This window comes from uncultured Neglectibacter sp., from assembly GCA_937958185.1.
In the GTDB taxonomy this organism is placed as follows: Bacteria; Bacillota; Clostridia; order Oscillospirales; family Acutalibacteraceae; genus Acutalibacter.
This window is the reverse complement of sequence record CALFFN010000004.1, coordinates 1-57,671: the sequence shown is the minus strand read 5'-3', so window position 1 is coordinate 57,671 and position 57,671 is coordinate 1. Positions and strand designations below refer to the sequence as shown.

Sequence of the window (57,671 nt, the reverse complement as noted above, 5' to 3'; positions counted from 1 at the left end):
CCACCAGCGGAAAAGGGATCGTAAAAGAAGAGGGAAAACGCTTTTTTGAATTTTTTTGAAAAATTTTCCGCCCCAAAAAGTATTTTTCAAAGGAAAAACGTATATATCAGCGAAACAGAGGAAATTGGCGGCTTTTCGGCGCTGCGTTTCCCCACAGGCAGGAGGCGGGCTTCATGACCATTCGAGAAATGACACAGCAGCGGGAGCGGGAGACCCTTGCGCCCTATGCCGCTTTTTCCGACGCCACCAGGGGCAGGGCGCGCCCGGAAGCGGAGTGCGAAATGCGCACGCCCTACCAGCGGGACCGGGACAGGATCATTCACTGCAAGTCCTTCCGCCGCTTAAAGCATAAGACCCAGGTATTTTTAGCCCCCGAGGGCGACCATTACCGCACCCGCCTGACCCATACGCTGGAGGTTTCCCAAATCGCCCGCACCATTGCCAGAGCCTTACAGCTCAACGAGGATCTGACGGAAGCGGCTGCTTTGGCCCATGACCTGGGGCACACTCCCTTCGGCCACGCCGGGGAGAGGGCGCTGAATGTTCTGATGGACGGCGGGTTCCGGCACTACGAGCAGAGCGTCCGGGTGGTGGACAGGCTGGAAAAGGACGGCAGAGGGCTGAACCTGACCTATGAGGTGCGCAACGGAATTTTGTGCCATACCGTGGGCACGGAAGCGGATACCGCCGAAGGGAAGATCATTCGCTGGGCGGATAAGATCGCCTACATAAACCACGATATCGACGACGCGATCCGGGCTGGAGTGATGCGGGAGGAGGATATCCCCCGGCGGATCACCCGGGTGCTGGGGAACTCCAAGACCCAGCGGATCACCGCCTTGATCAAGTCTGTGGTGGAAAACAGCGCGGAAGGGAAAATCGACATGGACGAGGAGACCTTTCAGGCTTACGATGAGCTGAGCGCCTTCATGTTTGAAGCGGTCTATCTGAATGAATACGCCAAGAAAGAGGAAAGAAAGGTCCCGCATATCATGGAGAGCCTGTTCACCCATTTCCAGAACCCGGATTTCCTGCCGGATTATATGAAGGAGATCGCCGAAAAAGAGGGAAAAGAGGTCGCCGCCTGCGATTATGTGGCAGGCATGACCGACCATTATGCCGTGGCGTGCTATGAGGAGCTGTTTATTCCCAAGGCCTGGAACATCAGGAGCTAGTGGTTAGCTGGTGGAGTGCGGACATAGCACAAATAAGCGATTTAAGTCTCGTGCCCCGCAGGAACGGCAGTCCCGCTTTGAAATTCTCAGGCTGCCTGCCCTTTATGGGGGCAGGCGGGGGACGAAGTCCCCCGCCGAAAAAGAAAAAATCGCACACGGCAGCACGATCGAAAAGGGATAACCCGAATGTGCGAAAGCGGCGGTCAGGGAAAACAGTTCCGCTAAAAACGCTGGATCATCATTTGCAGCCCTGATCCCAGTATCCAGAATCTAAAAAAGGAGGAAATCCAATGCCCTTTCCCGACAGCTTTCTCAAAGAGCTGGACGCTCGCAGCCCCATTGCCGACATTGCTTCCTCCTATGTGGATTTGAAGCGGCGGGGGAAAAACCTTCTGGGGCTGTGTCCCTTTCACAATGAAAAGACCCCTTCTTTCAATATTTACCCGGAAAGCAATTCCTTTTACTGCTTTGGGTGCAATAAGGGCGGCGGGGTGTTCCAGTTCGTCATGGGCGTGGAGAACCTTGCGTTCCCCGACGCGGTGCGGTGGCTTGCCCAGCGGGCTGGCATGACCGTCCCGGAGGACGGGGTGGACGACAGCATGTCGAGGCTCCGCACCAGGATTTTGGAGATCAATCGGGAAGCAGGCAGGTTTTTCTATAAAGTCCTTTCCACCCCGGAGGGAAAGCCCGGTCTGGACTATATGAAGCGGCGGGGTCTGGACGCCCAGACCATCAAGCGGTTCGGCTTGGGCTATGCGCCGGACAGCGGCTTCGCGCTGGTGAACCATCTCCGCTCCAAAGGCTACACCCAGGAGGAAATGCAGGCGGCGGACGTTGCCCGAATGTCCAAGCGCGGCAATCCGTACGACCGCTACCGCAGCCGGGTCATGTTCCCGATTTTTGACCTGCGCGGCAACGTGGTGGCGTTCGGCGGGCGGATCCTCACGGACGAAAAGCCCAAATACATAAATACCGGGGACACCCTGGTGTACCATAAAAGCAGCGGGCTGTTCGCCATGAACCTTGCCAAGGATTCCGGCGCCCGGCAGCTGATTTTAGCGGAGGGCTACATGGACGTGATCGCCCTGCACCGGGCGGGCTTCACCAACGCCATCGCTTCCCTGGGCACGTCCCTCACCGAGGAGCAGGCGCGCATCATGCGGCGCTATGCCGACGAGGTAGTCATCTGCTATGATTCCGATGAAGCAGGGCAGCGTGCCACCCAGCGCGCGATCCCCATTTTGAAAAACACCGGGCTGCTGGTGAAGGTCGTCACCGTGCCGGGCAATAAGGACCCGGACGAGTTCATGCGCTCCTATGGCAAGGACGGTCCCCTGCGCTTCAAGCAGCTGCTGGAAGCCGGAGGAAACGACACCGAGTACCGCCTGGGGAAGATCCGCAGCAAATATGACCTTGCCACCGAAGACGGGAAGACCCGTTACCTGCGGGACGCTTCCGAAAACGTCCTGGCAAAGCTGGACAAAATGGAACGGGATATTTACGCCGGGAAGCTTTCGCAGGAGACCGACGTCAAAAAAGAAAATATTCTGGACACCGCGAACCGGCTGGCGGCGCAGGAAAGCAGAAAGAAGAAACGGGAGCTTATCAAGTCTCAAACACAGATTTCAGGTCTGCAGTCGGTATTGAACCGGGAGAAAGCGGAAAATTTGAAAGCGGCGCAGGCGGAGGAAAATATCATCGCTTTCCTCTTTCGCCACCAGGAGCGGGCGAAAGAGGTGCAAGCCCTGATCCCGCCGGAAAAATTCGTCACGGACTGGAATCGCAGAGTATACCAAATTTTGTTGGGGAAAGCTAGATACGGCGATGTTTCCCTCACGGATTTTATGGAGGAACTGACTTCCGACGAGATTTCCGAATTGACCCGCATTATGACGGAACACAGCGGCGCGCCGCCCACCTGGACGGACGTACAGGAATATGCCAGGATTTTGTTGCAGGAACGGGGCTTTTCAGACCCCAAAAACATTCAGAACGCCTCCAGCGAGGAGCTGCAGGAATATATAGCACGGCTCAGACAGGGAAAGACAGCAAAGCCGGAGGAGGAGTAACCTTCCCCCGCTGGCGAAAAAGAAAGGAATGGGACATATGAGCGCACAACCTGACAAAAGAACAGTGATGAAGGACCTGCTGGAAATGGGGAAGAGCAAGGGACAGCTCAGCACCAAGGAAATTCTGGACGCTCTGGGCGAGCTGGAGTTTGACCCCGAGCATATTGAGAAATTTTACGATTCCCTGGAGTCCGAGGGCGTGGAGATCGTCGAGGACGATTTCGACGACATTCAGATCGACGAAGCCGAGCTTGCCAAAGAGGTGGAAAGCACCGACAGCTCCGACCCAAGCATGGGCATGGACGGCGTATCCATCGGCGACCCGGTCAAGGTCTACCTGAAGGAGATCGGCAGGGTGCCCCTGCTCACCCCGGAGGAGGAGGTAGAGCTGGCGGTGCGCATATCTGACGGCGACGAAGCCGCCAAAAAGCGCCTTTCCGAAGCGAACCTCCGTCTGGTGGTCAGCATTGCCAAGCGGTATCTGGGCAGGGGAATGCAGTTCCTCGACCTGATCCAGGAGGGCAATCTGGGTCTCATCAAAGCTGTGGAAAAGTTTGACTACACCAAGGGCTTCAAATTCTCCACCTATGCCACATGGTGGATCAGACAGGCGATCACCCGCGCCATTGCCGACCAGGCGAGAACGATCCGCATTCCCGTCCACATGGTGGAAACCATCAATAAGGTGAAAAAGGTATCCAGCCAGCTGCTCCACGCCAACGGCAGGGAGCCCAGCGCCGAGGAAATTGCCGACGAGCTGGACATGCCCGTGGACAAGGTGCGGGAGATCATGCGGGTGGCGCAGGAGCCGGTTTCCCTGGAAACCCCCATTGGCGAGGAAGAGGACAGCCATCTGGGGGACTTCATTCCCGACGACGACGCTCCCGCCCCGGTGGACGCCGCCTCCCACACGCTCTTGAAGGAGACCCTGAACAGTGTGCTGGATTCCCTGACCCCCCGGGAAGAAAAGGTGCTCCGCCTTCGGTTCGGTCTGGAGGACGGGCGTTCCCGGACGCTGGAAGAGGTGGGGAAGGAATTCAATGTCACCCGGGAGCGTATCCGGCAGATCGAAGCCAAGGCGCTCCGGAAGCTGCGCCACCCCAGCCGCAGCAAGCGGCTCAAGGATTTTTTGGATTAGGAGGGCTGCGGCATGGGCTTTGTAGTTCCTGTTCCGATCATTAGAAGAAATTATATTATCAGGCGGCTGAAAAAGTGCGGCGCGGTTTCAGAGCAAACTGCAAAAACGCTGGAGGCTGCCGGGGTGTTCAACCCCCGGGCGTTCCCGAGGGTGAACGATGTGCTGGTCAGACAGGGCATTCTGGCAAAAACAGCAGACGGAAGATATTATCTGTTGAAATAAGCAGCAAAATAAGATTGCAGGCTTTTTGGATTTCCCCACCACCAGAACCCCCTTTATACCTCCCCTGAAAGGGGAGGTATAAGAGTGAGTGCAAATGGAGTAAAAATATGGTAATGACTTTGGAAGCGGACTACGCCGTGAGGATCGTAGAATATCTGACGGAGCACCCGGAACGCTGCGATGCAAAAACCATTGCGGAGCAGGTCGATGTTCCCCTGCGGTTCTGCCTGAAGATCCTGCGGGACCTGGTCAGCCAGGGCATGGTGTGTTCCTTTAAGGGTGTCAAGGGCGGTTATATGCTGGCAAAGCCGCCGGCGGAGATCACCCTGCGGGAAGTAGTGGAATCCGTAGAGGGTCCGTATATGCTCTGCCGCTGTGAGAAAGAGGAATACAGCTGCGGCAGGGCAGGGTGCAAGCTGCACGGTATTTACAAGGAGATTTCCGAAAAGGTGCGGGAGGAATTGGATTCCTACAATTTTGAAATGATCTGCCGGGAGGTAGAATGAAAATGGGGACTTACACAGTTCTTGTGCTGCTTTTCGGCGGAGGGCTGCTGCCCGGGGCATGGATCGCGCTGACCCTCTGCCTGCTGATTGGGGCGGGGGCGCAGTATGCCGCGCTGAAGCACGGCAAGCGGCTGGTGCGGTGGCTGTTCCCGGCACTGCTGGTCCTCTTGTGGCTCGTGCTGGAGCTTGCAGCGTCGCACACAGTGAACTACGCGCAGCTTGTCAGCCTGATAATTCTGGCGCCCACGCTGTTTTGCCTATTGGGCGCTGTGCTGGGAACAGCCCTGTTTTATCTGGGACAGGCGGTACGGCGCAGGAGCAGCCCCTGAAAATTTGGAAGGGAATACGGAAAAATGAGGAAACAAAAAGAGACGGTCTTTCGACCGTCTCTTTTTTCGCAAAAATAGAAAAAGAACCCCGGAAAGGGGGTTGACAAAAGGAAAATTCTGTTATACAATAATATACTGCACCATAATGGGCAGAAGTATCCTTATTACCTTTGTCAGTATAGCACAGGTTAGACAAAGAATCAACCCCGGATTTATGGAAAAATGATTTTTTTGTCGAAAATTTTTACTTCCCTGTAAAATACGGCAAGGGCTTTTACCCGTTATGTCGAACGAATGTGAAAAACCAAATAACTGTATGAAAAGATTGGAGTGGCTGTGCCAATGGTGAATGTAAAACCGGTAAAATTAGGCAAGAATACTCGCATGAGCTTTTCCAAAATCGAGGAAGTTCTGAAAATGCCCAATCTGATCGAGGTCCAGAAGGACTCCTATCAGTGGTTCCTGAACGAAGGTCTGAAAGAGGTTTTCGAGGACGTTTCCGGCATTACGGATTTCAACAATAACCTTGTTCTCGATTTTGTGGATTACAAGCTGGACGACAAGCCTAATTACAGTGTATCGGAATGCAAGGAACGTGATGCAACCTACGCCGCCGCTCTCCGGGTGACTGCGCGCCTGCTCAATAAGGAAACGGGAGAGATCAAGGAGTCCGAGGTCTACATGGGCGATTTCCCCCTGATGACCCAGAGCGGCACCTTCGTCATCAACGGCGCGGAGCGCGTTATTGTCTCCCAGCTGGTGCGTTCTCCCGGCGTATACTATAAGATGGATTACGACCGTTCCGGCAAGGAACTGTTCTCCTCCACCATTATCCCCAACCGCGGCGCATGGCTGGAATATGAGAACGACGTCAACGATGTGTTCTACGTCCGGATCGACAAGAACAGGAAAATGCCCGTTACCGTGTTCCTGCGCTGCCTTGGTCTGGGTACGGACCAGCAGCTGCTGGATTTCTTCGGCGACGACGACAGAATGCGGGCTACCATCGAAAAGGATACCTGTAAAACCACGGAGGAAGCGCTGTTTGAGATTTACCGCAAGCTGCGCCCCAGCGAGCCTCCCACCATTGAAAGCGCCCAGGCGCACATCAACGGTCTGTTCTTTGACGCCCGCCGGTACGATCTTTCCCGGGTGGGTCGCTACAAATATAATAAGAAGCTGAACCTGGAGGGTCGTCTTGTGGGACAGACCCTGTCCCAGCCTGTGGTCAGCCCCGCCACCGGCGAGGTGCTGGCGGAAGCCGGGACCACTGTGAACCGTGAGCTTGCCCGCCAGATGGACGACGCCGGCGTCATGGTCGCTGTGGTGACCGTAGGCGACAAGGAGGTCAAGATCATTTCCAACGGCATGGTGGATATTTCCAAATATGTGGATTTCGACGCCAAAGCCGAATGCGAGATAAACGAGCGCGTGTGCTTTCAGGTCCTGCAGGAGATTCTGGAATCCTCCGGGAACGATGAAGCCGCGTTGAAAGCCGCGTTGAAAGCCCGCCGGAAGGACCTGATCCCCAACCATATCACAGTGGACGACATTTTTGCTTCCGTCAACTATATGAACTGCCTGGCGGTGGGGCTGGGCGTTACCGACGATATCGACCATCTGGGCAACCGCCGTATCCGTTCCGTCGGCGAGCTGCTGCAGAACCAGTTCCGTATCGGCTTCTCCCGTCTGGAGAGGGTGATCCGGGAGCGCATGACTTTGCAGGCGCAGGATCAGGAGCAGCTGACCCCCCATTCGCTCATCAATATCCGTCCCGTTGTGGCGGCGATCAAGGAATTTTTCGGTTCCTCCCCGTTATCCCAGTTCATGGATCAGACAAACCCTCTGGCAGAGCTGACCCACAAGCGCCGTCTGTCGGCATTGGGTCCCGGCGGTCTGTCCCGCGACAGGGCAAGCTTTGAGGTCCGTGACGTACATTATACCCACTATGGGCGCATGTGCCCTGTGGAAACCCCCGAAGGACCCAACATCGGTCTGATCTCCTATCTGGCGACCTTTGCCCGTATCAACGAATACGGCTTTATCGAAGCGCCCTTCCGCAAGGTGAATAAGAAGACCGGCGTGGTCACCGATGAAGTGACCTATATGACTGCCGACATGGAAGATGATTTCATCGTGGCGCAGGCCAACGAACCCCTGGACGAAAAGGGACGTTTTGCCCGCCCCAAGGTGGTCGGTCGTTACCGTGACGAATTTGTGGAGGTGGAAGCCTCCCGCGCGGATTACATGGATATCACCCCCCGCATGGTGGTCTCCGTCGCCACCGCCATGATCCCCTTCCTGGAGCATGACGATACCAACCGCGCCCTGATGGGCTCCAACCAGCAGAGACAGGCAGTGCCGCTGCTGAAGACCGAAAGCCCCATCATCGGCACCGGCATGGAATATAAGGCCGGCGTGGATTCCGGCGTGTGCGTGCTGGCAAAGCGCGGCGGCGTGGTCAAATCCGTCAGCGCCGATCTGGTGCGGGTTACCGCCGACAACGGCGACATTGACGATTACGAGATCATCAAGTTCATGCGCTCCAACCAGAGCACCTGTATCAATCAGGTGCCCGTGGTCTCCATCGGCGACCGCGTGGAGGAGGGGGACGTCATCGCCGACGGTCCCGGCATCAAGAACGGTGAGATCGCTTTGGGGCGCAACGCCCTGATCGGCTTTATGACCTGGGAAGGCTATAACTATGAGGACGCCGTGCTGCTCAATGAAAAAATGGTGCGGGACGATGTGTACACCTCCATTCATATTGAAGAGTACGAAATGGAAGCCCGGGACACCAAGCTGGGTCCCGAGGAGATCACCCGCGATATCCCCAATGTCAACGACGACCTGCTGAAGGACCTGGACGACCGGGGCATTATCCGTGTAGGCGCCGACGTCCGTGCCGGCGACATCTTGGTGGGCAAGGTCACCCCCAAGGGCGAGACCGAGCTGACCGCGGAAGAGCGGCTGCTCCGCGCCATTTTCGGTGAAAAGGCAAGAGAGGTGAGGGATACCTCCCTCCGGGTGCCCCACGGCGAATACGGCGTAGTGGTAGATGTGGACGTGTTCACCCGGGAAAACAGCCATGACGAGCTGTCCCCCGGCGTCAATAAAGTGGTGCGCTGCTACATCGCCCAGAAGAGAAAGATCTCCGTGGGCGACAAGATGGCAGGCCGTCACGGCAACAAGGGCGTTGTGTGCCGCATTATGCCGGAGGAGGAAATGCCCTTCCTGCCCGACGGCACCCCGCTGGATATCGTGCTGAACCCCCTGGGCGTGCCTTCCCGTATGAACATTGGTCAGGTGCTGGAGGTCCATCTGGGCATGGCTGCCAAGGCTCTCGGCTGGAAGATCATGACCCCCGTTTTTGACGGCGCCCAGGAATCCGATATCCGGGAATGCCTGAAAATGGTGGACATGAGCGAGGACGGCAAGTTCTGGCTCCGTGACGGCAGGACCGGCGAGTACTTTGACAATCCCATCACCGTGGGCTACATGTACTATTTGAAGCTCCACCATCTGGTAGACGATAAAATTCATGCCCGCAGCACGGGTCCCTACTCCCTGGTCACCCAGCAGCCTTTGGGCGGCAAGGCGCAGTTCGGCGGACAGCGCTTCGGCGAAATGGAAGTGTGGGCGCTGGAAGCATACGGCGCCGCCTACACCCTGCAGGAGATACTCACCGTCAAGTCCGACGATGTCGTGGGTCGTGTCAAGACCTACGAAGCCATCGTCAAGGGGCAGAACATTCCCACCCCCGGTATCCCGGAATCCTTCAAGGTGCTCATCAAGGAGCTGCAGTCCCTGGGTCTGGACGTCAATGTGCTGGATCAGAACGGCGATGTGGTCGATCTGCGGCAGAACTTCGACGATGACGATGATATGGGCTTCAACCGCAGCAGCGCCATGTTCGACGAAGAAAACGTGGCGGACGATCTGGACGGCTATTCCGTGGAGGACGCCGACGATCTGCTGATGGACGGCGTCCTGTCGGACGAGGACGAAGACGACTTTGACGATGATGAGGACGACGAGGACGATTTCATCATGGACGACGAAGACGACTTGGAATAATAGGAGGAGATATCAGTTATGGAATTTAACACCTTTGAATCGATCAAAATTGGTCTTGCTTCTCCTGAACAGATCCGGGAATGGTCCTACGGCGAGGTAAAAAAGCCGGAAACCATCAATTACCGCACCCTGAAGCCCGAGCGAGACGGCTTGTTCTGCGAGCGCATTTTTGGACCTACCAAGGACTGGGAGTGCCATTGCGGAAAATACAAGCGTATCCGCTTTAAGGGCAAGATCTGCGACCGCTGCGGCGTGGAGGTCACCCGCGCCAAGGTCAGACGCGAGCGTATGGGGCATATTGAGCTGGCAGCGCCAGTCTCCCATATCTGGTACTTTAAGGGTATCCCTTCCCGCATGGGCCTGATCCTTGACCTGTCTCCCCGTATTCTGGAAAAGGTGCTGTATTTTGCCCTCTATATCGTCACCGACCCCGGCGACGTGCGGGAGCTTTCCAAAATGCAGACCCTGACCGAGAAGGAATACCGGGACCTGAAAGAAAAATATGAAGACGATTTCCAGGCGGAGATGGGCGCGGAAGCCATTCAGAAGCTCTTAAAGGAGATCGACGTGGACAAGGTTTCCCAGGAATTGAAGGAGGAGCTGGAAACTGCCGCAGGGCAGAAGCGCGTCCGCATTTTGAAGCGCCTGGAAGTAGTGGAAGCCTTCCGCATATCCGGCAACCGCCCGGAGTGGATGATCCTGGACGCTGTTCCCGTCATTCCCCCGGATATCCGCCCCATGGTGCAGCTGGACGGCGGGCGCTTTGCCACCAGCGACCTGAACGACCTGTACCGCCGCGTCATCAACCGCAATAACCGCCTGAAGCGTTTGCTGGAGCTGGGCGCGCCGGATATCATTGTGAGAAACGAAAAGCGTATGCTGCAGGAGGCTGTGGACGCCCTGATCGACAACGGCCGCCGGGGCAGACCTGTGACAGGTCCCAACAACCGCCCGCTGAAATCCTTGTCCGACATGCTCAAGGGCAAGCAGGGGCGTTTCCGGCAGAACCTGCTGGGCAAGCGCGTGGACTATTCCGGCCGTTCCGTTATCGTGGTCGGTCCCGAGCTGAAAATGTACCAGTGCGGTCTGCCCAAGGAGATGGCGCTGGAGCTGTTCAAGCCCTTTGTGATGAAGCGCCTGGTGGAGACCGGCGCTGTTGGCAATATCAAGGCGGCGAGAAAGTCCGTCGAGCGTGTCAGACCCGAGGTCTGGGACGCTCTGGAAGTGGTCATCAAGGATCACCCCGTCCTGTTGAACCGCGCGCCTACCCTGCACCGTCTGGGTATCCAGGCATTTGAGCCTGTGCTGGTAGAGGGTCGCGCCATGAAGCTCCACCCGCTGGTGTGTACCGCTTATAACGCCGACTTTGACGGCGACCAGATGGCGGTCCATGTACCGCTGTCCGCGGAAGCGCAGGCGGAAGCCCGTTTCCTGATGCTGGCGGCAAACAACCTGCTGAAGCCCTCCGATGGCAAGCCCGTCACCGTGCCCACCCAGGATATGGTGCTCGGTTCTTACTACCTGACCCTGGAAAAGGACGGCGAACTGGGCGAGGGCAAGGTCTTCCGCAATATGGAAGAAGCCCTCATGGCTTACGACGCCAAATGTATCAGCCTGCAGGCAAAGATCAAGGTCCGCCGCACGGTGGAATTTCAGGGCAAGCCTTTGACCGGGATCATCGACACCACCATGGGTCGCCTGATCTTTAACCGCCCCATTCCCCAGGACCTGAACTATGTGGACCGTTCCACTCCCGAAGGCGCTCTGCAGCTGGAAGTAAACTTCCTGGTGGGCAAGAAGCAGCTGGGGCAGATCATTGAACGCTGCATCAAGTTCCACGGCACCGAGGAGACCGCCGAGGTGCTGGACGCCATCAAGGCGCAGGGTTATAAATATTCTACCATCAGCGGTATTACCGTGGCAGTGGCGGACGCCACCACGCCCCCGGAAAAGGCGGACTTTATCAAGGCTGCCGAAGCGGAGATCGACGAGATCACCGAAGAATACAATCAGGGTCTGCTGGCAGAGTCCGAGCGTTACAACGCCGTTCTGCGCACCTGGGAAAAGTGCACGGACGATGTTACCGCCGCCCTGCAGAAAGGTCTGGACCGTTATAACCCCATTTACATGATGGCGGATTCCGGCGCCCGAGGCAGCATGAGCCAGATCCGCCAGCTTGCCGGTATGCGCGGTCTGATCGCCAACACCTCCGGCAAAACCATCGAAATCCCCATTCGAGCCAACTACCGTGAGGGCTTGAACATTCTGGAATACTTCATTTCCTCCCGCGGCGCGCGCAAGGGCTTGACCGACACCGCTCTGCGTACCGCCGACTCCGGCTATCTGACCCGCCGCCTGGTGGACGTTTCCCAGGAGGTCATTATCCGGGAAGAGGACTGCGGCACCACCGAGGGTCTGGAGATCTTCGATATCACCGCAGGTCCCGAGTCCATCGAGCCTTTGAGCGAGCGTCTGGTAGGCAGATATCTGGTGGAGGATTTCTGCGATGAAAACGGCAATGTGCTGGTGTCCAAGGACAAGATGATGAACGATGACGACGCTTCCCTGATCGTGGGTCGCGGCGTGGAGCGGATCAAGATCCGCTCCGTGCTGAACTGCCGCGCCAAAAACGGCGTGTGCAAGAAGTGCTACGGCGCTTCCCTGGCAAACGGCAAGCCTGTCCAGGTGGGCGAAGCGGTGGGCATTATCGCGGCGCAGTCCATCGGCGAACCCGGTACTCAGCTGACCATGCGTACCTTCCATACCGGCGGCGTTGCCAGCGCGGAGGATATCACACAGGGTCTGCCCCGTATCGACGAGCTGTTTGAGGGTCGCCGTCCCAAGCACGTGGCGATCATCAATGAGATCGACGGCAAGGTGACCTTTGAGGAGATCAAGAAGAACCGCCATGTGGTGGTGACAAATGATGAAACCGGGGATTCCCGCTCTTATCTGATCCCCTTCGGTTCCCGTGTCACCGTCAAGGAAGGCGAATATATCAAGCGTGGCGCCCGCCTGACCGAGGGCTCCGTCAATCCCCATGACGTGCTGGCGATCAGCGGCACCGAAGAAGTGCAGAACTACCTGATCCAGGAAGTACAGCGCGTGTACCGTATGCAGGGCGTGGATATCAACGACAAGCATATCGAGATCATCGTCCGCCAGATGCTCCGCAAGGTGCGCGTGGACGATCCGGGCGACACCGACCTGCTGGTCAGCTCTCTCTCCGATAAGAACGAGGTGCTGAACGCCAACGAGGAGATCCGCCGCCGCATCGCGGCAGGGGAGACCGATTTGAAGGAAGCTACCTATACCCCCATTTTGCTGGGTATCACCAAGGCTTCTCTGGCGACCGACTCCTTCCTGTCCGCCGCTTCCTTCCAGGAAACCACCCGCGTGCTGACCGACGCCGCCATCAAGGGCAAGGTAGACACGCTGCTGGGTCTGAAGGAAAACGTCATTCTGGGCAAGCTTGTTCCCGCCGGCACCGGCATGAAGTGCTACAGCGAGGTGGAGATCGAGCCGGAGTACCGTCCTGAAGCGCAGGAGGAGGGAGAATATCCCGTCTCCGAGGACAGCTATGATTTTACCGAAGAAAGCGATCCCCAGCCTGAAATGGACTTCTAAGCCCTCCTTTTCAGAATAAAAACGGCACGCTTTCGGAAAAACGGCGGAGAATGCCGGATTTTCCTGAAAAAACGCTTGACAACAGAACCGTCTCAGTGGTATACTCTTAAACTGAGCGGCTCTGGGTAAATCCTGCTTTTTTGGCGGGATCACTCGCAAAGAAAAGCCGCACTCCGGGGAACCGGGGTGCGTTTTTCCGTTACCGCCCGTATATTATGGTGGGAAGACAGACAAGCTAGTTTTTGTGTGTCTGAACATACAAAAACCGCAGGTCCCTGCGGAATACTTGAGGAAGGAGGAACACTATGCCTACTTTTAACCAGCTCATTCGCAGCGGTCGCTCCGTTGCAGAGAAGAAGAGCAAGGCGCCTGCACTGCTGAAAGGTTGGAACTCCAAGAAGCGTACCGCTATCGATCAGGATTCTCCCCAGAAGCGCGGCGTGTGCACCACGGTCGGCACCAAGACCCCGAAGAAGCCCAACTCCGCTCTGCGTAAGTTTGCCAGAGTCCGGCTTTCCAACGGGATCGAGGTCAACGCCTATATCCCCGGTGTCAGCCACAACCTGCAGGAGCACAGCGTGGTGATGATCCGCGGCGGTCGTGTCCGTGACCTGCCCGGTGTGCGTTACCACATCATTCGCGGCACTCTGGACGCCCAGGGCGTTGCCAAGAGAATGCAGGCCCGCTCCAAGTACGGCGCGAAGCGTCCCAAGGCCGGCGCTAAGAGCTAAGCTTCCCAAAGAAGCAAATCTGTTTGGAAAGAGTTTTATGACTGCCCGGTTTCCCGGGAAAGGCATTTTATCGTATAGATTCCCATGGGGTCGCGATATTTGCCGATTGGTCAAAGCGAAAGCAGGGAGGCTGCTTTTGAAAAAGCGGTTTCGGCTTTCGAGTACCGATGATATCATTTTATGAAGGAGGGAAGATTATGCCAAGAAGAGGCAATGTGGCAAAGCGCGACGTTTTGCCCGATCCCATGTACAATTCCAAGCTCGTCACCCGTCTGGTGAACAATGTCATGCTGGACGGCAAAAAGGGCGTGGCGCAGAAGATCGTGTACGGCGCTTTCAGCATCGTGCAGGAGAAGACAGGGAAAGAACCCCTGGAGGTCTTCGAGCAGGCAATGGAAAATGTCATGCCCAGCCTGGAGTGTAAGTCCCGCCGTGTGGGCGGTTCTACCTACCAGGTGCCTATGGAGGTCCGTCCTGAGCGCCGCCAGACCCTGGGTCTGCGCTGGATGACTCAGTACGCGCGGCAGCGTTCCGAGCGCACCATGCAGGAACGTCTCGCCGGGGAGATCCTCGACGCGATGAACGGCGCAGGCGGCGCCGCGAAGAAGCGGGAAGACACACACAAGATGGCAGAGGCAAACCGTGCCTTCGCCCATTACAGATGGTAATTTTTGAGCAGCACAAGCATCTATTGTGTGTGCCGAAAGGAGGATAATCGCCATTATGGCAAGAGAAGTAGCACTGGAGCAAACCAGAAATATCGGCATCATGGCTCACATTGACGCCGGTAAGACTACGACCACCGAACGGATCCTGTTCTATACAGGCGTCAACTATAAGATCGGTGAAACTCACGACGGCTCTGCCACCATGGACTGGATGGCGCAGGAGCAGGAGCGTGGTATCACCATCACTTCTGCCGCGACCACCTGTTTCTGGCCTGACCATCAGGGTCGCCGGACAAGGATCAACATCATCGACACTCCCGGCCACGTGGACTTCACTGTGGAGGTGCAGCGCTCCCTGCGCGTTCTGGACGGTTCCGTAACCGTTTTCTGCGCGAAAGGCGGCGTTGAGCCCCAGTCTGAAACCGTGTGGCGCCAGGCGGACGAGTACAAGGTGCCCCGCATGGCGTACGTCAACAAGATGGACATTATGGGCGCGGACTTCTACCGTGTGGTGCAGATGATGAAGGACCGTCTGAAGTGCAACGCAGTCCCCATTCAGCTGCCCATCGGCGCCGAGGATACCTTCAAGGGCATCATCGACCTGGTGGAAATGAAGGCATATGTCTATTACGACGACCTGGGCAAGGATATCCGCTGTGAGGATATCCCCGCCGATATGCTGGAGAAGGCTCAGCAGTACCATGCCGAGATGATCGAGCATGTGGCGGAGCTGGACGATGATCTGATGGAGAAATACCTCGACGGTCAGGAGCTGACCATTGAGGAGATCAAGAACTGTATCCGCAAGTCCACCATCGCCAACCACATGGTGCCCGTGACCTGCGGTACTTCCTACAAGAACAAGGGTGTCCAGAAGCTTCTGGACGCTATCGTGGACTATATGCCCTCCCCTGTGGACGTTCCTCCCATCAAGGGCGTGAACCCCGACACCGAGGAAGAGGTCGTCCGCCATTCTTCCGATGAGGAGCCCTTTGCAGCGCTGGCATTTAAGATCGCCACCGACCCCTTTGTGGGCAAGCTGTGCTTCTTCCGTGTGTATTCCGGCTCTATCGCCGCCGGTTCTTCCGTGTACAACTCTGTGAAGGACAACAACGAGCGCATGGGCCGTATCGTGCAGATGCACGCCAACGATCGGAAGGATATCGACCATGTGTACGCCGGCGACATCGCCGCTGCCGTTGGTCTGAAGAATACCACCACCGGCGATACCCTGTGCGATGAAAAGCACCCGGTCATTCTGGAATCCATGGAATTCCCCGATCCTGTGATCCGCGTGGCAATCGAGCCCAAGACGAAGGCTGGTCAGGAGAAAATGGGCATCGCCCTTTCCAAGCTGGCTGAGGAAGACCCCACCTTTAAGGCATATACCGATGAGGAAACGGGTCAGACCATCATCGCCGGTATGGGCGAGCTCCATCTGGAGATCATTGTGGACCGTCTGCTCCGTGAATTCAAGGTGGAGGCAAATGTCGGCAAGCCCCAGGTCGCCTATAAGGAAACCATTCGCGGCAACGCCGATGTGGACACCAAGTATGCCCGTCAGTCCGGCGGTAAAGGTCAGTACGGTCACGTCAAGATCCGCATTGAGCCCAATCCCGGCAAGGGCTATGAATTTGTCAACGCCGTTGTGGGCGGCTCTATTCCCAAGGAATATATCCCCGCTGTCGATCAGGGCATTCAGGGCGCTATGCTCTCCGGTGTTCTGGCTGGCTACAACGTTGTGGACGTCAAGGTCACGCTGTATGACGGCTCTTATCATGAAGTTGACTCCTCTGAAATGGCGTTTAAGATCGCCGGCTCCATGGCATTCAAGGAAGCCATGCGTAAGGCGGACCCCGTTTTGATGGAGCCCATCATGAAGGTCACGGTCATCACTCCCGAGGAGTACATGGGCGACGTTATCGGCGACCTGAACTCCCGCCGCGGCATGATCCTTGGCATGGACGCCATTCCCGGCGCCCAGCAGGTCAATTCCGAAGTGCCCCTGTCCGACATGTTCGGTTATGCTACCGATATGCGCAGCAAGACCCAGGGCAGAGGACAGTACACTATGGAGCCTGCCCATTATGCTGAGGTTCCCAAGAACATTTCGGAGAAAATTATCTCCGAGCGCGGCAAAAAGTCCGAATAACCTGTAAATATGTCTTGATTTTTCCATATTTTGTTGGTAAAATGAAGCATAAGCAAGATCGGACAGATTATTTTCCGCTGGACGCTTTCAAAAAACTGATCTGAAGGCGTCTGAAAAACAAAAGGAGGAAATTTCCAATGGCAAAGGAAAAATTTGAAAGAACAAAACCGCACGTAAACATTGGTACCATCGGTCACGTTGACCACGGCAAGACCACCCTGACCGCGGCTATCACCAAGGTTCTGGCTATGAAGGGCGACGCTGATTTCATGGACTATGCCAACATCGACAAGGCTCCTGAGGAGCGCGAGCGCGGCATTACCATCAACACCGCTCACGTGGAGTATCAGACCGACGCCCGTCACTATGCCCATGTTGACTGCCCCGGTCACGCTGACTATGTGAAGAACATGATCACCGGCGCTGCTCAGATGGACGGCGGCATTTTGGTCGTGTCCGCTGCTGACGGTCCCATGCCCCAGACCCGTGAGCACATTCTGCTGGCCCGTCAGGTTGGCGTGCCCGCCATCGTTGTGTTCATGAACAAGGTCGATCAGGTTGACGACCCCGAACTGCTGGAGCTGGTCGAGATGGAAATTCGCGACCTGCTGAACGAGTACGAGTTCCCGGGCGACGACACCCCCATCATCAAGGGTTCCGCTCTGCAGGCTCTGGAGTCCTCTTCCACCGACCCCAACGACCCCGTTTATGCTCCCATTATCGAGCTGATGAACGCTGTTGACGAGTATATCCCCACTCCCGAGCGCAAGGCTGACCAGCCCTTCCTGATGCCCGTGGAAGACGTGTTCACCATCACCGGCCGCGGCACTGTTGCTACCGGTCGTGTGGAGCGTGGTATGCTGAAGATGTCCGAGGAAGTTGAGATCGTCGGTCTGGCTGACGAGACCACCAAGTCCGTTGTTACCGGCATCGAAATGTTCCGCAAGCTGCTGGATTACGCTGAGGCTGGCGACAACATCGGCGTTCTGCTGCGCGGCATTCAGAGAACCGATATCGAGCGTGGTCAGGTGCTGTGCAAGCCCGGCAGCATTCATCCCCACACCAAGTTCAAGGGTCAGGTCTATGTTCTGACCAAGGACGAAGGCGGACGTCATACTCCCTTCTTCAACAACTACCGTCCTCAGTTCTACTTCCGTACCACCGACGTTACCGGCGTTATCACTCTGCCCGAGGGCACTGAGATGTGTATGCCCGGCGATAACGTGGTGATGGACGTTGAGCTGATTACCCCCATCGCTATTGAGGAAGGTCTGCGCTTCGCTATCCGTGAAGGCGGACGTACCGTTGGTTCCGGCGTTGTTACCGCGATCAATGCCTAATTTTGATCTTGCTCGCAAAGCTCTCAGTGAAAGCTGAGAGCTTTGCTTTTTCTTTCCCCAAAATGCCAGAGAGAAAATTCAGGAGGGAGCAGCAGATGGCGCTTGAAATTTTGGAAGTCAGGCAGGAAAATTTCCGGGCGCTGCTGTAACAGGCGGAAACACTCAAAAGGAGGTCATTGTATGGATTTTGAACGGTTGGAAGCCCTGGCGCAAAAGTATATGGGACGCAGGAAATCCCATATCGAGCGGGAGATCGGTCATGCTTATTTCCACGGAAAACGCGCGGCAAACGGCGTGCTGGAGCTGCGGCGGAAAATTTTCCCGGAGGACGCTTCCCACGACGATATTTTGCGCTGCGCGGGGCTGTTCCACGATATCGGCAAGGGGATCGAGCCCCATGGGCGCACCGGGGCGGCGCTTGCCCGGGAGCTTCTCCGGGAAGAAATGACCGCCGATGAATGTAACGCTGTCTGCGAGCTGATCGCTGTCCACAACGACCGCCAGCCCCAAAGCGATATCCATTCTCCCTGGGCGAAGCTGCTGCAGGACGCCGACCTTTTGGACCATTTCGGCATTCAGGGAATCTGGCTGAGCTTCACCTATTATGCCTATATGGGGCAAAAAGGCATGGAGGAGCTTCCTGAATTTTACAAAACAGAGTGGGAAAATGCCGTTTCCCGGAATCGGGCGGCGCTGAATTTCGATTTTTCCAAAAAGATTTTTGAGGAGAAAATCGACTACGAGCGTTCTGTAATAGAGCGTTTGCGGCACGAGGGGGAGGGCTGGTATGTATAACACTCCGCCCCTGGAAACAGAGCGCCTGTTCCTGCGGCGTTTTACGGAAGCGGACGCTGCGCCGATGCTCCCGCTTTTGAGCGACCCGGAAGTCAATACCTTCCTGCCCTGGTTCCCTTTGGAAACTGTGGAGCAGGTCAGGAAATTTCTGGAAGAACGGTATTTCAGCCTGTATCGGCAGCCTGCGGGCTGTGGATATGCCATTTGCCGGAAAAGCGATGACCTTCCCATTGGGTATATGGGAATCTCGCCGGAATATCCCTACGATTTCGGGTATGGTCTGAACCGGGAATTCTGGGGAAAGGGCTTTGCCACGGAAGCGGGCAGGGCAGTGCTGGCGCAGGCAGAAGCAGCCGGGCTTCCTTTTCTGACAGCCACCCACGATGTCAAGAATCCCCGCAGCGGGGCGGTCATGCGCCGGCTGGGCTTGACGTACCGCTATTCTTATGTGGAGCAGTGGCAGCCGAAAAACGTCACCGTCACATTCCATATGTACCAGAAGAATTTCACAAAGCCTGCCGATTGGGTCTGCCGGGAGTATTGGGACAGGTATGAGCATTTTACAGAGCAGGGGCTGTAGGCTGGCTCTTGTACAAAAAGCCCGGAGCGGCAGCAGCCGTTCCGGGCTTCCTTGTCTATGGAAAGCCTGTTTATTCGGTTTTTCCGTCCGTCGCTTTTTTCAGATGTTCGTCCTCCACCGCCTGCTTTTTGTACTCATCAAAATAGCTGTTCCACGCCTCTTGATATTCCTCCCCGCCGGGGGTCAGCTCGCAGACCGCCCGAAAATCCTCCTTCAGCTTCTTCACGAATAGGGTAGAGTAGTATTCCTTTCGGAAGCTCTCGCTGGTGCCTGCCCAGTCCCAGTATTCCTCCTCGGTCATGCCCGCGCCTTGGGTAAACGCTTCAAAATCGCTGTAATTGACGGCGTTTTCAATGCCCTTGCGGTACTCCGCCAGCCACTGGGCAAACTGGTCGTCATCGTCCGGAATGCCCGCTTCCTCCGCCCGGTAGCAGAAAATTTCCCGCACCGCCAGATTATGCAGCGCCTGTTCGGAAACGTCCTCGCTGCCCGTTATAAGCTGCGCCCGCTTCGTGTACCGCTCCAAATCATCGGCGAGGATCGTGATGTGGTCGCCGGTGTAAACGGCACTGTTGTTTTGGCTTTGCTCCGTTTCGATTTTTCCCAGCTGGGCGAAAGCCCCGCTTTCCGTTTCCGGCGCTGCCAAACGGATCACAAACCCTGCGGCAATGAGGGTTGCCAGCAGTATTCCGCAAACGATCCAGCTAGCGCGCTTCTTTGCAGCCATGAAAACAGCCCCTTACTTAAAAATGATAAAAAGCTGTAAATAATGTATCAAATATTCAGCTTTTTGTCAAGAACCCGGCAAAGCGTGACAGGATTTTCAGAAAATCATTGACAGCGCGTCCGCTTTGTGATAGCATATCGACTAGACAACCGAATATCTCCTTATCAAGAGTGGCGGAGGGACAGGCCCGTTGAAGCCCGGCAACCTGCATAGCAAGGTGCTAATTCCTGCGGAAATCCCATTGGGATAGCTCCGAAAGATGAGGCAAACAGCGAGCCCTCGTTTTTCGAGAGGCTCGTTTTTTCTTGGAAAAAAGGGGATGCGGTATCCAATTTTCACACAGAAAGGAAGCTGCACAATGAAACTGTTTACTTCAGAATCCGTGACCGAGGGTCACCCCGACAAGCTCTGCGACCAGATTTCCGACGCCGTTCTCGACGCCATTCTGGAGCAGGACGAAAACGCCCATGTTGCCTGTGAGACCACCGCCACCACCGGGGTGATCCATGTGATGGGGGAGATCACCACCAACTGCTATGTGGATATTCCCACCATCGTCCGGGAGGTGGTAAAGGAGATCGGCTACGATGACCCAAAGTACGGCTTTGACGGCAACACCTGCGGCGTGCTGACCTCCATCGACAGCCAGTCCCCCGATATCGCGCTGGGGGTCAACGAGTCCCTGGAAGCGAAGAATGGGGAAAAGGACGAAAACAGCCGGATCGGCGCGGGGGACCAGGGCATGATGTTCGGCTATGCCTGCAATGAGACCGAGGAATATATGCCCCTTGCCATTTCCCTGTCCCATAAGCTGGCAAAGCAGCTGGCTGCCGTACGGAAGGACGGCACCCTGAATTATCTCCGTCCCGACGGCAAGACCCAGGTTACCGTGGAATACGACGGCAGCGAGATCAGGCGGGTGGATACCATCGTCATCTCCACCCAGCACGATGAGGACGTAAAGCTGGACAAGCTGAAAAAGGATTTGGTCAAGCACGTGATAAAGCCTGTCGTTCCTGCCGGGCTGGTGGATAAGGAGACGAAAATCTATATCAATCCCACCGGGCGTTTCGTGATAGGCGGTCCTGTGGGGGACAGCGGGCTCACCGGGCGGAAGATCATCGTGGACACCTACGGCGGCTTTGGCAGGCACGGCGGCGGCGCTTTCTCCGGGAAGGACCCCACCAAGGTGGACCGTTCCGCAGCCTATGCCGCCCGCTGGGTGGCAAAAAACATTGTGGCGGCAGGCTTAGCCGACCGCTGCGAGGTGGAGCTTGCCTATGCCATCGGCGTGGCGCGCCCCGTGTCCATTATGGTGGATTCCTTTGGCACCGGCAAGGTCAGCGATGAAAAGCTGGCGGAAGCGGTGCGGCAGGTCTTTGACCTGCGCCCCATGGCGATCATTAAAGAGTTAAATCTGCGCCATACAAAGTACCGCCCACTGGCAGCATACGGCCATATGGGCAGGGAAGACCTGAATGTGGCATGGGAAAAGCTTGACAAAGTACAATCACTTCTGGAAGCGGTAAAATAACAAAACGCAAAAGGGCAGCCGGGGAAAATCTCCGGCTGTTTTTTCCGCGAAATCCGAACCGGGACGAGGGTCGCCGCATAGCCTGAAAAGAGAGGTGAAGCAGAATGAACATAGTCTTATGCGTCCTGTGTGCGGTGCTGATGATCTTAGGCGTGACAGAGCTTGTACGGCTCCTGACGTTCTGGTGGAGCAAGCCCCTGACGGACACCCGGCTGTCCGTGGTGGTAGTTCCCGAAAGCCCGGAGGACTGCGAATACACCGTACGCATGGCGGCGGAGCGCCTGCGCTGGCTGGACGTGAAGGGCGGGCGGCTGATCTGCGTCAATCACAGCGGGGACCCGGAGATCGACCGTATCTGCCGGTACTTATTGCTGCAATATCCGTATTTAAGGCTTTCCAAACCGGAAGATTTGGTGTATCATTGTATGGAAGGAAATGTGACGGAGATCGTGGAAAGGACAGAATGACTTGGCGGAAAACAAGCTGCTGGAAATGACCGGCACTGTGGAACACGTGGTATACCACAACGATAAAAACCAATATACCGTGCTGGAAATGGCAGCCGGGGAAGAGCTTGTCACAGTGGTAGGCGCTTTTCCCTTTGTCAGCGAGGGGGAGGAGCTCCATGTGTACGGCACATGGAGCAGCCACCCCTCTTTCGGCGACCAGTTCAAGGCGGAGACCTTCGAGCGCGCCCGCCCTGCCACCACTGCCGCCATGCTGAAATACCTTTCCTCCGGCACGGTGAAGGGCGTGGGCGCCGCCACCGCCAGGAGGATCATCGAAACCTTCGGCGTGCAGGCGCTGAACGTCATTGAAAATGAGCCGGAGCGCCTTGCCCAGATCAAGGGCATCACCAGGGAAAAGGCGCAGGCGATCAGCAGCGAGCTGAAGCGGGTCTACGGCATTCGGGAGCTCATGGCGTTCCTGGGGTCTTTCGGCGTCCGCCCGGAGGAGACCGTGCTTGTCTGGAAGGAATACGGCGAGGGCGCGGTCAGCTGCATTCAGGAGGACCCCTACTGCCTTTGCGGCGAGGGACTGGATATCAGCTTCGATATCGCGGACACTATTGCGGAATCCATGGAAATGCCCCGGGACGATTCCGGGCGGGTGCAGGCGGGCGTTTTGTACGTCCTGCGGCACAATCTGGATAACGGGCACACCTGCCTGCCGGTGGAAAAGGTCTGTCAGGCGGCGGCCCAGCTGCTGGGGGTGGAGCTGGAAGCGGTACAGGACGCTGTCTATACCCTGTGTCAGGGCTTCCAGCTTGTCTGCGAAGAATTTCAGGGACGGGAGTTCCTCTTTTTGCAGAAACAGCACCAGTCCGAGCAATATATTGCCGCCAGAATGAAATCCATGCTGCAAGCGCCGCCGGACCCCGTAAAGGGGGCGGAGCTGCAGCTGCGGCTGATCGAGGAGACCAGGGGCATCCACTATGCGGACAAGCAGAAAGAAGCCATTCGCGCCGCTCTGGAGCAGGGCGTCCTGATCCTCACCGGCGGACCCGGCACAGGCAAGACCACCACCCTGAACGCCATCATCTATCTGCTGAAATGCGCCGGGGAACGGGTGTACCTTGCCGCCCCCACGGGCAGAGCCGCAAAGCGCATGAGCGAGCTGACCGGGGAGGAAGCGAAAACCATTCACCGTATGCTCCAGGTGGATTGGGACGAGCACGACAATCCCGTTTTCACCCGGAACGAGCGGAACCCGCTGGAATGCGACTGCCTTGTGATCGACGAGCTTTCCATGGTGGATTCCTATGTGTTTGAAAGCGTCCTGCGGGCGCTGCCCCTGTCCTGCCGCCTGATTTTGGTAGGGGACAGCGACCAGCTCCCCTCGGTGGGCGCGGGCAATGTGCTGGGAGATCTGATTGCCTCCGGGCTGTTCCCCACGGTGCAGCTCAAGGATATTTTCCGCCAGTCCATGGAAAGCCTCATCGTCTTGAACGCCCACCGCATCGTGGACGGCAAGCTGCCGGAGCTGCGCCGCCGAGACGGGGATTTCTTCTTCCTCCCGCAGCAGGAGCCGGCGGAAGCGGCAAAGCTCATCGTGTCCCTCTGCGCCGGGCGGCTGCCCAAAAGCTATGGCTATTCCCCGGTGACGGATATTCAGGTGCTGTGCCCCGGCAGAAAGGGGGAACTTGGCACGGTGGAGCTGAATAAGCAGCTTCGGGAAGCCATCAATCCCCCGGCAAAGGGCAAGCCGGAGGTGAAAATAAGCGGCGCCCTGTTCCGCCTGGGGGACAAGGTCATGCAGATACGAAACGATTACGACCTGCCCTGGACAAGAGACGACGGCACCTCCGGGGAAGGCGTTTTCAACGGCGACATGGGAGTCATCACCGAGATCGACAAGCCTGGCGGCGTGATGCACGTCCGCATTGACGACAAAGACGTACTGTACGATTTCGAACGGGCTGGAAACGAGCTGGAGCCCGCCTATGCCGTCACGGTACATAAGAGCCAGGGCAACGAGTTCACCGCCGTGGTGATCCCCGTCCTGCGCCCGCCCATGCAGCTCTGCTACCGCAATCTGCTGTATACCGGCGTGACCCGCGCCAAGCAGCTTTTGATTTTGGTGGGGCAGCAGGGCGTGGTGGAAGCCATGATAGAGAACGACAGGAAAACAAGAAGGTATACCGGCTTGGCACGCTTTTTGGAGAAGGGACCCGCGCTCTAACAACTAAAAACTAGTGACTAATAGCTAAAGCAAAACAGGCGGCGGCAAAATGCCGACCGCCTGTTTTGGGAGAGATCGAGATATTTTCCGCAGCCCCTGTGCAGGAAGCGAGAGGTATTGTCAGCGGGGCTTTTTCTCATTTTCCCGGAAAAAGTCCTCGTTGTCCGCGGTGTGCTTTCGGCGGACCGTAAAATAGCGGTTGATGCCAAAGATCACGGCGGCTGCCACAAGCAAGATGATAAGGAACGGTATCATAGCGTCCCCTCCTTTCCTGACTATCAGTATAAGCCGGAAAACAGGGAAAGTCTTTCAAAATTTTTCAATAATCTATAGCGATATTTCAGATTTCCGTTCTTTGCTTCGATATTCCGTGGGGCTGTGCCCAAAGGCTTTTCGGAAGCTCTCGCTGAAATAGCTCGCCCCGGAAAATCCCACCTCGTAGCAAATTTCCGTCACGGTCATGTCGGTGCCCCGCAGCAGCTCCAACCCCTTTCTCAGACGAAATTCGATGAGGTAGGCGACGGGGCTCAGGTTGCAGTAAGTCTCGAAAATATGGCAGCAGGTAGTCTTGCTGACGTTTCCGGCAGCGGCAATATCAGAAAGCGTCACCTTTTCGCGATAGTGCTTTTGCAGATAGGTGACCATGTCCTTCAGGGCGGTCAGGTGCTGGCTGCTCCTGTGCGGCATTTCGTCGGGCAAAGGAGCATTCTCGTACAGCTCTTTCCAAAGTGCGAAAAAGGCGCTTTGTGCCGTCAGCGCCGCCGTCTTTTCCTGCCGGTGCCCATAGATTTCCTGAAGCTGCCGGAGCACCCGTGCCGCCCAGGGGATTTCTTCGCGGAGCAGATAATAGGGAAAGCCCGGGTTTGACAAAATCGGCGCCACAAAGGTGCGCTCGATATAGGGCGAGCTGCAAAGCAGGGTGGGGTGGAGCAGCACGCAGAGATATTCGCAGTCCTCTTCGGGAGGGGAGAAATGACTGTGCAGCTGCCGGCTGTTAATGAAGATACCTTCCCCCGGTTTCAGGGAAAAGGTCTGTCCGTTTACGCTGTAGCGCATGCCGCCTGACAGGATCAGGGAAAACTCCACATCGTCATGCCAGTGGCTCAGCGCGGTGTGGTTCGGATACTGGGGCATTTTCCCGGTTTCCACCAGCATGGGGAAATCAGCGGTTTGATAGAAAAATATTTCCGAAAGATCATTTCTGCGATAAATTTCCACAGCGCTTCTTCCTTTCAAAATATTGTTATAGAATTTTGCTATATTGTTATAGAACGCTGCTGGTTCCCGGAAATATAATTATACTCGGGTTTTTCTCCCGGTCAAGAGCGGAAAAAATCTGCACAGGGAAGCTCGCAGAGAAAAGAAAGGGGTCATAAAAGTGAAATTTGGGTATCAACTGTCCAGCCTCGCGCCATATCTTCAAACGGAGAAGGAGCTTCGGGAAACACTTCAAAGGGTAGCTTCCATCGGTTACGAAATTGTCCAGCTTCAGGGGGCGTCCTACGAAATCCCCGATCCCGTCATAGCTGCGGCACTGCGGGATAACGGTCTGGAATGCGTGGCGCTCCAGGAGGATTTCCCGGTGGGGTTCCGGCGGGAGCCGGAGCGGGCGATTGAAAGGGCGGCAGCTTGCGGCTGCCGTTACCTCAGCTTTGCCAAATGGCCGGGATTTTTAACTTCCATAGAAGAGATCGAGAAGTATGCCGAAAGTCTTCTGACCGTGCAAAAGCAGGCGCGGGAGGCGGGGCTGACCGTCAGCTTTCACCCGATCGGACCGGACTTTCAGGCTTTGGAGGGCGTTCCGGTTTATGAGCGCCTTTTGAGCAGCCTGCCGCCGGAAACGCAGCTGACCTTTTGTGTGAGCAGCTCCTTTGGCAGCGGAGTAACTCCCTATCAGGTGCTGGAAAAGTTTTCCGGCAGGGTGGACCTGGTGCATTTTAAGGAGCGTGTTTTGCTGCCTGACGGACGGGCTCAGCTCAAGCCCCTGGGCGAGGGGGAAACAGATTGGGAATCTCTTGCGGCCGCCTGCAAAAAAGCGGGGACAGCCTATATTTTTGCCGAGCAGGAGCAGTGGGACAGGGACGCTTTCGATTGCGCCGCTGCCAGCTGCCGCTATCTTTCCGCCTTGGAATTGTAACGGTTTTCCCCGGAAATCTTCCACAGCTTTTGTTCTTACGATCTTTCAAGAAGGACGTGTTTTGCAATGGTTTCTTTGCTGTTAGCCATCATATATCTTGCCTTTATCAGCCTGGGGCTGCCGGATTCCCTGCTGGGCTCGGCGTGGCCTGCCATGCGGCTGGAGCTGGGCGCGCCCCTCTCCTACGCGGGGATCGTCTCCATGATCATCGCCGGCGGCACCATTGTTTCCAGCCTGCTTTCCGAAAAGGTTATTCGGAAGCTGGGCACAGGGCTTGTCACCGCCGTCAGCGTGGGCATGACGGCAGCGGCGCTCTTTGGCTTTTCCATTTCCAGTAAATTTTACCAGCTCTGCCTGTGGGCTGTCCCTTATGGGCTGGGCGCGGGGGCGGTGGACGCCGCGCTGAATAATTTTGTGGCGCTTCACTATTCCTCCCGGCACATGAGCTGGCTCCACGCCTTCTGGGGCGTGGGGGTGACGATCAGCCCGTATATCATGAGCGCCAGCCTGTCCCACCAGTTGGGCTGGCAGACAGGCTACCGCACGGTCTCCATTTTGCAGGCGGCGCTTACCGCCGTGCTGTTCCTTTCTCTCCCGCTCTGGAAGAAAAAATCCAGCCCTGCCGGGGAAGCGGAAGTCTTTTCGGAAGTCCCCCTGACCCGGGCGGTAAAAATTCCCGGCGTGCCCTTTGTGCTGCTGGCGTTTTTTGGGTTCTGTGCCCTGGAAAGCACCGCCGGGCTGTGGGCGAGCAGCTATCTGGTGGGCGCGCGGGGGATAGACCCCACGGTCGCCGCCCGGTTTACGGCGCTGTTCTACCTGGGGGAAACTGCCGGACGGTTCTTAAACGGCTTTATTGCAGACCGCTTCGGCGACAGGGCAATGATCCGGGCAGGCATTTTTGTCATGCTTGCCGGTGTGGTCCTGGTGGCGCTGCCGATAAATGCCCTTTCTCTTGCCGGGCTGCTGGTGATCGGGCTTGGCGCCGCCCCGGTGTATCCCTGCATTATCCATGCCACACCCACCAGCTTCGGCAGGGAAAATTCTCAGGCGCTGGTGGGCATTCAGATGGCAAGCGCTTATTGCGGCAGCACCCTGATGCCCCCTCTGTTCGGGCTTTTGGCGCAGCATATCAGCGTGGGGCTGTATCCATATTACCTGTTGCTGTTTGCCGTGCTGATGCTCTGTATGACAGAGCTGCTCAACCGCACTCTGGCTGCCGGAAGAAATCCAATATCTAACAGGGAATAGAAATCCACCGCCCCTTGCATTTACCGCGGAATTATGCTATACTATTCACATTATAGAATGGGCAGGTATAGCATCATGATTGGAAATGATCTCGCCATTGATCTTGGAACCTCAAAATTCAAGGTCTACCTGGACGGCAAGGGAATCGTTTTGAGCGAGCCCTCCATTATTGCCGTAGATAATTATACAGATGAAGTGATCGCCATTGGCTCAGAAGCCTACGATATGCTGGGGCGCACATCGGACAGGATCACCGTTGCCCGCCCGCTGAGCAACGGCGTGATCTCCGATTTGTCCATGGCGGAGCACCTCATCAGCTATTATTTGAAAAAAATCAGCAGCAGCAGGGTGTTCATGCCCCGGGTGGTGGTCAGCGTCCCCTGCGGGCTGACGGAGGTGGAAAAGCGCGCCGTTGTGGACGCCATCGGCGCGGCAGGGGTGCGCAAGGTATGCCTGATCGAAGAGCCTGTGGCTGCCGCCATTGGCGCTGGCGTGGACATTGCCGTGCCCCACGGCACCATGATCGTGGATATCGGGCAGGGCACCACCGACATGGCGGTCATTTCCTTAAACGGTATCGCTATTGCCAACTCCATTCATACCGCCGGCGATGATTTTAACGACGCCATCATCAAATACGTCCGCCGGAAGTTCAATCTGGTCATCGGCGACCGCATGGCGGAGGAAGCGAAAATTGCCATCGGCTGCGCCTATCCCCGGAAAAAGCTGCTCACCTTTACCTTGAAGGGCAGGAACGCCATGAACGGCTTGCCGGAATCCACAGTGATGAATTCCGATGAAATGATTGAGGCGCTCATCGAGCCGTCCATCGCCATTATCAAGACCGTTCAGGCAACGCTGGAGGAAACTCCCCCGGAGCTGCTGGCGGATATCTTTACCGACGGCATTTATCTCACCGGCGGTTCCGCCAATCTTTACGGCTTCTCCACGCTGCTTTCCAAGAAAACGAAAATTCCTGTAGTCACCTTTGAAAATCCCGAGGACTGCGTGGTGCTGGGCGCCGGAAAAGCCATCAAGTATATCGACAAGATAGACGGGCACACCCACGGCAAGATGAACCCGCTGGTGTCATATGGATAAATGGATAAAAAGGAATGTTCGACAAATCTAACCAAGGGGGAAAGCTGATGGAAGAACGCAGCGCAACAAACGGTCAACCGTTAGATCTGCAACGGCGGCTCGTCGCATACAAGACCTATGCTGCGTGGCAGGAAATTCCCCATGTGGCTTATTCCTATGAGCCGGACGCGACGGAGTTTTTCCAGCAGTTTTCCCGGTTGAAACAGGAGCTGCGGGAAAAGGGAGTTGCCTTGAGCCTGAATACGGTCCTGCTGAAAGCAATAGCTCTGGCTCTGAAAGAAGCTCCTGTTTTGAATTCCAGATTTGTTTATGCCCCCCCAGCAGCACAGCGGCGAGGTTTTCTCCAATGACGTCATCAATCTGGGGGTACCGTGGCTGTTGCCCGACGGGAAAATGATCACCCTGACTGTGTATGACGCCGGCAGGCAGAGCCTTGCGGAAATAGCCGGGCAGATCGACGGCATTCGTAGGAAAGTGGAACAAACGGATTTTAACTGTTTGTTTTTGGCAGCAGCTCGTCCCTCTGAAAGTTTTGATCCCGCGGGCGGGCTTTCTCCTGCCGATATTGAAAGCGGCACAGTGACCGTGTCCAACATCGGCGCCATTTGCAGAAGCCCCGGGAAGTTCAGCCTGTTGGAGATTTTGCCCCCTCAGGTGTTTGCGGTAGGCATTTCCGCCTTGCAGGAGAAGCCCGGCGTGTATGTGAATGAAGCGGGGGAAAAGACCATTGAGATTCGCAAGGTGCTACCCATGTGCCTGGCGTTTGACTACCGCGTATTGGATTTCAGCGATCTGTCGCCTTTCCTCAACCGTCTGGATCAGATTTTTCAAAACCCCGAAGAGATTTTTCATTGGTAAAATTAAAATAAAAAGAAGCGCAGGAAAACCTGCGCTTCTTTTATGCTCTTTTATCAGCCTTGAAACCCGTCCAGCAGCGTGTCGTCAATGCCGAATTTCACGGCGCAGTCCCGGAGCCCCTCCAAAATTTCTTCCCGGGAGTAGTCCGCCGCCAGAAGCTTTTCGTCCGAAAACTCATTGATGTACCGATAAAACGCCAGGGCAGCGGAAAAATCCTTCGCGTCGGAAAAATCCAGCTCCTCAAACAGCAGGTTTTCCGCCCGGTTGATTTCTCCCCGGTCGGCAAGGCTTTGCAGCTGCTCCGGCAGAGAGGGCGTTTTCCCTACGGAATGCATTTCCAGCAGCTGCGGGGCGGAGAGGGGGTCGGTGCCCAGCCCGGCAAGATGCGCCGCCATTTTTACCATGTCCCGGATCATTCTCAAAATGTAGTCTTCTGTGATCATTTTTCCCCAGCCTGATATTTCTGCACAATAAGGTTGGCGCATTTGTAGATGTCGCCGCCGCCCAGGGTGAGGATCAAATCTCCGCTTTTGGCATGATCCATCACATAATCGGCGATCTCCTCAAAGCTGTTGAACCACACGCTGCCGGGGATTTTCGCCGCCAGATCGCTGGTATGAATGTTGTAAGTGTTGCTTTCCCGCACGGCAAGGATCTCCGTCATCACCAGATGGTCCGGGATCGCCAGCGCCTTGGAAAATTCCTCCAGCAGATTGTAAGTACGGGAATAGGTGTGGGGCTGGAAGACCGCCCAGACCTCCCGGTAACCCATGCGCATGGCGGAGGAAAGCACGGCGGACAGCTCCGTGGGGTGGTGGGCGAAATCGTCCGCCACGGTGACGCCCCCAAATTTTCCCAGCACCTCAAACCGCCGGTGCACCCCGGTAAAATGCCCCAGCGCGGAGCAGATCGCTTCCGGGTCAACACCCGTGGAATGGGCAGCCGCGGCGGCGGCAATGGCGTTCATCATGTTGTGTTCCCCGGGGACCGCCAGATTTACCCTGCCCAGCCGTTCTCCCCGGAACATCAGGGTGAAATCCTCGCAGGCGGTGTCTTCCTCGTTCAGCTCGGCGGGGTAGTAGTCGTTTTTGTCGCTGCGCCCAAAGGTCACGATCTTCTGCCCGGAAAGCCCGGAAACGCTTTTCATGACCCGCTGGTCGTCGCCATTGACCACCAGCATTTGAGAGGTTTGAGTGGCAAACTGATGGAAGGATTTTACAATATTATCCACGGTTTTGAAGTAGTCCAGATGGTCGGCGTCGATATTCAGCAGCACGGAGACCGCGGGGTGCAGCTGCAAAAAGGTATCCACATATTCACAGGCTTCGCAGACGATACAGCCGCTTTTGCCCACCCTGCCGTTGCCGCCGATGAGCGGCAGCTTGCCGCCGATGATAGCGCTGGGGTCCTTGCCCGCCTCCATCAAAATTTGGGTCAGCATTCCCGTGGTGGTAGTTTTGCCGTGGGTGCCGGACACCGCAATGGAGAACGGGAATTTTTCCGTAAGGATACCCAGCATGACGGAACGCTCCAGCGTGGGAATGCCCTTTTCCCTGGCTGCTACCAGCTCGGGGTTGTCGCTTTTGCAGGCGGCGGTGTAGACCACCACCTCGGCGTCGCCGATGTTCTCCGCGCGGTGCCCCATGGAAACGGGAATGCCGTATCCGCGAATGCGCTCCAGCGTGTCGGATTCATTCATATCGGAGCCGGTGAGAATGTAGCCCTTGTGGTGGAGGATTTCCGCCATAGGGCACATTCCAGAGCCGCCAATACCCACAAAATGCAGCTTTTTCACAGTATCCAGCAGGTTTTGCTTTGTATCCATAAATCAGATTCCCCTCAGAGAAAATTCTTTTGATCTTCATTCGGTATCTATTATATTGCGAAACGCTCATAAAATAAATACCTTATTTGGAAAAAACGAAAATTTCTCTGACTTTTTTCCCGGGAACAAAACCGGAGCCGCCGCCATAAAATGAAATAGCCGCAGGAAAAGGCGGTTTTGTCAGTATTTCCAGCCGGAAAGGGTTTGATGATAGATGAGCGGTGTGTACGGCATTTTGGGTGGAGACAGGCGGCAGATATACCTTGCCCGTTCTATCGCGGCAGACGGCTACCCGGTCTGCATCAGCTGTCTGGGGCATGAGAAAGGGGCGGACGGGCTGGAACAGTCTTCACTGGAACAGCCTTCATTGGAACCTCCCTCGCCGTTGCCGCCTTCGCCGGAACAGCTTTCGCTGGAACAGGTCCCTCCTGAGGAGCTGCTTCGCCGCAGCGACCTTATCATTCTGCCTTTGCCCGTCACCCGTGACGGCAAGACCCTGAACACGCCCCTTTCCGCGTATACCGTTGCGCTGGACGACGGCTTTGCCGCCGAGTGCGCCGGGAAAGCCGTCTATGGCGGCATGATGGAAAAGCTTCTCCAAACCTCCCCCCTGTGGGGCGGCATCAGCACCTACGATTATTACGCCAGAGAAGAGCTGATGGTGGGCAACGCCTTTTTGACGGCGGAGGGCGCCCTGGGCGTGGCAATCCAGGAATATGAGGGCGCAATAAACGGCGCCCACTGTCTCGTGACGGGCTTTGGCAGGATCGGCAAAGCGCTGTGCATGGGCTTAAAGGGGCTGGGCGCAAAGGTGGACTGCTGCGCCAGGAAATCCGAGGACCTGACCGCGATCCGCGCCATCGGCTGCGCGCCGCTGAAATATGAAGAGATCCACGGCGCGTATGATGTGATATTCAACACCGTCCCTGCCAGGGTGCTCACCGCCCAGATACTTTCCCGCCAGCGCCCGGATACGTTGCTGATCGAGCTTGCCTCCCAGCCCGGCGGCATGGATCTGGAGGCGGCGCAGCGGCTGAAGCTCCGGGTGAAAAACGCCCCGTCCATTCCCGGCAGAATGTCCCCCAGAGCGGCGGGAGAGCTGATTAAGGAAACAATTTACAATATGATATCCGGCTTATGAAAGGATGATACCCATGGAAAGGATCGAACGGGGCAGGGTGGGGTTTGCCATGTGCGGCTCCTTCTGCACGCTGCGAAAGTCAATGGAGCAGATGGCAGAACTTCAAAAAGAGTATGACCTGCTGCCCATTATGTCTCAGAACGCCTATGAAACGGATACCCGGTTCGGCAGGGCGGTGGATTTCATCGCGGAAGCGGAGCAGATCACCGGGCGTTCGGTGCTGCACACCATTGTGGAGACCGAGCCAATCGGACCCAAGGGCATGGTGGACGCCATGGTGGTGTGCCCCTGCACCGGGAACACTCTCTCAAAAATCGCCGGGGGCATCACCGACACCCCGGTGACCATGGCGGTGAAATCCACCCTGCGCATCGGCATTCCCGTGCTGCTGTGCGTGGCAAGCAATGATTCGCTGGGCGCTTCCGGCGCGAACATTGCCCGGCTGATGAACACGAAAAATATTTTCTTTGTCCCCATGAGTCAGGACGACCCGGTAAAAAAGCCCTTTTCCCTTGTCGCCGATTTTTCCCTCCTCCGGGAAAGCCTGGAAGCGGCTCTGGAAAAGCGCCAGCTTCAGCCCGTCTTTCGCTGATCCTTTTTGCTCCGATACAGAAAACCCGCCGCGATGGGCGCCAGCTCCCGGCGGGCTTTTTGATGGAAATTTTCCCTGCCCCGGCTTTACAAATTTTCGATTTTCATGTATGATGGAAGCCGGAAATGAAACGGAAAGGTAGGGTACCATGCTATATTGTGAAAAGTGCCGCTCTGTGTGTCCCGATTCCACACCCAAATGCCCCAACTGCAAAAACAGCAGGCTGCGGGTAGCGGAGGGAGAGGACATGGTGCTGCTCCATCGGGCGGACCAGTACACCGCCCAGCGTCTGGCGGAGCAATTCGACGCGGCGGGAATAGTTTACGAATTAAAGCCCTTTGCTTCTCGCACCAGCTCCTACCTTTACGACAGCGAGGTCATGCCCACCGACAAGAAGATTTTCGTGCGTTACAGCGATTTACAGGCGGCGGAGGAATTTTCCGCCCGCATGAAGAAAGAGCTGGAACAGGAGCAGGAGCAGGCGGAGGACGAGTTTGAAGAGCTCCCCCGGAAAAAGCGGATTTTGGTGCAGGTGCTGTCCCTGCTGGCGTTTTTCACGCTGATCATTCTCGCCGTGCTGGGGGCGGACGCGCTGGGCGGCTGGCTGCGGAGCCTGATTTCCTAGCCGGAGATGTTCCGTTCGGCTGATGTTGTGCATGACAGCGGTTTTCCGCTGAAACGATAAAGTCAAAGGAAAAGGAAGGATCACTATGGCAGATTACAAATTGGACACGCTATGCATTCACGCGGGCTATCACCCCGGGAACGGGGAACCCCGCGTTGCCCCCATTGTGCAGAGCACGACCTATACCTATGAAAGCTCTCAGGAGATGGGGGACCTGTTCGACCTGCAGAAGGACGGCTTTTTCTATACCCGCCTGGGCAACCCCACCAACGACGTGGTGGAGAAAAAGATCGCCGCGCTGGAGGGCGGCGTAGGCGCGCTGCTTACCTCCTCCGGGCAGGCTGCTTCCCTGATGGCGGTGCTGAATATCTGCACCGCCGGGGACCACGTGGTCAGCTCCAGCGCCATTTACGGCGGCACCTTTAATTTGTTCTACAAGACCATGAAGGAAATGGGCATTGAAGCCACCTTTGTTTCCCCCACCAGCACGGTGGAGGAGATCCAGGCAGCCATGCGGGAAAACACCCGCTGCGTCTTTGCCGAGACCCTGGCGAACCCCTCCCTGGCGGTGGCGGATATCGAAGCCTTTGCCACAGCAGCCCATTCCCAGGGCGTACCCCTCATCGTAGACAATACGTTCCCTACGCCCATGAACTGCCGTCCCTTTGATTTTGGGGCGGATATCGTGGTGCATTCCACCACCAAGTACATGGACGGTCACGCGGTGCAGCTGGGCGGCGTCATCGTGGATTCCGGGCGGTTCCACTGGGACAACGGCAAATTCCCCGCTTTGACCAAGCCCGACGAATCCTACCACGGCGTGATCTATACCAGGCAGTTCGGCGCCGCCGCCTATATTGCCAAGGCGCGCTGCCACCTGATGCGGGACATCGGCGCGCAGGCTGCCCCCATGAATGCTTTCCTGCTGAACCTGGGACTGGAAACGCTGGCGCTGCGCATGGAGCGTCACTGCCAAAACGCCCAGGCGGTGGCGGAATATCTGGAAGCCCACCCCGACGTGGCATGGGTCAATTATCCCGGTCTGCAAAGCAGCCCGGATTACGAGCTTGCCAGAAAATATATGCCCCACGGCACCTGCGGCGTGGTCTCCTTTGGGCTGAAGAGCGGCAGGGAAGGGGCTGCCAAGTTTATGGACAGCCTGAAAATGGCTTCCGTGGTGACCCATGTGGCAGACCTGCGCACCTGCGTCCTGCACCCTGCCAGCACCACCCACCGCCAGATGAACGACCAGCAGCTCAGGGAAGCCGGCGTCCCCGCCGACCTGCTCCGCCTTTCCGTGGGCATTGAGAATATCGAGGATATCAAAGCCGATCTGGAGCAGGCAATCGCCGCCGCAAAATAAATCCGTTCCTGCACAAATCCTACACAAAAAGGAACCCGCCCGGTACTTGACCGGGCGGGTTTTGCTATGCTTATCCCTGGGGCGGAACCCCCTCCTGAGAAGGAAGTTCTGGCTGGGGGAACGCCTGCTGGGGCTGGGCAGGGGCAGGAGCCTGTACCGGCTGGACCTCCTGCACAGGCTGGGGAGTAGGCTCCGCGACCAGCGGGAATTGAACCACGGTGGTAAACACATCGCCGTCCGTGTGTACGGTGAACTGCCCGCCGCAGGCTTCCGTAAAGCTTTTGGCAATGGACAGCCCCAGCCCACTGCCCTCGGTGGTGCGGTTCTGGTCGCCGCGGACGAACCTTGCCGTCAAGTCCTCGCCGTTCATGGTGATCTCGTTTTTGGAAATGTTCCGTATGGTGACCACAGCCTTGCCGTTTTGGGCGGTCAGCTGCAAATAGACCCGGGAGCCCTCCAGGGAATATTGGGTGCAGTTACGCAGCAGGTTCTGGAACACCCGGTACAGCCGCTGCCCATCGGCATGGACCATCAGCGGCGTATCCGGGATATCCACCCGCCACACCAACGGGGAAGCCCGCAGCAGCTCTTCCATTTCCCCAAAGGTCTGCTTCAGCAGCTTCCCGATATCCAGATCCTCCAGATCCAGGGAAATGTTGCCCGTGGCAGCCTTCGACACCTCGAATACGTCCTGCACGATGGCGCTGAGGCGGTCGGCTTTTCGGGAAATGGTGGCGACGTAGTCCATGACCAGCGGCGGCAGGTCAGGCTCCTTTTTGATGAGCTCGATATAGCTGATGATGGAGGTCAGCGGCGTTTTGATATCGTGGGACACATTGGTGATAAGCTCCACCTTGGTGCGGTCCGCCTTGATCCCTTCCTCCACAGCCTTCTGAATGCCGATACGGATCATATTTAGCTGCATGGCGCAGTCGTACAGGTTGGAAGCCGGGGGCACATGGTTCACCGCGTCCAGATTGCCGCCGTACATTTCGGCAATCTGCGCCATCAGGATATTCCAGTCCCGCAGGTCCTGCTTCAAGGCAAAAACGTACCACAAAATGGTGCCCACTACCCCCACTGCCGCAAACACGATAGTTCCCAGCAGCAGGGTGTCCCGAATGTAGTGCCCCCAGGGCAGGGTCTCATTCAAAAAGAAAAACGCAAGCCCGGAAAGCGCCAGCACCCCGGCGATCACTCCCAGACAGGAGTACAGCCGCCGCAGGCTTCTTTGCTGGAAGGTGGACATTTCCCGGTAGCTGTTCAGCGCTTTCAAAATGGAATGAATGATGTTGTGCCGGAAAATGTGCTTGTTGTGCCCCACGTCCAGGCAGAGGAAATAGAGGAGGATCACCACAACGCAGAGGGAAAGTATGCTGGAGATCATTCCTGTGCCGCTGCCCAGCGCCAGACAGGAAAACAGCACCAGAAACAGGAAAATCAGCTTTGCCTCGATCCAGATTTTGGAAAGCCCCCGGGCAATGGCAGCCTCCACGTACCGCCTGTCCTGACGGAAGGCGAACACGGGAACGAGCACCGCCACGCACAGCGCGAGTATGCTGATCAGCTGCACCGTGAAGCCGTACACCAGCTGTTCGCGCTGCTGCGAAAGGGTGGTGGAGCTTCCCAGCTCCACGCCCTCATAGGAAGCGGCGGAAAGGCTGGCGAAAAAGTCCGCGATCCTTCCCTGCCAGTCGGGGTTCACCGCCACGATGACCAGCAGCAGCGCTCCCGTGGCAATGCCGCACAGCATTGCCATCAGGCAGACCCAGGAAACCAGCCCCTTAAAGACACTAGTGTTTTTCGATTTTGTAGCCAATGCCCCACACCACCTTCAAGTATTCCGGCTCGCTCGGATTGATCTCAATTTTCTCCCGGATCCGCCGGATATGCACCATCACGGTGTTTTCCGTGGAGTAGGCAGATTCGTTCCATATCTTGCTGTAGATTTCCTCCGCCGGGAAAATGCGCCCGGGGTTCCTCATCAACAGCTCCACGATCTTTGTCTCCGTGGCGGTGAGCTTCACCGGCTCGCCGTCGGCATACAGCACGTGCTCGTCCAGATTGAACGTGAGCCGCCCGTTGACGATGGTGTTTTCCCCGCTGGAATTGATGTCGCCCAGGCTGGTGTACCGCCGCAGCTGGGATTTTACCCGCGCCGTCAGCTCCATGGGGTTGAAGGGCTTCGTCACATAGTCGTCCGCGCCCATGGAAAGCCCGATCACCTTGTCGCTGTTTTCACTTTTTGCGGAAAGCACGATAATGGGCAGGTTCTTCCGCTCCCGGATCTTCATGATGGCGGAAAGCCCGTCCAGCTTGGGCATCATCACGTCAATGATGATGAGATGGATGTCCTTCGTCATGGCAAGGTCCAGCGCCTCCAGCCCGTCGTAAGCCTTGAAAACAGTGTAGCCCTCGCTTTCCAGGTTCAGCGCGATCGCCCGCACGATCTCCCTGTCGTCGTCCACCACCAGTATGTTTTTACCGCCTGTCTGATCCATAGCTATGACCACTTTCCTTTCTGAATTATGAAACCGCACAGATTTTTGTACCGTTATTATAGGATCGCTTCCTTAAAAGTCTGCAAATGGATTCTTACAAAAATCATACAGTATTTCCAAGCTTTGCGCAATGCCCTGGTGATATTTTCTTTTACAGGCGCATAAAATGGGACAACACAGAGCGGAAAAGGGGAGAAAGGGTAATGAAGGAGTTTTGGAAACTGATAAAACGGCGGCGCGGCGTGCTTTTTTCCACCTTGGCGATCCTGCTCATCTGCGGCGTCGTCACCCTGACGGCGGCAGGAAACGGTGGCGCGCTGTTCACCGGCGCGGAGATCACCAATTGGGGCTTGAGCTTTCAGGAGGAGGGGAAGCCCCCCGTCGGGAACGCTTCCTCCGATTACCTTTCCCAGTTCGACGCCCTCTACTGCCGGGATACCGCCGAAAAGAAGCTGTACCTCACCTTTGACGCAGGCTTTGAAAACGGCAATACGGAAGCCATTTTAGACGCTTTGAAGAAGCACGGCGTAAAGGCGGTCTTCTTCCTCGTGGGCAATTATTTTGAGACCCAGCCGGAGCTGGTCAAGCGCATGGTGGCAGAGGGGCACACCGTGGGCAACCACACCTACAGCCACCCGGATATGTCCGCCATCTCCGAGGAAGCCAGCTTCCAGAACGAGCTGGAAAAGAACGCCGCCCTTTACCGGGAGATCATTGGGCAGGAAATGCCGAAGCTCTACCGCCCGCCCCAGGGAAAATACTGTGAAAGCAATCTGAGAATGGCAAAGAAGCTCGGCTATCATACGGTGTTCTGGAGCCTGGCCTATGTGGACTGGTACGAAAACGACCAGCCCACCAAGGCGGAAGCCTTTGAAAAGCTGCTGCCCCGTGTCCACCCCGGCGCCGTGGTCCTGCTGCACAGCACCTCCAAAACAAACGGCGAAATTCTCGACGAACTTCTCACAGAATGGGAAAAGCTGGGCTATACCTATGGCGACCTTGCCGCCGAACTTTTGGGCACTGGGTCAGGAAATTCGGCTTCGGCGCCCGGGTCCTTTGATTGGCAGCAGATCCACGGCTGACTGCTCCGTTCCTGCAAAATCATACGCTCTTCTGAAAATGAAAGAATAAATTCAAATAATAATTCCCAGGGAGAAATATCTTCCTGGGAATTTTTTGTAAAATGGGAAAAGCTATGAAAGCGGACTTACTGCCGGACCCGCTCCGGCGTTTCCATTCAAAGAAAGGGAAGTGAAAAGTATGGAAGGTATCGTACAGGCTCTGGTCGGCTTTTTCAGTGAGACCATTCCCGCGGAGCTCACGGTATTTCTGCTGTCGCTCATGCCCATCATCGAGCTGCGCGGCGGGATACTGGCGGCAAAGCTGTTGCATTTAGACATGCTGCGGGCATTTTCTATCTGCCTTGTGGGCACCCTGCTGCCCACGCCCTTTATCCTGCTGTTCATCAATAAGATTTTCGACTGGATGCGGAACACCCGGTTCGTAAAGCTGGTGGACAGGCTGGAAGCCAAGGGCAGGAGCAAGTTCGACAAGATCAACCGCTACAAAACCGTGGGGCTGATGATTTTCGTGGCAATCCCCCTGCCGGGTACCGGGGCGTGGACAGGCTCCCTGGCGGCGGCGCTGATGAAGATGGATTTCAAATCCGCTATGCTGTCCGTGGCGCTGGGCACGCTGATCGCGGATATCATCATGTGCGTGCTGTCCTATGGCGTGCTGGGGCTGGTGATTTCGTGATGAAGCGGTATCGCGTTGCCGTTGTGGGCGGCGGCGCTGCCGGGCTTCTGGCGGCGGTCACGGCAGCCCGCGCCCTGAAAAAGCAAAATATCCCCGGCGGCGTGGTGCTGCTGGAGGGCAACCCCCGCCCGGGAAAAAAGCTTCTCGCCACGGGGAACGGGCGCTGCAACCTGACGAACCTCCACATTTCCCCGGAGCATTACCACGGCGATGTGGAAGCGGCGGCGCCCCTGCTGGGGTCATATCCCGCGAGGCGTATTCTGGCGAAATTTGAGGAGCTTGGGCTTCTCTGCCGCGCGGACAGCGAGGGCAGGGTGTACCCCAACAGCCTGCAGGCTGCGGCGGTGCTGCAAACCCTGTGGAGCGCCTGCGAGGAAGCCGGCGTGGAGCTGCGCTGGGGATTTGCCGTGTCCCAAATAGAAAAGGAAGCGGATCATTTCCAATTGACCGATACCGGCGGGGAAACTATTTCAGCCGGCCGCTGCATTCTGGCAAGCGGCGGCAGGGCTTCTCCCAGGCATTCCTGCCAAAGCTCCGGCTATGAGCTGGCAAAAGCCCTGGGGCATTCCGTCACGCCCCTGATCCCGGCGCTGACGCCCCTGAAAACCTCCGCGAAGCTGTGCAAAGCCCTCAAGGGCATTCGCTGCAAGGCGCGGGTCTCCCTGTGGGAAGAGGGAAAGAAGCTGGGAGAGGAAAGCGGCGAGGTCATCTTTGGAGACGGTCAGATTTCCGGCATCTGCGTGTTCGACCTTTCCTCCCTCCTGACAGCAGCTCCGGCGGAGCTTCGGCTGGACCTGCTGGAGCAGTGGAGCGGGGAAAAGCTTTTCGCCTATTGGAACGCGCTGCAGCAGAACCGCCCGGCTCTGCCCGCCGCCCAGCTTTTTTCCGGGCTGCTCCATCTGCGGGTGGGGCAGGAGCTGACAAAGCTTGCGGGCTTGCCAGGAGATAAAAAAATCTCAGAGCTGCACCGGCAGGATTTTCAAAAGGCTCTGGAAACGGCGAAAAATCTGCGGCTTCCCGTCACCGGGCTGGGCAGCTGGGAAAGCGCCCAGGTCACCTCCGGCGGCGTGCCGCTGTCGGAGCTTGACACAGGGACCATGGAATCCAAACGCTGCTCCGGGCTGCATCTTGCCGGGGAGCTTCTGAACATAAACGGAGACTGCGGCGGCTATAACCTGCATTGGGCATGGCTCACCGCCATGGCGGCAGGGGAAAGCGCCGCGCGATAAAAAAGGAACGGGGTGGGGGAATGCTGAAAATTTCCGGGCTGTCTCTGCCGCTGGATTTTACAGGCGGCGACCTGAAACGGGCTGCCGCCAAAAAGCTGCGCCTGCCCGAAAACGCGCTTCACGAGCTGTGCCTGACCAAAAAATCGGTGGACGCACGGAAGCGGGACAATATCCGCTTTGTCTGCGCCGTGGAAACCGCTGTTGACGGAAGCGAGCAGAAGCTGCTCGCCCGGCTGCGGGACCCCCACGTCCAGCCCGCGAAGCCCTACCACTATGAGCTGCCCAAAGCCCGACCCCTTGCCCAGCGCCCGGTAGTGATCGGCTTTGGTCCGGCGGGGCTGTTTGCCGCCCTGGTCTTAGCCCAGTGCGGGCAGCGCCCTATCGTGGTGGAGCGCGGGCAGCCTGTGGAGGAGCGGGAAAAGACCGTCCGTGCTTTCTGGAACGAGGGGGACTTGGACGGCGACTCCAACGTCCAGTTCGGCGAGGGCGGGGCAGGGGCGTTTTCCGACGGCAAGCTCACCACCGGCACAGGCGACCCCCGCATTCGCAAGGTGCTGGAGGAGCTGGCAGCTGCCGGCGCGCCGGAGGAGATACTCTGGGAAGCAAAGCCCCACATCGGCACGGACAAGCTGCCCGCCACGGTAAAAGCCATTCGGGAAAAAATCCTGTCTTTGGGCGGCGAGGTGCGCTTCTCCACAAAGGTCACGGGCTTTTCTATCAAAAACGGCAGTTTGCAGGGCGTGACCGTGCAGAGCCGGAACGGCACGGAGGAAGCGATCCCCTGCGACAAAGCGATCCTGGCGGTAGGGCACAGCGCCCGGGATATTTTTGAAAAATTATGTAAACTTGAAATCCCTATGGCTCCCAAGCCCTTTTCCGTTGGGGCGCGGATCGAGCACCCCGCCGCCCTGATCGACAAGGCGCAGTACGGCAGCTTTGCCGGGCACCCGGCGCTGGGGGCGGCGGACTACAAGCTTTCCTGCCATTTGCCCGGCGGGCGGGGCGTGTACACGTTTTGCATGTGCCCCGGCGGCACGGTGACGGGCGCGGTTTCCGAGCCGGGCGGTATCGTCACCAACGGCATGAGCCAGTGGGCGCGGGACGGCAAAAACAGCAACGCGGCATTGCTTGTGGGTGTGAGCCCGGAGGATTTCGGGCAGCCGGGCGTCCTCGCTGGGGTGGAGTTCCAGCGCCGTATCGAGCGGGCGGCGTTCCGCCAGACCGATCAGACTTACTTTGCCCCTGCCCAGCGGGTAGCGGATTTTCTGGCGGGCACACCCTCCAAAAGCTTTTCTGTGGTGCAGCCTACCTATCAGCCGGGGGTCGTTCCCGCTGATTTGACGGCTTGCCTGCCGCCCTTTGTGACGGAAGCCATGAAGCAGGCGCTTCCCATTCTGGGCAGGCAGCTTCGCGGCTTTGACGACGGCGACGCAGTGCTTACCGCCCCGGAGACCCGCAGTTCCTCTCCCGTCCGCATTCTTCGGGACGAAAGGCTCCAGTCCCCGTTGGCGGCGGGCTTGTATCCCTGCGGCGAGGGCGCGGGCTACGCGGGGGGAATCGTCTCCGCCGCCGTGGACGGTATCCGCTGCGCGGAAGCGCTGCTCAGCAATTGATAAACAACGGATAAAACAAAAAGCCGGACAGGGAAACCTGTCCGGCTTTTGTCACGCTCCTCCGCGTTGTTGCTTATGGTTGTATTTTGTCGGTTTATCTGATATAATGTATATGCGTCGCAAGGCGCAGGGAGTTCTGCCTAAAACGGTAGGCGGTTTTGACCTTCTGCGGAGGGTCTGCACCCTCTGATTACATAGAAATCTCGAAAGGGAAATCTTGTGAAAAGGAGGGCAGCTTGTGAGTGACTTTGAACTGCTTTCCATTGTTCTGATGGTTCTTGGAATCACTGTAACTTTGGTCATTGCTTTAATCAGAGAAACGAAAAAGTAACCGCCCCCGACCAAAGGCTGCGGTTACTTTCTCGTAAAGTAATCTAATCCGGGTCAACCGTCTATCGGCAGAACTCACCTGTCAGCTCAGACAGCGCTGGGCGTGTGCCACCGGCACACAGCGCCTCTCTTTCTGTTTTTATTATAGCTGTTTGGCGCGTCAATGTCAAGCCTTTTGAAAGTATTTACTGCCGAATTTTCCCCATCAAATACCGCCCGGTGGCATGAAGCAGTCCCAGCGCGTCCCGGTGCAGGGGGCGGGGGAACTTTTGCAGGAAATAGTCCGCTTCAAAGGTGAAGTCCCCCTGATAGCCGATGTCCGACAGCGCGGCGGTCAGGGCAGCAAAGTCGATTTTCTCCGTGAAGGGCAGGGTGTGGCTGTCCTCCCGCAGATTGTTGTCGTGGACGTGCAGCGCCTGCAAACGCTTTGCGCCCATGGTGCGGATATACCCGCCCAGGTCCTCGTCGGTCAGGGCGGTGTGCCCCACGTCGAGACAGCCCACGATCCACGGGCTGCCGATCTCGTCCAGATACTCGCAGAATTCCTGAGGGCGGGAACAGGTGCTGTCGATAATGCGCCCGCCTTCCCGGTTGTACTGCCACATATTTTCACAGGCGACCTTGATGTGAAATTCCTGACAGTAGGGAACCAGGCGGCTGTAAAATTCCAGATTCATTTCCTTCGGCTCCGCTGCGTGGGTGCGGTAGGAAAGATGGTGCTTGGGGTGCACCACGATGATTTTTGCCCCCACAATGGAAGCCGCTTCCATGGCGCGTACGATGTACTGGAACCGCCGCTCGTCCTGCTCCGCGTCCCCAACGCTGGACGCGAAAGGCGCGTGGGACTGGTTGCACACGATCCCGCATTCCTCCGCCACCGCCCGCAGCTTTTTCGCGTACTGCCGGAAATTCGGCGTGTTCATTTCATAGCCCGGCTGGTCGAACATGGAAAACAGGCTCAGGTCGAAAGCGTCGAACCCCGCTTCCGCCAGCATTCGTATGGCGGCTTCGTCCCCGTACACCGCCCCTAAAAATTCTGTCTCTGTAGATAACAGCATGGAAATCCCCCCTTAAATCAGCTTCAGTATAGGCGCATTTTCCGGCGCTGTCAACTATTTCCCGGCGCGGATTTTCCCTGCACAGCATTCCTTTCAAAATCAGTTGAAAAGAATCGAAATTTCTGCTATAATGCATTTGCGTCGAAAGACGCGGGAGGCGCTGGTCTCCAGTGGAGACCGTTCAGCGCTGTCCGACCCGAAAGGGGAGTCCTGCCTAAAACGGTAGGCGGTTGATCCTCCTTAGGAGGGTCTGAACCCTCCTATTAACATACAGTTCTTTTTTGAGAATTTGTAGAGGAGGGAACAGCTTATGAGTGCTTACGAGGCTTTAGTAGTGATGCTGATGGTGTTAACTGTCACTGTTACTTTGCTGATTGCTTTGATCAATAACACAAAGAAGTAACCGCCCCTCACCCAAGGAAAACGGTTACTTCTTTGTAAGCGATTTATTTGGGTCAACCGTCTATCGGCAGACTCCTTCTGTTTTTAGTATACTCGATTCTCCCCTCGGTGTCAACCATTTTTATCTTCGGGTAGGAATCGCACAGCGTCCCTTTTCTATTTTCAGTATACTCGATTCTCCCCGCGCCGTCAACTATTTCCCGGCTTGGTTTCGCGCTATCCGGCAGAAAACCGCAAAAAGGTCTTGCATTCGGCAAGGGAGCCTCCTATAATTAAAACAGAACTTATCGGTGTTACAGAAAAATTGCTTAAAGGAGGTTCCCTCTATGAAACTGCACCGTAAACTTATCTCTTTGCTGTTAACTGCCGCGCTGCTGCTGGGAACGCTGGCGCTGCCCGCTTCCGCAGCCGGAACGCCCTTTACCGACGTGCCGGAAAATATCTGGTATCAGGACGCGGTGACATATGTATATGAGCACGGTCTGTTCAACGGCACCGGCGACGGCAGCACCTTTTCCCCCAACGCGCCTATGACAAGGGGCATGTTCGTGCAGGTGCTTTCCAATAAAACCTCCAATTTTGACAAATCCACCTGGACGGGGAAAAGCAGCTTTTCCGATGTGAGCAAGGATAAATGGTACGCCCCCGCTGTGGAATGGGCTTACCGGGCGGAGCTGATCTCCGGCGTGGGCGATGGGAAATTCGCCCCGGAAAAGAACGTGACAAGAGAGCAGATGGCGGTTATCATGTACAACTACGCCAAGAAAACGGGCAACGACGCCAGCTTTGACAGCGATATCCTTTCCCAGTTCCCCGATGGCGGCTCTGTTTCCAGCTGGGCGAAGGAAGCCATGCAGTGGGCGGTGACCCACAAGGTGGTGAACGGCAGCAACGGGAAGCTGAACCCCCAAAATAACGCCCAGCGCTGCGAGGTAGCCCAGGTGGCGGTGAACGCCGACCCTGTTCTGGAAAACACCACTGTGGAAGCCGACCCCAATTTTGACCCCACCTTTGTTGACCCCACCCCCGACGATTTGCCCGAGGGGGCTTTGACTTATCAGGAATTTGTGGATATGTTTCCAAACATGAAAGTTCACGAGGAAGGATACTATATCTACATGTGCGCAAATGGAGATCCAAGGGACATTTCAAAAATTCAAGCACTTAGAGCTACAGGGATATCAACTCTTCGTTCTTATGCTCTTACTCACATAGAAACGTTAAAAAAGTACTATACAGTTGATATTACACAGGCAGAGTCATTGCTTTTAGCTTATTGTTTAGGTCCTTGGAATGATGTCAATATTCTTTTTTTAACCTATTATCCCGGGCGTAGCGACCATCGTATTGAAGGAAGCATTTATTGGTATACAGGAATGTGATTGGACAGTGTTCGTTAAGAGCCTATTACGTCCCAAAGAGAAGCAATGCTGTTGGAGTGGGAAGCAACTGTAGTTTCCAAATCACTTAGCCTTTTTTCCAATTTTCCCAAAGCCTGCTCTACATTGACCCAACCATCCTTATTTGTAAGCGGCGGGCAAGCTCCGGTTGAAGCAATGCTTAATATCCCTCGAACGGAAAAGCTACTTTGAGCCGTGGTAAGATTTTTTAACCAGATTCCTTTTTGGGCTTCTAAGCTAATTCCACCAGTTTTTGCTTGCAGCCCTATGCCCTTCTCAGATATTACTTTCAACAATACGGTCGGCGTACCACTTCCGTCATCACCTGGTTCTTGTCCCATAGTACCCAATACAGGCTTTTCTTCTGTATCGGTATCTTCATACCAGATCATCTCTGGAGACTCAATTTTAGGCGAATAGATATTGGTACCTGTGATAAAAGTGCCATTTTGTGCGCCATTGGTCAGGGTAATGTTGCCCTTCATGGTAATATTGCCGTTAGAATCAATATGCAGGGTGGTAGTTCCGGCAGGGTTTTTGATGGTAAGCCCGTGAAGATCGAGATAGTCAGCGGCAAATTTATAGGTATTCGGCACCATCATTTCCTCACCGTTTTGATCCAGATATTTTGCAGCTCGAATCGTCCCTTTGAAGAACGCATCGCCGGTTTCTATGTCCGCATAGAAGCTGGCGTTTTCTTTTTTGATTTCCACGCCGTTTTCTGTTTTGGTATAAATCGGCTCTTTTCCCATGGCAATGCCGATGTCCGGGTTTAAGGAAAGCTGGTTTCCATGGGCGTAAATGTTAAAGTCCGCATTGTGCAGCTTTGCCCCATTCTCGTCCACCTGGAACAGCACGGTTTTGTTGTCCTCGGTCTTTGCCTGTATCATCAGCTTTTTGCTTGCCAGCAAAGTACCAACAATGTTGGGGGCCACAACGCCGAAGCAGTCTCCCCTGGTTTCGTCCTTGAAACGCCCAATCGCCATTTTCACCGTTTCAAAGCCATCGGCTGTGAACACAATGTTGTTGTTGAGCATGGCGATCTGGTCGTCCTCGTAGCCCTCGGCGTGGTTTTGCTCATTTTTCCATTTCCGCAGCTTTAAGCCCCCAAAGTATTTTCCGCCTGTTCCTTGCTTTTTTCTCCCCAAAATGATAAAATAAGTTTTTAATTGGGAAAGAATGTGGGAAAGGGGGAAAAGAACATGGATTTGAAGCTGTGGCAGGTGGCGCCGCTGGATAAGGAGCGGGCGGCTCAGCTGGCGGAGCGGTACTCCCTGCCCTTTTTCCTCGCCATGCTGCTGGAGATACGCGGCTACCGCACAGAGCAGCAGGTGCAGGCGCTTTTGGGCGGCGGGGAAGAGCTTTCCGACCCCTTTCTGATGAAAGATATGGACAAAGCGGTGGAGCGCATTCGCCGCGCCGTTGACAATTTTGAAAAAATCGCCGTGTACGGGGATTACGATGCCGACGGCGTTACCGCCACCTCCATGCTTTTCACCTATCTGGAAGCCGTGGGCGCGGACGTTCTCTATTATATTCCCCAGCGGGAGGGGGAAGGCTATGGCATGAACCGCCACGCCGTGGAACTGCTCCACGAGCAGGGGGTCAAGCTGATCGTCACCGTGGATAACGGCATTTCCTCCGTGGAGGAGGTGGCGCTGGCGAACAGCCTGCAAATGGACGTGGTGGTGACGGACCACCACCGCCCCCAGAAGACCCTGCCGGAAGCCGTTGCCGTGGTGGACGCTTACCAGCCCGGGGACAACAGCCCCTACAAGGACTTTTCCGGCGCGGGTGTGGCGCTGAAGCTGCTCATCGCGTTGGAAGACGGCAACGTGGAGGGCATTTTGACAGAATACGCCGATCTGGCGACCATCGGCACGGTGGGGGACGCTGTGCCCGTCACCGGGGAAAACCGGCTGATCGTCCGGGTGGGGCTGCAAAGCCTGTCCCGCAGCGGCAGACCCGGCGTTTCCGCCCTGATGGAGCGCAGCGGCGCTTCGGAACGGGAGCTTACCGCCACCGGGCTTTCCTTCACGCTGATCCCCAGGATCAACGCCACCGGCAGAATGGGAGCCCCGGAGCGGGCGGTGAAGCTGCTCTGCTGTGAATATGAGGAGGAAGCGGACGCCCTCGCCGAGGAGATTTGCGCCGACAACGACCGCCGCCGTCAGGAGGAAGCCCTTATTTCTCAGGAAGCGGTGGCAAAAATAGAAGCCGACCCCGCCCTGCGGTACAGCCGGGTGATCGTGGTCAGCGGCAAGGGCTGGCACCACGGTGTGCTGGGCATTGTGGCGGCGCGTATCACCGACCGTTTCGGCAAGCCCTCCTTTGTCCTTTCCGAGGACGGGGACAGCGCCAGGGGCAGCGGGCGCAGCGTGGAGGGCTTTTCGCTGTTTGACGCCATCAGCGCCTGCGGGGACTGCCTGGAACGCTTCGGCGGGCACCCCATGGCGGCTGGCGTCATGCTGCGAACCGAGCAAATCGACGATTTCCGCAGGAAAATCAACGCATACGCAGCAAGGGTATGCCCGGAAATGCCCGCCCCGGTGCTGAAGCTGGATTGCCGCCTGAACCCGGCGTCCTTAAACGCCGATATGCCCCGGGCAATGCAGCGGCTGGAACCCTTCGGCGGCGGCAATCCCCAGCCCCTGTTCGGGCTGTTCGGCATGGAACTGCGGGAGATCGTCCCCGTGGGGAAAGGGGAGCACCTGCGGCTGATCTGCCAGAAAAACGGTTCCTTTCTCACCTGTATGCGGTTCCGCACCCGCCCGGAGGATTTCCCGTTCCATATCGGTGACAGGCTGGATCTGGCGGTGTCTCTGGATTTGCGGGAGTTCCGGGGCGACGTACATTTGACGGTCAATGTCCGGGATATCCGGCTGTCCGATCTGGAGGACGCCGAGGTCCTGCACGCTTACCGGGTGTATGAGAAATTCCGCCGGCGGGAACCACTGAGCGGGGAGGAGCGGGCGCTGCTTGCCCCCGACCGCAGGGCGCTGGCGGCGCTGTACCGGCGGCTCAGCTCCCTGCACGGCGCTTCCTTTGGGCTGAGAGCCTTATCCCTTTCCCTGCGGGAGCAGGGCTTTAATCTGGGCAAGCTGCTGCTCAGCCTGGATATGCTGGAGGAGCGGGGGCTTGTGCAGTGCAGCGCGCAGGGCGAAATGATGACAGCGCTGCTGCAAAAAACAGAGGGGAAAGTGGATATGTTCGCGTCCCCGGTCTACATAGAATTGCAAGCGCTGGCTGAATAGGCGCGTTTATCGCGTTTAGGATAGAACAGGCGGAAAACAGGAGAGGTGTATCCCATGGAACTGGCGGTGCAGATCAGCACCTATGAGGAGCTGCAAAAAATCATCGCTGAAAGTGAAAAAGAATACGATAAGGAGCGCATCGACAGGGCGTACCGCTGTGCGGAGGAAAAACACAGCACCCAGAAGCGCAGCTCCGGCGAGCCCTATATTATCCACCCGCTGTCCGTGGCGGCCATTCTGGTTGGGCTGGGCATGGACACGGATTCCGTCATGGCAGGTCTGCTCCATGACGTGGTGGAGGACACCGACTGCACGCTGGAAGACCTGACGAAAGAATTTGGCACGGAGGTCGCCCAGCTGGTGGACGGCGTTACCAAGCTGGGTCAGATTCCCTATTCCTCCCGGGAGGAGCAGCAGGCGGAGAACCTGCGGAAAATGCTGATGGCAATGGCGGAGGATATCCGGGTCATCATCATCAAATTTGCGGACAGAATGCACAATTTGACTACACTGGAGTACATGACGCCCCAAAAGCAGCGGGACAAGGCGCTGGAATGCGTGGAGGTGTACGCCCCCATCGCGCACCGTCTGGGTATCCGCCGGGTCAAGGAATTTATGGAGGACATTTCCCTGCAGTATCTTGACCCCACCGCCTACCACGAGATTGAAAAGGATTTGGAAGCCCGCAGCGACAGCCGGAAGCAGTTCATCGAGGACACCAAGGCGCAGATCAGGGAGCGTATCCAGCCTTCCATTCCCAATGTGTACATTGAGGGCAGGGTAAAGAGCGTTTACGGTATTTATCGGAAAATGTTCATTCAGGGCAAAAGCTTTGAAGAAATTTACGATGTTTTCGCCGTCCGCGTCATTGTGGACACCATCGAGGACTGCTACAACGTGCTGGGCATTATCCACGATATGTTCCAGCCCCTGCCCAATCGGTTCAAGGACTATATTTCCACCCCAAAGCCCAATATGTACCGCTCCCTGCACACCACGGTCATCAATAAAGCCGGCGTGCCTTTTGAGGTGCAGATACGCACCTGGGAAATGCACCACACCGCGGAATACGGCATTGCCGCCCACTGGAAGTATAAGCTGGGAATGTCCGCCAAGGAGTCGGAAAACAGCATTCTGGACGACCGCCTTACCTGGATCCGCCAAATGCTGGAAAACCAGGCGGAAAGCGAGGACGTCACCGATCTGGTGCACTCCATCAAGAGCGACCTCATGCCCGAGGAGGTGTTTGTCTTCACGCCGAAGGGCGATGTGGTGAACCTGCCCATGGGTTCTACCGTTATCGACTTTGCCTACGCCATTCACAGCGCCGTGGGCAACCGCATGGTGGGGGCGAAGGTGGATAAGCGCATCGTGCCGCTGGATTATAAGGTCAAAACCGGGGAGATCATCGAGATACTCACCACCAAGGAAGCAGGAAAGGGACCTAACCGGGACTGGCTCACCATCGTGCGCACCAGCGAGGCCCGGAACAAGATTCGCGCGTGGTTCAAAAAGGAAAAGCGGGACGACAACATCATTGAGGGCAAAGCGGAGCTGGAACGGGAGTTCCGCCGCAGCGGGATCACCATGGCGCCGGGGCTGATGGATTATATGCTGGACAGCATTGGCAGGCGCTACAGCTGTGTCACCGCCGATGATTTCTATGCCGCTATCGGCTACGGCGGCATTCAGCTCTGGAAGGTGCTGCCCCGTATTCGGGAGGAATACCAGCGCCTGACGAAAACCGCCGAGCCGGAGGCTCTGCCCCGGCAGGTGCCCCCGGCAGAACCGAAGCAGAAGGTTGCAAGCGGCGTTTTGATCGACGGCATGGACAACTGCCTGATCAAATTCTCCCGCTGCTGCAACCCCCTGCCCGGGGACGAGATCGTCGGCTTCATCACCCGGGGCTTCGGCGTGTCCATTCACAAGCGCTCCTGTACCAACGTCCCCCAGGACCTCACTCTCTGCCCGGAGCCGGAGCGCTGGGTCAGCGCCCATTGGGAGGGGGATATCAAGGACGATTTCAAGTCCACCCTCCACATCATTGCCATTGACCGCGGCGGTCTGCTGGCAGACGTGACCCAGCAGCTTTCCAATATGCATATTTTCATTCATTCCCTCAATTCCCGGCAGGAGCGCAACAGCGAAAACGCCTTTATTTCCGCCACGATCTCCATTAACGGCCTCCCGCAGCTGCAAAGCATTATCGAGCGGCTGATGAAGATCCCCGGTGTCATTTCCATCGACCGCTCCTGACCCGGACAGTCAGAGATCAGTTTTTCACCGGCAAGGAGAGTTTTTATGGAGACAACGGTTGAAATCAAGAGTGAGCGCATTTCCCCGGAGGAATATATTGACTTTTTGAAGCGCACCGATCTGGGGGCGCAGTACCCCAGGGAGAGATTCCGGGAACGGATCGAAAAGCTGGTAAAAAATGTTTCCATCAGCCTTGCCGCCCGAAACAGGGAAGGTCTGCTGGTGGGCGTGCTCTTTGGCTTGACGGACTTTTCCTACTGGCTGTATGTGACGGATCTGGGCGTCGACAGGGCGTACGAGGGTCGCGGGATCGGGACAAGGCTGATGCGGACGGCTCATGAGATGGCAGGCGGCGAAAAGGATATCGCCGTATATCTCATCGCAAATGAAAACGCCGTGCCATTTTACGAGAAGCTGGGCATGAAAAAGGCGGAGGACGTCATGCAGTACAACCACATTGAATGGACGGAATTTGTGATATCATAGACACTGGATTCTGGATTCTAGATGCTGGAAAGGGCAAAAAATCCGTTTGAAAAAATTTCTACAGCGAAATTGAAAAAGGAGGGCGGCATATGCTGCTGACGATCGCGGGGCACTCGTTCCGCTATGAATGTGAAAACCTTTGCCGCCTGTTTTTTCCCTACAGCCCGGTGCGAGTGGCGCCGGGGGAACAGCCGGAAGCAAGTGAGCCCTGGACCCAAACCGTCATAACTGCCGCCGGGGAAGCATATGAATATCGGGTTACGGTGTCCGACGGGCAAAAGCAGCTCACCCGCGCTGATTTTCAGAAAACCCTTACGGAATACGGCTTGACCGACCTGCTCTACACCGCCTTTGTAGAGCTGACAGGCTATACCCCCGCCTGGGGAATGCTGACGGGCATTCACCCGGTAAAGCTCCTGCGCCAGTATTGCGAGGAGCTGGGGGAGACGGCAGGTGTGGAAAAATTCCGCAGCCACGGGCACGTCAGCGGGAAAAAAGCCGACCTTGCCCTCCGGGTGCTGCGGGCGCAGACCCCGGCGGTAAAGGCACTTTCGGAAAACGATTTCAGTTTATACGTGTCCATTCCCTTTTGCCCCACCCGCTGTTCCTACTGTTCTTTCGTGTCCCAAAGCGTGGAGCAGTCCAAAAAGCTGATCGAGCCCTATTTTGAGCTGCTGCTGAAGGAGCTGGAAAAGACGGCGCAGGTCACAAAAGCGCTGGGGCTGACCCTTTGCACCGCCTACATTGGCGGCGGCACGCCCACCACGCTGTCCGCTTCCCAGCTTTCCCGGCTTTGCGAAAAGATTCAGGAGCAGTTTGATTTTTCCCGCTGCACGGAGTTTACCGTGGAAGCCGGCAGACCCGATACCATCGACCGGGAAAAGCTTTCCGCCCTGCTCGCTTCCGGCGTGACGCGCATCAGCATCAACCCCCAGTCCCTGTCCGATCAGGTGCTGGAAAATATCGGGCGGCGGCACACCGTTCAGGACGTGCTGGACGCCTTTGCGCTGGCAAAGGAAATGGGCTTCCGGGAAATCAACGCTGACCTGATCGTCGGTCTGCCCGGCGACGATCTGCAGGGTTTTCAGAAGACGCTGGACGGCGTGATCTCTCTGGGCGCCGCCAATGTCACCGTCCATTCGCTGGCGCTGAAGCGTTCCGCCCGGCTGGTCTCTGAGGGCGGCGACCTTTCCCTGCACAGAAAAGGCGAGGAGACCGCCGCCATGGTGGACTATTCCGTCCGCCGCCTGACGGAGGAAGGCTTCGAGCCATACTATTTATACCGCCAGACCAGAATGGCGGGCAATCAGGAAAACACCGGCTGGGCAAAGCCAGGCAACCTCTGCCGGTACAATATCTACACCATGGACGAATCCAGCTCTGTCATCGCCTGCGGCGCCGGCGGCGTCACAAAGCTCAGGGACCCCTACAGTGACAGGCTGGAGCGCATTTTCAATTTCAAATACCCTTATGAATATATTTCCCGCAATGGGGAAATTCTTAGCAGAAAGGAGGGCGTCACAGACCTGTATGAGCAATTTCGCAAGCGGCTACATGAAGTACATCAATCATCTGGAGCAGATCAATGACGGCGCGGTAAGCTGCCCGCAGAAGATGATCGACGAGGTGGAGGGCGCCTATCAGGAAAGCCTGCGCAATATTGCCCGGAATATCCGGGAGCAGCACGCCGGTGTGCGGGTCGTCATGCTGGCGGGTCCCAGCAGCAGCGGCAAGACCACCACCGCCCATCTGCTGCAGGCCTATCTGTCGGAGTTCGGCGGGCGGGCGCATATCATTTCCCTGGACGATTTTTACCGGGGAAGGGGGCTTGCGCCCATTCTGCCCAATGGAAATTACGATTATGAATCCATCGAAGCGCTGGACGTGGAGCGGGTGAAAAGCTGCCTGAAGGCGGTGACCTCCACCGGGAAATTCAGCGTGCCGAGGTACAATTTCTCTCTGGGCAGACCAGAGGAGGAAGAGCGCGGCTATGAGATCGGCGAACACGATCTGGTGATCGTTGAGGGCATTCACGGCTTGAACCCCGTTTTCACCGGGGAACTGCCGGAGGACGCCTGCGTCAAGCTGTATGTCAGCGTGAAGCAGCAGATCAAGGACGCCAACGGGGAAGTGATCTCTCCCATGGACCTGCGTCTGGTGCGCCGGATCGTCCGGGATATCCAGTTCCGCAATACTGCGGCGGAGCACACCCTCTCCATGTGGGAGGAGGTGGTGTCCGGCGAGGACAAATATATCCGCCCCTACCGCATCAGCGCCGACTACACCGTCAATTCCATTCATATCTATGAGCCCTGCGTCCTGCGCACGGTGGCGATTCCCCTCCTGCGCAGCATCGCCGCGGACAGTCTCTATTACCGCAAAGCCCGGGACCTGGAGTCCCGCCTGATGCGGTTCGAGCCCATCGACCCCGCGCTGGTGCCGGAAACGTCCATGCTCCGGGAATTTTTGGGGAATTAGTTGTTAGCCCGGCGTACCGCCGGAGGCAAGACGAGAAGACAGCGGGTACTTTTCGCAAATACGTGTCCCGACCGGAAGATGTATAGATAAATTGTAGTTTAGCAGTTGCCGGAGAAACCGTTTTCCAAAGCTCCTGCTTTCGCACATTTAGATCCCTGCCTTTTCGATCATGCTGCCGTGTGCGATTTTTTTCTTTCTTCGGTGGGGGACTTCGGTCTCGCCTTTGGCTCGGTCAGCGCTGAACGGTCTCCACCGGAGACCAGCGCCCCCTCCTCCCCCCCTCTGAGAAAGGGCAAATAGCCTGCGGTTTTCCCATCGGGAGTAAATAATTGCTCATTGCTCATTTCTCATTGCCCATTTCATGCGTACTAAACTATCATTTACCGTCCTTATCTTATCTAGTATCCAGCATCTAGCGTCCAGCATCTAAAATGCGGTTCCGTAAGAGAAATGTAAACCATTTGAAAGGGATTTCCCTCTTTACTTTCCTGAAAATGGTTGTTATAATGAAAACACAGAGATGAAAAGCTCTGAATTTTTGGAAAATCAAGAAGGAGGAATACCAACATGGGAATTCTGGATGATGTGGTCATAAACGCAAAGTCTGCTGCGGAGGCTGTGGGCAAAAGAGCCGGTCAGTTCGTAGACGCGTCCAAGCTGCGTATCAATGTCGCGGAGCTGAACGCTGAGATCAGCAAGCGTTATGAGGCGCTGGGAGAGTATGTTTACGAATCCTGCCGCGCCAAGCTGGCGGATGACGCGGAAGCAGTGGGCAAGATCGCCGAGATCGACGAGCTGAAGAACCAGCATGCCGCTGTCAACAAGGAGCTGAACGACAAGCAGAACAAGGTCGTCTGCCCCAACTGCGGGAAGCGCAGCCCCAATACCGTGCAGTTCTGCAGCAACTGCGGCACAAAGCTTGTCATTGACCAGCCCGCCGCGGAGGAGCCCAAGACCACGGATACCAACGACGAACAGTAATAGGATCGCCAAAAAGAGCCGGCTGGCAAAAGCCGGTTCTTTTTTTGCGCCCATTTCCGCCCCCCGCCGGGGAATCCCCGCCCCATGTTCCACATAAGAATGGAAAAGCGGCTTTTGCCCTGTTATCCGCTATCGCTCTTTCTGCGGCTTGGATACGAAAAGGATATCTCCATACCGGCAAGCATGCCAAGCGCGAAATATCCGGGCAAAGCCTGAAAAAGCCTTGCGGCGCGAATTGGCAGCCGCAAAGTTCTGATGAGGAATGATGGATTTGAAACAGAGGCGCAAAGGGCTTCGGCAGAATTTTCTCCACGGCGCGTTGATTCTCACCGCCGGTATGGCGGTCGTAAAGGTGATCGGGGCGCTGTTCAAGATTCCCCTGAAATACGCTATTGGGGAATACGGCATGGGGCTGTTCAACGTGGCGTACAATTTTTACGGACCTGTTTTCAGCCTGGCGACTGCCGGCTTCCCTGTGGCGGTGTCCCGCATGGTGTCGGAAAACCGCTCACTGGGAAGATGGAACGATGTGCGGCAGGTCAAAAGGGTGTCGCTTCCCTTATTCCTGACCCTGGGCGGCGCGGGAATGCTCCTCCTTACCGCGTTCGCGCCCTTTTACTGCACCCATATCATCGGCACGCCCTATGCCCTGGCTCCCGTGCTGGCGCTGGCGCCTGCCATTCTTTTTGCCTGTCTGGGTTCCGTCTACCGGGGCTATTATGAGGGCTTGCAGAACATGATCCCCACCGCCGCCTCGGAGGTGGTGGAAGCGGTCGTCAAGCTGCTGCTGGGGCTTTCCGCCGGGCGCTGGGTGGTTTCCCGCTGCACGGAGGAATATGTCCGGGCGGGCACGGTGTTTTCCATTTTGCCCCGATCTGCCGACGACGCCATGTTCCTGACCTTGTCCTTCGGCGCGGCAGCCGCCGTATTGGGCGTGACCTTTGGCTCGCTCATGGCCCTGTGCTATCTGGCGGTCCGCCACAGGCGCGTGGGCGATGGGATCGACCCCTGCCTGTACCGGCTTTCGCCAGCCCCGGCAGGCAGGAAGCGGACGGCGAAACGCCTGCTTTCCATTACCCTGCCCATAGCCCTTGGTTCCATTGCCACCAACGTGACCGGGCTGATCGACGCCACCTTTTTGCAGAGCCGCCTTGCCGGGATCTTGCAGCAGTTCCCCGACAGGCTGCTGTCCTGCTTTTCCGGCATGATCCCCCAGGTCTATCTGGAGCACCCGGAAACCGTGCCGACTTATCTTTACGGCTGCTATACGCTGGCAATGACCGTGTACCTTCTCGTCCCGGCGCTGACACAGGCGATCGGCATCAGCGCTTTGCCCACGGTGACGGAAGCGTGGGCAAGGGGAGAGAAAAAGGAAATCGGCAGCCGCATTTGCTCTGTCAGCCGTATCACGGCGCTGTTCTGCTTCCCGGCAGGTCTTGGCATTGCCGCCTTGGCGGAGCCTATCGTCCGGGTGCTGTACGGGGACGACAGCTCCGCTCCGATCATTGCCGGGGTGCTGGTGCTGCTGGGGGTCGCGTCCCTTGCCGCAGCCATGTGCGCCCCCTTATCCAGTATGCTGCAGGCGGTAGGGCGGGCGGACCTGCCCGTAAAGCTTCTTCTCTGCGCCATGACGGTAAAGCTCCTGACAAACTGGCTCCTCTGCGGCATTCCAGAGCTGAATATCTACGGCGCCGCCATCGGCACCTTTGTCTGCTACCTGTTCCTGGCGGTTTCCCAGTTCCTTTGCCTGCGGAAGGTCAGCGGCGTACCGCTTTCCGCGAAAAAGCTGTTCCTCCAGCCGTTCCTTTGCGCCCTTCTATGCGGGGTTTCCGCCAGGACCGCTTTTTTCTTCCTGCGTCCTTTTTTGCCCGCCGGGAGTTTTGGGGAAGCTGCCGCGCTGGGAATTTCCGTCCTTTGCGGCGCCGGGATTTACTTCCTCGGCGTCCTGATTTGGGGCGGAGAAGGAGTAGCAGAAATAAAAATCCTGATAAAACCACAAAAAATTCGCAAAAACACTTGAAAAATGGGAAAGGATATGATATGATTGCAAGCGTTACGAACTTTCGGCGCTTTTTGCCGGGCAAGTATCAAGAATTGCGGCTGGTATCACTGAGAGTGGAAAGAGAGTTTCTGCCGCACAATAAACTGGAGGTTGTCCAAAATGAACAAGTCTGAATTGATCGCAGAAGTTGCCGCTAAGGCAGAAATCACCAAGAAGGATGCCGACGCTGCTGTTGGCGCAGTTATCGAGGCTATTACCAACGCTCTGAAGAAGGGCGATAAGGTTCAGCTGGTTGGCTTTGGTACTTTTGAGGTTCGCGCTCGCGGCGCCCGTACCGGCCGTGATCCCCGCACCAATAAGGAAATCCAGATCCCTGCTTCCAAGGCTCCTGCCTTTAAGGCTGGCAAGGCTCTGAAGGAGACTGTAAACAAGTAAGTTTCGCAGCAACAGAAAGGCTTGGGATTCTTTCCCAGGCCTTTTTTCGTGGAGCCAGCGTGTACTGGTCGTGACCGGGCGACCCGACCGCGGCAATTCACAAGAGGAAAATCTTTTTGTGGAGCCAGCGTGTACTGGTCGTGACCGGGCGACCCGACCGCGGCAATTTACAAGAGGAAAATCTTTTTGTGGAGCCAGCGTGTACTGGTCGTGACCGGGCGACCCGACCGCGGCAATTCACAAGAG

The 57,671-nt window shown here is 56.6% G+C and carries 49 protein-coding genes and 1 riboswitch (1 of these 50 running past the window's edge); of the genes, 40 read left to right on the top strand and 9 right to left on the bottom strand.

Going from position 1 to position 57,671, the window contains the following annotated elements; translation table 11 throughout:
- The 15 genes from AB8996_RS00695 to AB8996_RS00625 form a co-directional block, all read left to right on the top strand.
- Window positions 1-59, top strand: the end of a protein-coding gene (locus AB8996_RS00695; protein WP_369297049.1) for a YigZ family protein. The gene continues 562 nt to the left of window position 1, outside the view; 59 of the gene's 621 nt are visible here — the last part of the coding sequence; its start codon lies off the left edge, out of view; the stop codon is at window positions 57-59.
- 114 nt (window positions 60-173) lie between these two features.
- On the top strand, window positions 174-1,175 hold the full coding sequence (locus AB8996_RS00690) for a deoxyguanosinetriphosphate triphosphohydrolase (protein ID WP_369297048.1): 1,002 nt from the start codon (window positions 174-176) through the stop codon (window positions 1,173-1,175).
- 290 nt (window positions 1,176-1,465) lie between these two features.
- Entirely contained in the window at window positions 1,466-3,244 is a 1,779-nt protein-coding gene (gene dnaG / locus AB8996_RS00685) for a DNA primase (protein ID WP_369297047.1), read from the top strand.
- A 37-nt stretch (window positions 3,245-3,281) separates the two neighbouring features.
- Window positions 3,282-4,382 carry an RNA polymerase sigma factor RpoD gene (rpoD, locus tag AB8996_RS00680; RefSeq protein WP_369297046.1) on the top strand — a complete coding sequence of 367 codons (1,101 nt, stop codon included), beginning with the start codon at window positions 3,282-3,284 and terminating at the stop codon, window positions 4,380-4,382.
- A gap of 12 nt (window positions 4,383-4,394) precedes the next feature.
- Entirely contained in the window at window positions 4,395-4,604 is a 210-nt protein-coding gene (locus AB8996_RS00675; protein WP_369297045.1) for a hypothetical protein, read from the top strand.
- A gap of 107 nt (window positions 4,605-4,711) precedes the next feature.
- Window positions 4,712-5,110, top strand: coding sequence for an Rrf2 family transcriptional regulator (locus AB8996_RS00670; protein ID WP_369297044.1), 399 nt, complete (start codon window positions 4,712-4,714; stop codon window positions 5,108-5,110).
- Window positions 5,111-5,112: 2 nt separating this feature from the next.
- The gene (locus tag AB8996_RS00665) at window positions 5,113-5,439 is read left to right on the top strand and encodes a hypothetical protein (protein ID WP_369297043.1); all 327 of its coding nucleotides are present in this window, start codon (window positions 5,113-5,115) and stop codon (window positions 5,437-5,439) included.
- Window positions 5,440-5,781: 342 nt separating this feature from the next.
- On the top strand, window positions 5,782-9,516 hold the full coding sequence (rpoB, locus tag AB8996_RS00660) for a DNA-directed RNA polymerase subunit beta (protein WP_369297042.1): 3,735 nt from the start codon (window positions 5,782-5,784) through the stop codon (window positions 9,514-9,516).
- A gap of 18 nt (window positions 9,517-9,534) precedes the next feature.
- Window positions 9,535-13,143, top strand: a complete 3,609-nt coding sequence (rpoC, locus tag AB8996_RS00655) for a DNA-directed RNA polymerase subunit beta' (RefSeq protein WP_369297041.1) — start codon at window positions 9,535-9,537, stop codon at window positions 13,141-13,143.
- Between the two features lie 305 nt (window positions 13,144-13,448).
- Window positions 13,449-13,874 (top strand): 30S ribosomal protein S12, encoded by a 426-nt coding sequence (gene rpsL, locus AB8996_RS00650; protein WP_369297040.1) that lies wholly within the window; start codon window positions 13,449-13,451, stop codon window positions 13,872-13,874.
- Window positions 13,875-14,071: 197 nt separating this feature from the next.
- On the top strand, window positions 14,072-14,542 hold the full coding sequence (gene rpsG / locus AB8996_RS00645) for a 30S ribosomal protein S7 (protein WP_369297039.1): 471 nt from the start codon (window positions 14,072-14,074) through the stop codon (window positions 14,540-14,542).
- Window positions 14,543-14,597: 55 nt separating this feature from the next.
- Complete coding sequence (gene fusA / locus AB8996_RS00640) at window positions 14,598-16,694, top strand: elongation factor G (RefSeq protein ID WP_369297038.1); 2,097 nt, start codon at window positions 14,598-14,600, stop codon at window positions 16,692-16,694.
- A gap of 137 nt (window positions 16,695-16,831) precedes the next feature.
- Window positions 16,832-18,034, top strand: coding sequence for an elongation factor Tu (gene tuf / locus AB8996_RS00635; protein WP_369297037.1), 1,203 nt, complete (start codon window positions 16,832-16,834; stop codon window positions 18,032-18,034).
- Between the two features lie 180 nt (window positions 18,035-18,214).
- Window positions 18,215-18,829: an HD domain-containing protein gene (locus tag AB8996_RS00630; RefSeq protein ID WP_369297036.1), complete on the top strand. Its 615-nt coding sequence runs from the start codon at window positions 18,215-18,217 to the stop codon at window positions 18,827-18,829.
- Complete coding sequence (locus AB8996_RS00625) at window positions 18,822-19,409, top strand: GNAT family N-acetyltransferase (protein WP_369297035.1); 588 nt, start codon at window positions 18,822-18,824, stop codon at window positions 19,407-19,409. Before AB8996_RS00630 ends, AB8996_RS00625 begins: the two co-directional genes overlap by 8 nt.
- Window positions 19,410-19,479: 70 nt before the next feature.
- Here the strand turns inward: AB8996_RS00625 and AB8996_RS00620 are convergent, their stop codons facing one another.
- On the bottom strand, window positions 19,480-20,136 hold the full coding sequence (locus AB8996_RS00620) for a hypothetical protein (protein WP_369297034.1): 657 nt from the start codon (window positions 20,134-20,136) through the stop codon (window positions 19,480-19,482).
- A 158-nt stretch (window positions 20,137-20,294) separates the two neighbouring features.
- Window positions 20,295-20,402, top strand: a riboswitch (SAM riboswitch).
- Between the two features lie 92 nt (window positions 20,403-20,494).
- Between AB8996_RS00620 and metK the strand changes: the two genes are divergently transcribed.
- The 3 genes from metK (at window position 20,495) to AB8996_RS00605 (ending at window position 24,352) form a co-directional block, all read left to right on the top strand.
- The gene (gene metK, locus AB8996_RS00615) at window positions 20,495-21,670 is read left to right on the top strand and encodes a methionine adenosyltransferase (protein ID WP_369297033.1); all 1,176 of its coding nucleotides are present in this window, start codon (window positions 20,495-20,497) and stop codon (window positions 21,668-21,670) included.
- A gap of 104 nt (window positions 21,671-21,774) precedes the next feature.
- Entirely contained in the window at window positions 21,775-22,137 is a 363-nt protein-coding gene (locus tag AB8996_RS00610; protein ID WP_369297032.1) for a hypothetical protein, read from the top strand.
- 1 nt (window position 22,138) lies between these two features.
- On the top strand, window positions 22,139-24,352 hold the full coding sequence (locus AB8996_RS00605; protein WP_369297031.1) for an ATP-dependent RecD-like DNA helicase: 2,214 nt from the start codon (window positions 22,139-22,141) through the stop codon (window positions 24,350-24,352).
- Between the two features lie 120 nt (window positions 24,353-24,472).
- Here the strand turns inward: AB8996_RS00605 and AB8996_RS00600 are convergent, their stop codons facing one another.
- The gene (locus AB8996_RS00600) at window positions 24,473-24,607 is read right to left on the bottom strand and encodes a hypothetical protein (RefSeq protein ID WP_369297030.1); all 135 of its coding nucleotides are present in this window, start codon (window positions 24,605-24,607) and stop codon (window positions 24,473-24,475) included.
- 72 nt (window positions 24,608-24,679) lie between these two features.
- On the bottom strand, window positions 24,680-25,570 hold the full coding sequence (locus AB8996_RS00595; protein WP_369297029.1) for a helix-turn-helix domain-containing protein: 891 nt from the start codon (window positions 25,568-25,570) through the stop codon (window positions 24,680-24,682).
- Between the two features lie 160 nt (window positions 25,571-25,730).
- Here AB8996_RS00595 and AB8996_RS00590 point away from each other — a divergent pair, with 160 nt between their 5' ends.
- The 5 genes from AB8996_RS00590 (at window position 25,731) to AB8996_RS00570 (ending at window position 29,696) form a co-directional block, all read left to right on the top strand.
- Window positions 25,731-26,489 (top strand): sugar phosphate isomerase/epimerase family protein, encoded by a 759-nt coding sequence (locus tag AB8996_RS00590; protein WP_369297028.1) that lies wholly within the window; start codon window positions 25,731-25,733, stop codon window positions 26,487-26,489.
- 66 nt (window positions 26,490-26,555) lie between these two features.
- Window positions 26,556-27,737 (top strand): sugar MFS transporter, encoded by a 1,182-nt coding sequence (locus tag AB8996_RS00585; RefSeq protein WP_369297027.1) that lies wholly within the window; start codon window positions 26,556-26,558, stop codon window positions 27,735-27,737.
- 75 nt (window positions 27,738-27,812) lie between these two features.
- Entirely contained in the window at window positions 27,813-28,838 is a 1,026-nt protein-coding gene (locus AB8996_RS00580; protein WP_369297026.1) for a rod shape-determining protein, read from the top strand.
- Between the two features lie 47 nt (window positions 28,839-28,885).
- Window positions 28,886-29,188, top strand: coding sequence for a 2-oxo acid dehydrogenase subunit E2 (locus AB8996_RS00575; protein ID WP_369297025.1), 303 nt, complete (start codon window positions 28,886-28,888; stop codon window positions 29,186-29,188).
- Window positions 29,148-29,696 carry a 2-oxo acid dehydrogenase subunit E2 gene (locus tag AB8996_RS00570; RefSeq protein WP_369297024.1) on the top strand — a complete coding sequence of 183 codons (549 nt, stop codon included), beginning with the start codon at window positions 29,148-29,150 and terminating at the stop codon, window positions 29,694-29,696. The genes AB8996_RS00575 and AB8996_RS00570 overlap by 41 nt, the downstream gene beginning before the upstream one ends.
- A 53-nt stretch (window positions 29,697-29,749) precedes the next feature.
- On the opposite strand, the gene AB8996_RS00565 is transcribed toward AB8996_RS00570, so the two are convergent.
- Both AB8996_RS00565 and murC read right to left on the bottom strand, forming a co-directional pair.
- Window positions 29,750-30,139 (bottom strand): DUF6483 family protein, encoded by a 390-nt coding sequence (locus AB8996_RS00565; RefSeq protein ID WP_369297023.1) that lies wholly within the window; start codon window positions 30,137-30,139, stop codon window positions 29,750-29,752.
- Entirely contained in the window at window positions 30,136-31,521 is a 1,386-nt protein-coding gene (gene murC, locus AB8996_RS00560) for a UDP-N-acetylmuramate--L-alanine ligase (protein ID WP_369297022.1), read from the bottom strand. The genes AB8996_RS00565 and murC overlap by 4 nt, the downstream gene beginning before the upstream one ends.
- A gap of 214 nt (window positions 31,522-31,735) precedes the next feature.
- On the opposite strand from murC, the gene AB8996_RS00555 reads away from it, so the two are divergent.
- The 4 genes from AB8996_RS00555 (at window position 31,736) to AB8996_RS00540 (ending at window position 35,242) form a co-directional block, all read left to right on the top strand.
- The gene (locus tag AB8996_RS00555) at window positions 31,736-32,662 is read left to right on the top strand and encodes a dipicolinate synthase subunit DpsA (RefSeq protein ID WP_369297021.1); all 927 of its coding nucleotides are present in this window, start codon (window positions 31,736-31,738) and stop codon (window positions 32,660-32,662) included.
- Window positions 32,663-32,675: 13 nt separating this feature from the next.
- The gene (locus tag AB8996_RS00550) at window positions 32,676-33,254 is read left to right on the top strand and encodes a dipicolinate synthase subunit B (RefSeq protein ID WP_369297020.1); all 579 of its coding nucleotides are present in this window, start codon (window positions 32,676-32,678) and stop codon (window positions 33,252-33,254) included.
- A 148-nt stretch (window positions 33,255-33,402) separates the two neighbouring features.
- Complete coding sequence (locus AB8996_RS00545) at window positions 33,403-33,879, top strand: hypothetical protein (protein WP_369297019.1); 477 nt, start codon at window positions 33,403-33,405, stop codon at window positions 33,877-33,879.
- Between the two features lie 85 nt (window positions 33,880-33,964).
- Complete coding sequence (locus AB8996_RS00540) at window positions 33,965-35,242, top strand: O-acetylhomoserine aminocarboxypropyltransferase/cysteine synthase family protein (RefSeq protein WP_369297018.1); 1,278 nt, start codon at window positions 33,965-33,967, stop codon at window positions 35,240-35,242.
- Between the two features lie 70 nt (window positions 35,243-35,312).
- On the opposite strand, the gene AB8996_RS00535 is transcribed toward AB8996_RS00540, so the two are convergent.
- Both AB8996_RS00535 and AB8996_RS00530 read right to left on the bottom strand, forming a co-directional pair.
- Complete coding sequence (locus AB8996_RS00535; protein WP_369297017.1) at window positions 35,313-37,061, bottom strand: sensor histidine kinase; 1,749 nt, start codon at window positions 37,059-37,061, stop codon at window positions 35,313-35,315.
- A complete protein-coding gene (locus tag AB8996_RS00530; protein ID WP_369297016.1) occupies window positions 37,036-37,743 on the bottom strand; it encodes a response regulator transcription factor in 708 nt (235 codons plus the stop codon). The genes AB8996_RS00535 and AB8996_RS00530 overlap by 26 nt, the downstream gene beginning before the upstream one ends.
- A 203-nt stretch (window positions 37,744-37,946) precedes the next feature.
- On the opposite strand from AB8996_RS00530, the gene AB8996_RS00525 reads away from it, so the two are divergent.
- From AB8996_RS00525 to AB8996_RS00510, 4 genes are all read left to right on the top strand, one after another.
- Window positions 37,947-38,825, top strand: coding sequence for a polysaccharide deacetylase family protein (locus tag AB8996_RS00525; protein WP_369297015.1), 879 nt, complete (start codon window positions 37,947-37,949; stop codon window positions 38,823-38,825).
- A 178-nt stretch (window positions 38,826-39,003) separates the two neighbouring features.
- Window positions 39,004-39,501, top strand: coding sequence for a COG2426 family protein (locus AB8996_RS00520; RefSeq protein ID WP_369297014.1), 498 nt, complete (start codon window positions 39,004-39,006; stop codon window positions 39,499-39,501).
- Entirely contained in the window at window positions 39,501-40,730 is a 1,230-nt protein-coding gene (locus AB8996_RS00515) for an NAD(P)/FAD-dependent oxidoreductase (protein ID WP_369297013.1), read from the top strand. The genes AB8996_RS00520 and AB8996_RS00515 overlap by 1 nt, the downstream gene beginning before the upstream one ends.
- A 20-nt stretch (window positions 40,731-40,750) precedes the next feature.
- Entirely contained in the window at window positions 40,751-42,343 is a 1,593-nt protein-coding gene (locus AB8996_RS00510) for an NAD(P)/FAD-dependent oxidoreductase (RefSeq protein ID WP_369297068.1), read from the top strand.
- Between the two features lie 515 nt (window positions 42,344-42,858).
- Here the strand turns inward: AB8996_RS00510 and AB8996_RS00505 are convergent.
- Window positions 42,859-43,731 (bottom strand): sugar phosphate isomerase/epimerase family protein, encoded by an 873-nt coding sequence (locus tag AB8996_RS00505; RefSeq protein WP_369297012.1) that lies wholly within the window; start codon window positions 43,729-43,731, stop codon window positions 42,859-42,861.
- A gap of 728 nt (window positions 43,732-44,459) precedes the next feature.
- Between AB8996_RS00505 and AB8996_RS00500 the strand changes: the two genes are divergently transcribed.
- Window positions 44,460-45,515 (top strand): S-layer homology domain-containing protein, encoded by a 1,056-nt coding sequence (locus AB8996_RS00500; RefSeq protein WP_369297011.1) that lies wholly within the window; start codon window positions 44,460-44,462, stop codon window positions 45,513-45,515.
- Window positions 45,516-45,529: 14 nt separating this feature from the next.
- Here the strand turns inward: AB8996_RS00500 and AB8996_RS00495 are convergent, their stop codons facing one another.
- On the bottom strand, window positions 45,530-46,681 hold the full coding sequence (locus AB8996_RS00495) for a hypothetical protein (protein ID WP_369297010.1): 1,152 nt from the start codon (window positions 46,679-46,681) through the stop codon (window positions 45,530-45,532).
- A gap of 54 nt (window positions 46,682-46,735) precedes the next feature.
- Here AB8996_RS00495 and recJ point away from each other — a divergent pair, with 54 nt between their 5' ends.
- The 8 genes from recJ (at window position 46,736) to AB8996_RS00455 (ending at window position 57,425) form a co-directional block, all read left to right on the top strand.
- Window positions 46,736-48,787 carry a single-stranded-DNA-specific exonuclease RecJ gene (recJ, locus tag AB8996_RS00490; protein WP_369297009.1) on the top strand — a complete coding sequence of 684 codons (2,052 nt, stop codon included), beginning with the start codon at window positions 46,736-46,738 and terminating at the stop codon, window positions 48,785-48,787.
- A gap of 54 nt (window positions 48,788-48,841) precedes the next feature.
- Window positions 48,842-51,043 (top strand): bifunctional (p)ppGpp synthetase/guanosine-3',5'-bis(diphosphate) 3'-pyrophosphohydrolase, encoded by a 2,202-nt coding sequence (locus tag AB8996_RS00485; protein WP_369297008.1) that lies wholly within the window; start codon window positions 48,842-48,844, stop codon window positions 51,041-51,043.
- 45 nt (window positions 51,044-51,088) lie between these two features.
- Entirely contained in the window at window positions 51,089-51,529 is a 441-nt protein-coding gene (locus AB8996_RS00480) for a GNAT family N-acetyltransferase (protein WP_369297007.1), read from the top strand.
- Window positions 51,530-51,618: 89 nt separating this feature from the next.
- On the top strand, window positions 51,619-53,118 hold the full coding sequence (gene hemZ, locus AB8996_RS00475; RefSeq protein WP_369297006.1) for a coproporphyrinogen dehydrogenase HemZ: 1,500 nt from the start codon (window positions 51,619-51,621) through the stop codon (window positions 53,116-53,118).
- The gene (locus AB8996_RS00470) at window positions 53,060-54,007 is read left to right on the top strand and encodes a uridine kinase (RefSeq protein ID WP_369297005.1); all 948 of its coding nucleotides are present in this window, start codon (window positions 53,060-53,062) and stop codon (window positions 54,005-54,007) included. The genes hemZ and AB8996_RS00470 overlap by 59 nt, the downstream gene beginning before the upstream one ends.
- Window positions 54,008-54,574: 567 nt before the next feature.
- Window positions 54,575-54,988 (top strand): zinc-ribbon domain-containing protein, encoded by a 414-nt coding sequence (locus tag AB8996_RS00465; protein ID WP_369297004.1) that lies wholly within the window; start codon window positions 54,575-54,577, stop codon window positions 54,986-54,988.
- A gap of 262 nt (window positions 54,989-55,250) precedes the next feature.
- Window positions 55,251-57,008 (top strand): polysaccharide biosynthesis C-terminal domain-containing protein, encoded by a 1,758-nt coding sequence (locus AB8996_RS00460; protein WP_369297003.1) that lies wholly within the window; start codon window positions 55,251-55,253, stop codon window positions 57,006-57,008.
- Window positions 57,009-57,149: 141 nt separating this feature from the next.
- Window positions 57,150-57,425: an HU family DNA-binding protein gene (locus tag AB8996_RS00455; RefSeq protein ID WP_369297002.1), complete on the top strand. Its 276-nt coding sequence runs from the start codon at window positions 57,150-57,152 to the stop codon at window positions 57,423-57,425.
- Window positions 57,426-57,671: the final 246 nt, after the last annotated feature.

Bases quoted from the DNA above. Each gene is read 5' to 3' on its own strand.
- AB8996_RS00510 (WP_369297068.1), top strand. From the start codon at position 40,751: ATGCTGAAAATTTCCGGGCTGTCTCTGCCGCTGGATTTTACAGGCGGC.
- rpsL (WP_369297040.1), top strand. From the start codon at position 13,449: ATGCCTACTTTTAACCAGCTCATTCGCAGCGGTCGCTCCGTTGCAGAG.
- AB8996_RS00575 (WP_369297025.1), top strand. From the start codon at position 28,886: ATGGAAGAACGCAGCGCAACAAACGGTCAACCGTTAGATCTGCAACGG.
- AB8996_RS00665 (WP_369297043.1), top strand. From the start codon at position 5,113: ATGGGGACTTACACAGTTCTTGTGCTGCTTTTCGGCGGAGGGCTGCTG.
- AB8996_RS00520 (WP_369297014.1), top strand. From the start codon at position 39,004: ATGGAAGGTATCGTACAGGCTCTGGTCGGCTTTTTCAGTGAGACCATT.
- rpoC (WP_369297041.1), top strand. From the start codon at position 9,535: ATGGAATTTAACACCTTTGAATCGATCAAAATTGGTCTTGCTTCTCCT.
- AB8996_RS00460 (WP_369297003.1), top strand. From the start codon at position 55,251: ATGATGGATTTGAAACAGAGGCGCAAAGGGCTTCGGCAGAATTTTCTC.
- AB8996_RS00485 (WP_369297008.1), top strand. From the start codon at position 48,842: ATGGAACTGGCGGTGCAGATCAGCACCTATGAGGAGCTGCAAAAAATC.
- AB8996_RS00600 (WP_369297030.1), bottom strand. From the start codon at position 24,607: ATGATACCGTTCCTTATCATCTTGCTTGTGGCAGCCGCCGTGATCTTT.
- AB8996_RS00465 (WP_369297004.1), top strand. From the start codon at position 54,575: ATGGGAATTCTGGATGATGTGGTCATAAACGCAAAGTCTGCTGCGGAG.
- murC (WP_369297022.1), bottom strand. From the start codon at position 31,521: ATGGATACAAAGCAAAACCTGCTGGATACTGTGAAAAAGCTGCATTTT.
- AB8996_RS00555 (WP_369297021.1), top strand. From the start codon at position 31,736: ATGAGCGGTGTGTACGGCATTTTGGGTGGAGACAGGCGGCAGATATAC.
- AB8996_RS00630 (WP_369297036.1), top strand. From the start codon at position 18,215: ATGGATTTTGAACGGTTGGAAGCCCTGGCGCAAAAGTATATGGGACGC.
- metK (WP_369297033.1), top strand. From the start codon at position 20,495: ATGAAACTGTTTACTTCAGAATCCGTGACCGAGGGTCACCCCGACAAG.
- AB8996_RS00670 (WP_369297044.1), top strand. From the start codon at position 4,712: ATGGTAATGACTTTGGAAGCGGACTACGCCGTGAGGATCGTAGAATAT.
- AB8996_RS00570 (WP_369297024.1), top strand. From the start codon at position 29,148: ATGCCCCCCCAGCAGCACAGCGGCGAGGTTTTCTCCAATGACGTCATC.
- AB8996_RS00505 (WP_369297012.1), bottom strand. From the start codon at position 43,731: ATGCTGTTATCTACAGAGACAGAATTTTTAGGGGCGGTGTACGGGGAC.
- tuf (WP_369297037.1), top strand. From the start codon at position 16,832: ATGGCAAAGGAAAAATTTGAAAGAACAAAACCGCACGTAAACATTGGT.
- AB8996_RS00610 (WP_369297032.1), top strand. From the start codon at position 21,775: ATGAACATAGTCTTATGCGTCCTGTGTGCGGTGCTGATGATCTTAGGC.
- AB8996_RS00500 (WP_369297011.1), top strand. From the start codon at position 44,460: ATGAAACTGCACCGTAAACTTATCTCTTTGCTGTTAACTGCCGCGCTG.
- AB8996_RS00580 (WP_369297026.1), top strand. From the start codon at position 27,813: ATGATTGGAAATGATCTCGCCATTGATCTTGGAACCTCAAAATTCAAG.
- rpoB (WP_369297042.1), top strand. From the start codon at position 5,782: ATGGTGAATGTAAAACCGGTAAAATTAGGCAAGAATACTCGCATGAGC.
- AB8996_RS00545 (WP_369297019.1), top strand. From the start codon at position 33,403: ATGCTATATTGTGAAAAGTGCCGCTCTGTGTGTCCCGATTCCACACCC.
- AB8996_RS00620 (WP_369297034.1), bottom strand. From the start codon at position 20,136: ATGGCTGCAAAGAAGCGCGCTAGCTGGATCGTTTGCGGAATACTGCTG.
- AB8996_RS00525 (WP_369297015.1), top strand. From the start codon at position 37,947: ATGAAGGAGTTTTGGAAACTGATAAAACGGCGGCGCGGCGTGCTTTTT.
- AB8996_RS00540 (WP_369297018.1), top strand. From the start codon at position 33,965: ATGGCAGATTACAAATTGGACACGCTATGCATTCACGCGGGCTATCAC.
- AB8996_RS00550 (WP_369297020.1), top strand. From the start codon at position 32,676: ATGGAAAGGATCGAACGGGGCAGGGTGGGGTTTGCCATGTGCGGCTCC.
- AB8996_RS00470 (WP_369297005.1), top strand. From the start codon at position 53,060: ATGAGCAATTTCGCAAGCGGCTACATGAAGTACATCAATCATCTGGAG.
- rpoD (WP_369297046.1), top strand. From the start codon at position 3,282: ATGAGCGCACAACCTGACAAAAGAACAGTGATGAAGGACCTGCTGGAA.
- AB8996_RS00480 (WP_369297007.1), top strand. From the start codon at position 51,089: ATGGAGACAACGGTTGAAATCAAGAGTGAGCGCATTTCCCCGGAGGAA.
- rpsG (WP_369297039.1), top strand. From the start codon at position 14,072: ATGCCAAGAAGAGGCAATGTGGCAAAGCGCGACGTTTTGCCCGATCCC.
- AB8996_RS00515 (WP_369297013.1), top strand. From the start codon at position 39,501: ATGAAGCGGTATCGCGTTGCCGTTGTGGGCGGCGGCGCTGCCGGGCTT.
- AB8996_RS00625 (WP_369297035.1), top strand. From the start codon at position 18,822: ATGTATAACACTCCGCCCCTGGAAACAGAGCGCCTGTTCCTGCGGCGT.
- AB8996_RS00690 (WP_369297048.1), top strand. From the start codon at position 174: ATGACCATTCGAGAAATGACACAGCAGCGGGAGCGGGAGACCCTTGCG.
- AB8996_RS00565 (WP_369297023.1), bottom strand. From the start codon at position 30,139: ATGATCACAGAAGACTACATTTTGAGAATGATCCGGGACATGGTAAAA.
- AB8996_RS00585 (WP_369297027.1), top strand. From the start codon at position 26,556: ATGGTTTCTTTGCTGTTAGCCATCATATATCTTGCCTTTATCAGCCTG.
- dnaG (WP_369297047.1), top strand. From the start codon at position 1,466: ATGCCCTTTCCCGACAGCTTTCTCAAAGAGCTGGACGCTCGCAGCCCC.
- fusA (WP_369297038.1), top strand. From the start codon at position 14,598: ATGGCAAGAGAAGTAGCACTGGAGCAAACCAGAAATATCGGCATCATG.
- recJ (WP_369297009.1), top strand. From the start codon at position 46,736: ATGGATTTGAAGCTGTGGCAGGTGGCGCCGCTGGATAAGGAGCGGGCG.
- AB8996_RS00530 (WP_369297016.1), bottom strand. From the start codon at position 37,743: ATGGATCAGACAGGCGGTAAAAACATACTGGTGGTGGACGACGACAGG.
- AB8996_RS00675 (WP_369297045.1), top strand. From the start codon at position 4,395: ATGGGCTTTGTAGTTCCTGTTCCGATCATTAGAAGAAATTATATTATC.
- AB8996_RS00455 (WP_369297002.1), top strand. From the start codon at position 57,150: ATGAACAAGTCTGAATTGATCGCAGAAGTTGCCGCTAAGGCAGAAATC.
- hemZ (WP_369297006.1), top strand. From the start codon at position 51,619: ATGCTGCTGACGATCGCGGGGCACTCGTTCCGCTATGAATGTGAAAAC.